A 51821-nucleotide genomic window follows, 5' to 3' on the forward strand; every position below is an offset into this window, starting at 1 on the left:
AAAGAATAAGTTTGAATACGCATATTAGATCAAATTTTTAAGTCGATTGGTATTAAATATTTCTGACTTAAAAGTGAGCGACAATATTTGGCTGCAAAGTGGTTAGGTAATATTGCGTATTGGCACAGCTATCAACTTAAGTAGTACTTGGTCGCAGAAGTCAGTGCTCGTTTTTGCGTATTCAATAGGGCTTGTAAGGGAGCTTGTTTTAATGGAAACATATCAATTATATCAATACTAAGTTCATGCTCTTCTGTTATTTTATTCATGTAACATAGCTAGGCGTTCAGAAGTTGCACGTGTTAAAATTTAGTTTTTATAAATATCAAATTAGAGGTGTCAATTGCCAACTGCTGACTATCAAACTGTACTTGATGAAATAGCCCATGAAGTGCGCCCTTTGCTCGCACAAGGAAAAGTTGCTGATTATATTCCTGCACTTGCTGAGGTCTCAGCAGAACAATTCTCTATAGCTATTTATACTACCGATGGTGAAACTATTTGCGCCGGCGATTGCTCAACACGTTTTACAATTCAGTCAGTTTCTAAAGTGATGACGCTTACGATGGCGCTGCAGCGTTATGGTGACGAACTTTGGCATCGTGTTGGCAAAGAGCCCTCTGGTACTGCGTTTAACTCTCTTACTCAGTTAGAGTTTGAAAAAGGAGTACCTCGTAACCCTTTTATTAACGCTGGTGCGATTGTGACGTGCGATGCTTTATACAGTCGTTTATCAGCACCTCGCCATTCAATGCTTGAAACGTTTAGGCTGCTAGCCGGTAACAGTGCGATCGTAATTGATAAAAAAGTGGCGAACTCAGAGTACGAATTTAGGCATAGAAATGCAGCAATGGCACACTTAATGAAGTCGTTTGGCAATTTTGAAAACGATGTAGATGACGTGCTTTGGTCTTACTTTAATTTTTGTGCCATTGAGCTTAACTGTATTGAGCTCGCTAGAGCGTATAATTTTTTAGCCAATAAAGGGATCGACTATAGCTCTGGCAAACAAGTTTTAAGCAGCCGTCAGAATAAGCAGTTAAATTCAATTTTATTCACCAGCGGCTTATATGATGCGGCAGGGGACTTTGGCTACAGAGTGGGCATGCCAGGAAAGTCAGGTGTGTCAGGCACTATATTAGCGGTACTACCGGGTAAATTTACAGTGGCAGTATATTCTCCAGGGCTTAATGAGTTTGGCAATTCGGTGGCGGGGATAGCAGCATTAGAGCTGCTATCTAAAAAGCTCGACATTTCGATTTTTTAAAACACCGCAATAGGGGGTAACAAATACTCCCTATTTATTGATCCCAGTACACTTGCTCTAGGCAGTCTTCGCGCTCAGGTAGGCCACGTGATAAACGTGGAGAGTGCTGTACTAATACCTCGTAACTTGCACGGTTAGCGTATTTACTAATTTGTGCAAGAGAAGAGTAAGTAATGGCTTTTTGTTCGTGTTTTGCCGAGTTCGCAACGTTTAATTTATGATAAACATTTGCTGATAAATCGTGTAACACGGCAGCCAATGCACAATCGCCCGCACCATTGGTGTTTTTGATTGAATCGGGCCCCCCCATGAATGGTGCTGTATGGCTGTACGCTTTTATTGGGTTTTCGCAATCAGATTTTTTCATTGCACGAGAAAACTCATAGCGATTAAAGTCAGGGATGGCTCCTGGTAAAAGCGGGTACTCGGTTGCACGCTTGAAGCTCTCATCAACATAACCGGCCATAAATAAGCCTTTTTCGCCGGCGGTACAAATAACTAAGTCTACCCAGTCAAGTGCTTTATCTGCGGCCAATAGTGGATCTTCAAAGCCAGTAATTGCCAGTCCTTCCTCTTCGTTCATGGCAAGTATATCAACATGCTCGTTGACGAAGTTAGCCCACCAGGTAGGATCTTGCTCGATTAGAAACTTAGTGCCGAGTGTTAAAACTACCGGTACACCTGCATCGTTAGCATATTTAACTGCTTGCATGGTTGCTTCAGTCATTGTTTCATCGCCTTGCGTACGCATTAGGTAGGCGCTGATCACAAGTGCTGATGACTGCTCAATTAAGTGTTTATCGATAGACTCTGGCTTAAGATGATTCATTAAGCCTGCGCTAATGGCGAATGTACGCTCGCCTGTTTCATCAATTAAAGTAAAACAACGACCAATAGGTCCGTCTACTGGCTGTAAATAGTCTAAATCAACGCGGCTTGATGTGTTACATAAAAAGCGATAAGCGTAGCTGCCTATTTTTATGTTTTCACTCATAACACCAAGCAAAACTGAACGATCATCTGCAAGTACTGAGTAGTTATGCATTGTGTTACCAATGGTGCCACCGGCAAACTCGTAATCAACCATGTCGTTTAGTTTTAAACGGTCGTAAAGTGCATTGGTAATATCGCTATCAATAACTTGCGACATTCCTCGGCGAAGTTGAAACTCGTCTAAAAAAGCCTGATCGACTTTGGCTTCAATATCAACAACGATCTGATCGATACCCGTAATGTAGCTACGTTGTAATCGCTCTGTGGCGTTTAGTTGATTGGTTAGTGGATCTTTAGCTTCCACTGGAAAATAATGTTTATGTCTGCGGCGTCCAGGAAATTTCATTTGCTACCTGTGTTGTGAGCTAAATAAAAAAAGCGTGAGATTATAGCGTAAATCACACTCTATGAGCCACGATAAACCATATTATTTTGTTTTATTTTTGCAATAATTTACTCAATTACGCATTTTAAACAAGCAAGTTGATATAATAACGACAGAAAATTATTTAAAGTAAGCATTATGACCGATCTTAAAAGCGATGAATATTGGATGGAGCAGGCATTAGTATATGCCAATAAAGCGCAGCAATTGGGCGAAATTCCAGTAGGCGCTGTCCTTGTGAAAGATAACACGCTTATCGCCGTGGGTTATAATCGTTCAATTACTGATAATGACCCCTCTGCGCATGCTGAAATGATTGCTGTGCGTGAAGGAGGAAAAGTTTTAAATAATTACCGTTTAATTGATTGTACTTTGTACGTTACCTTAGAGCCATGTTCGATGTGTGCGGGGTTATTAGTTCATAGTAGAATAAAACGCCTTGTGTATGGTGCGCCAGACGCTAAAACGGGCTCGGCTGGTTCAATCATGAACTTATTGCAAGAGCCTAGGTTAAATCACCAGGTAGAGGTAACAGGTGGGGTACTTGGCCAAACTTGTGGCAGTACCATCTCGGCGTTTTTCAAACAACGCCGAGAACAAATTAAAGCGGCTAAAAGAGCAGCTAAAAAAATAAGCGGCTAGTTAACTGTCTTTGGGTCTGCTTCTATCATTTGTTGCATAGCAAACATTCGACGCCGCCAAATAATTTTTTTGTGTAAGTTACGCAGCATAATGCGACGTCTAGTTGCTGTTGAATGGATAATATTTCGTTTTAGTTTTTGCGTGCGTCTACGTTTTAGCATGTCTTCTCCTAATGCGTGAGAGTGAGAAAGGCACAAGATATATATTTAAAATTAGGTAAATATACTATAAACACACATTAGTGATCATTTTATGACAAGTAAACAGATTTTTAACTTTGGTATAAAAGTAATGGCACGAAATACAGATTGTTTAGCCACGTATGCAACCTTTAGTTCTCGCGTTTTATACCCACTTATTTACAAGGGGATTTGAGGTTTATACGCAAACATACACGCTTTATTGCAACGACCGCGCATTATCATCACTTTACTTGCTTTTTTCTTTTGGTGAAGAGTTGAGTTCGGTTTTATTGTTGTTTATAGACTCCTTACTTGGTTGAGCTGCTTCTTCAATTTTAGGTGCTTCAGGTTCGGCTGCCGGCTCTGGTGCTAGAGCATTATTTTCATCAAGCCATACGAGTGCATCGTAGTACCTGCGGATGTTATCAACATATTTTACTGCAACATCTCCACGCGCATAACCATAACGGGTTTTACGGTAATAACGCTTTTTAATTAAAAGGGGTAAGCGCTTTTTAACATCAGCCCATTTATCAGGGCTTGCTCCTTGCTGCTCGGTTATTATACGTGCGTCGTTAACGTGCCCCCAGCCAACATTATAAGCGGCTAGAGCAAGCCATGTACGGTCGGGCTGTGGAATTCTGTCGGGTATACGTTTGACCAATTTTGCTAAATATTTAGCCCCCCCACGGATATTTTGCTCAGGTTCTAGCCTATTAGTCACACCCACTTGCTTAGCAGTACTACGTGTGAGCATCATAATACCTCTTACACCTGTAGGTGATTTAGCACGTGGATTCCACATAGATTCTTGGTAGCTAAGTGCAGCTAGTAAACGCCAATCAAGGCTACCTGCGTATTGTTCAAACCAAGGTCTGTAAGTGGGGAGTGTTTCTTTTATAGCTTCAATGTATGCAAGTGTATTAACATAATTGAATTGACGCACGTGACCAAAGTATTTTTCTTCGAGTACATAAAGCTGATTGCTTTGCTTTACCTCACCAAAAAAGGGCACTAGCAATGCATAAAGCGAATCGTCGTTTGATTTGTTGAGTATCCAGGCTATGGGGTCATTTCGCGTAACTGAAAAACCAATACTTAGATTAGGGTGGTAACGTCTAAACAGTGAAAGCGTATGTGAGTCAGCAAGGGTATAGTCTATCTCGCCATCAATAACGGCTTGTAACAGTTCTTCTTCATCGAGTTCTTCGGTTTCTTGCCAGGTTAAATCTGGATTAGTCTTTTTTATTTTTTGTAGTGTTAAAGAGTGACTGCTTTTGGCTATAACGGTAAAGTTTCCATCAAGGTCGTCAAACTCACGGGGGCGAACTCGGCCTTGTTTATAAACTAACTTTTGGCTAATTGTTCTGTAAGTGGGGCCATAACGGTATTGTTGTGCACGCACTTTATTGTAGGTGAGGCCTGAGGCTATTAAATCTAAATCGCCGCTTTCAAGGCGCTCAAACATATCAGATAAGTTAAAAAACGGAACTATTTCAAGCTCAACACCTAAGTAGTCAGCAAAAGCTTGCGATAGCTCGTATTCAAACCCTTGCTCGCCTTGCACTGCTTGGTAGTAATTGCTAGCACTGGCAAGCGTGCCTACACGTATTTTATTTTGAGCTTTAATTTGAGCTAGTTGAGTTTGTTGCTCCTGCATATTACACGCACACAACAACATAACTAAAGTGATGATAATAATTAGCTTTTCTTTCAACATAACCCGCCCCATAAAGCTCATACCCCGTTATACCAAAAGTTCACAATCGCGTCACTTAGCGTTTAGCATTTATTGAGTATTTTGATGCCGTTTATATAGATAAAAAGTTAATTTTATGAAAAGCGTAATTTGGAGTTAAAACTGAGCGCTACTTAGACTATAATGGCCGCCTAAAATATCGTTCAATCCCTAACCCCGGATGAAATTATCTATGTTGATCCTTCGTGGTGCACCAGCACTTTCAGAGTTCAGAGTTAATAAAATTTTAGCGCGTTGCAAACAATCGCAACTTCCAGTCACCAACGTATATGCAGAGTACGCTCATTTTGCCGATTTAACCTCGCCTTTGAGTGTTGATGAGCAAACCAAACTTGAAAAACTACTTACTTACGGTCCAACTATTGCCGAGCATACCCCAGCTGACACACTTATTTTAGTCACACCTCGCCCTGGCACCATTTCACCATGGGCATCTAAAGCAACCGACATAGCGCATAACTGTGGCCTTAAACAGGTTCACCGCGTTGAGCGTGGTATTGCTTATTACATAGAAGGTGAACTAAGTGCAGAGCAGCTTGCTCAAGTAACGGCGTTATTACACGACCGTATGACCGAGGCAACGCATAGCGAACTTGCTTCTGCAGCGCAGTTATTCCGCAATGACTCACCGCGCGAAATGTCATCGGTTGACATATTAGGTGGCGGGCGCGAAGCATTGGCTGCGGCAAACGTTGAACAAGGCTTTGCCCTTGCTGATGACGAGATAGACTACTTAGTAGAAAACTTTAAAAAGTTAGGCCGTAACCCTAACGACATAGAGTTATTTATGTTTGCGCAAGCAAACTCAGAGCATTGTCGTCATAAAATTTTTAATGCTGATTGGACAATTGATGGTATTGAGCAGCCTAAATCGCTGTTTAAAATGATCAAAAATACATTTGAGCACAATCCTGAAAATGTGCTGTCGGCGTACAAAGATAACGCAGCAGTAATGAAGGGATCAAAAGCGGGCCGTTTCTTCCCGAATGCGCAAGGTGAATATGCGTATCATCAAGAAGACATAGAAATTTTAATGAAGGTAGAAACCCATAACCACCCAACAGCTATCGCACCATTTTCTGGTGCGGCTACAGGCTCAGGTGGTGAAATTCGCGATGAAGGCGCAACAGGGCGCGGCTCTAAGCCAAAAGCGGGTTTAGTTGGTTTTACTGTTTCTAACTTACGTATTCCGGGTTACGAGCAACCGTGGGAAAGCGACTTTGGTAAACCTAATCGTATCGTAAATGCGCTTGATATTATGATGGACGGCCCTTTAGGTGGCGCGGCATTTAATAATGAGTTTGGCCGTCCTAACTTATTAGGTTACTTCCGCACCTACGAAGAAAAAGTAACAAGCCATAATGGTGAAGAAGTACGTGGTTACCACAAGCCCATTATGCTTGCCGGTGGTTTAGGCAATATTCGTGCTGAGCATGTTCAAAAAGGGGATATTCCGGTAGGTGCAAAACTTATTGCACTAGGTGGCCCTGCAATGAACATTGGCTTAGGCGGCGGTGCAGCATCAAGCATGGCGTCGGGTCAATCAAACGAAGACTTAGATTTTGCTTCTGTACAGCGTGAAAACCCAGAAATGGAACGCCGTTGCCAAGAAGTAATCGATAAGTGTTGGCAACTAGGGGATAAAAACCCAATTGCGTTTATACACGATGTAGGCGCAGGTGGTTTATCAAATGCATTCCCTGAGCTTGTAGATGATGGTGGCCGTGGTGGTAAGTTCCAACTACGTGATATTCCTAACGATGAGCCGGGCATGGCTCCACACGAAATTTGGTGTAACGAATCGCAAGAACGTTATGTACTGGCTGTTGCTGTAGAAGATTTTGATCGTTTTGAAGCCATTTGTAAGCGCGAACGTGCCCAGTACGCAGTGATAGGTGAAGCCACAGAAGAGCGCCACTTAACTGTTGCTGATAGCCACTTTGATAATAGCCCTGTTGATTTACCGCTTGATGTATTATTAGGTAAAGCACCTAAAATGCATCGCGATGTAACTTCAAAACAATTTACCGGTAAGGCAATTGATGCAGAGTCGATTGATATAGCCGAGGCTGCTCAGCGTTTATTACGCTTACCTACCATTGCAGAAAAAACATTCTTAATTACTATTGGCGATCGCTCAGTTACTGGTTTAGTTGCGCGCGATCAAATGGTGGGTCCTTGGCAAGTACCTGTGGCTAACTGTGCAGTTACTGCTGCAACGTACGACACTTACCACGGTGAAGCTATGTCTCTAGGTGAGCGCACGCCTGCAGCACTATTAAATTATGGTGCATCGGCGCGTTTAGCTGTGGCAGAGTCACTAACCAATATTGCCTGTGCCAACATTGGTAGTCTAGAAAACATTAAGCTTTCGGCAAACTGGATGGCCGCAGCGGGTCACCCAGGTGAAGATGCCGGCCTTTACGAAGCTGTAAAAGCGGTAGGTGAAGAGCTTTGTCCTGCGCTTGGTTTAACTATACCTGTAGGTAAAGATTCTATGTCGATGAAAACGACATGGAAAAATGAGGATGATAGTGCTGAGCAATCAGTTACGTCGCCGTTATCGCTTATTATTACTGCCTTTGGCCGTGTTGAGGATGTACGTAAAACTGTTACTCCACAATTACGTACTGATAAAGGTGATACGTCGCTTATTTTAGTCGACTTAGGTGCAGGTAAAAACCGCATGGGCGCATCAAGCTTGGCACAGGTTTATAAGCAACTTGGTGATGTTACTCCAGATGTAGACAGCCCTGAGTTACTTAAAGGCTTTTACAATGCTATGCAAGCACTTGTTGCAGATAGTAAACTACTTGCTTACCACGACCGTTCTGACGGCGGTTTATTTACCACAGTTACCGAAATGGCATTTGCTGGGCACACCGGTGTGACTGTTGATTTAGCTGCGCTAACTGGTTCAGATCTAGAGGCGCTCTATAACGAAGAGCTTGGTGCGGTAATTCAAGTTGCTAACAGCGACTTAGATGCTGTAAATACTGTATTTGAGCAACACGGTGTAGCTGCAATTAGCCACGTGATTGGCTCGCTTAATAGCGACGATAGTATTGTATTTAACCGTGGTGAGCAAACGGTGCTTAATCACACTCGTACCGAACTTCGTACTATTTGGGCTGAAACAACGTACCAAATGCAAGCACGTCGTGATAACCCAGAGTGCGCTAAGCAAGAATTTGATGCCAAATTTGATGCAAAAGACCCTGGCTTAAACGTAAAACTTAACTTTGACTTAAACGAAGATATAGCCGCACCGTACATCGCAACGGGCGCTAAGCCGCAAATGGCTATTTTACGTGAGCAAGGCGTTAACTCGCATTTAGAAATGGCTGCTGCGTTTAACCGTGCTGGTTTTGCCGCTGTAGATGTTCATATGAGCGATATTCTCGAGGGGCGTTTAACCCTTGAGCAGTTTAAAGGCTTAGTGGCATGTGGTGGTTTCTCTTACGGTGACGTATTAGGCGCTGGTGAAGGTTGGGCTAAGTCTATATTGTTTAACGATATGGCGCGCGAGCAGTTTAAAAACTTCTTCCATCGTGAAGACACCTTTAGCTTAGGTGTGTGTAATGGCTGTCAAATGTTATCAACATTGAAAGAGCTAATTCCGGGGACTGAGCATTGGCCACGTTTTGTAACGAATAAATCTGAGCGTTTTGAAGCACGCTTTAGCTTAGTAGAAATACAAGAAAATCCGTCTGTATTCTTCAGTGGTATGGCTGGCTCGCGTATGCCAATTGCAGTCTCTCATGGTGAAGGCCATGCTGAGTTTGCAAACGATGCAGCCACAAAAGCTGCGCTTGAAAGCGGCACTGTAGCGGTTAAATTTGTAGATAACTACGGTAACCCTACAACGCAATACCCAGCTAACCCAAATGGCTCACCAGAAGGTATAACCGGTATTACCTCTACTGATGGTCGTGCAACAGTCATGATGCCGCACCCTGAGCGTGTATTCCGCGCGGTTGCTAACTCATGGCACCCAGATGAGTGGAAAGAGGATAGCCCGTGGATGCGTATGTTCCGCAACGCACGTAAAAATGTAGGCTAGTGATCATAATTACTACCTATACAAGCTAGATTCATAATCTAGTTGTAAAATAAAAAAGGCTGCCTGTGCAGCCTTTTTTGATTAAAGTAAAAATAGTTTGATTGGTATGAAAGCTTATTAAGGATAGTATGTTAAAGCGCGTTGGTTTAATTGTTGGGACTGTATTGCTAAGCATAGTATTGCTTGGTTATGTATTTCGTTTGCCATTATTACAATGGGCTGTAGCACCACAGCTTAAAAAAGCCGGTGTTACCTTAAGCTGCTTAGATTTTTCGCTTACGAGTAAGTTAAATGTGCACGTACAAAAAGCGTGTTTAAGTTACCAAAACCAAGCACTTGTTGTTACAGGTATTACCGCAAATACCAAGCATATTGAAATTCAACATGCGGTACTCAATCTAAACCCATTTCCACAAAGTAATAAAAAAAGCAGTCCAGCAGCAATTTTAGATTTAGCCCTTCCTAAAAAAAGGCCAACAATTACAGTCGAGCAACTAAGTATAAACAGTGCGCTTTTAAAGCGTCCGCTAATGCTAAATATTACCGAGCCAACGCTTAACCAGTTTGTTATTAGTGGTGATTTAGTCGCAAATGCAACGCTTTACAATAATAAGATACAAGGACAGCTTAAAGTTAATGATGGATTATTGAAGCAACTACTTAAAACAGATAACGCGTTATTAAGTGGGCTTAGCTTTAATACATCGCAAGCATTTAGCTTTAATGGAATAGAAGGGAGCACCACTGGTAATTTACAGGCGCGGTATGACTATAAATTTAAAAACTGCGACATTAGTAATAGTACTAAAGGTATGCTAAATGCTACCTATAATTTAAATAGCCAAAACCTTGAGATCGACGCAAGCAAGCTTAAAAACAATGTCCAACTTAGCAATAACTGCCAATCTTTTATTCCTGAAAGTGCATACAAGTCATTTGCTGTAAATCAGCTACCACTTAATTGGCGATGGGCTTTAGCTAACCCAGTTAGAGTTGCAAATACCAAGATAACATTACCGTCAATAACGCTCAAAAGCGCAGAACAGGCTAAGCAAAATATAGATTTAGCGTTTGCAGATACGTTTATAAATACTGCTGCACCGTTACAAAGTGCACGCACACAGCTAAAAGCTCAGCTGCATACAGATGAAATAGATGTTATAACGCTAAGTACGCAGCTTAAAAATGCTCAATTAAGCGGTAATTATGATATTACGCTTACCTCTTTACCTGAATTTTTACCGGCTGAGGCTAATAATATTAAAGCCAAAGGGGATTTTACAGTTACTCAACTTATTGACTTTAAGCCCGTAGGTAACGCACGTATTGAGTTTAGCTTTGCTAGCGCAGCTGCTTATGGTAGCGCTTTTAACGGCTACTCAGGTAACCTTGAAGCAAGCATGAATGAAAAGCTCGACGCAAAAGTAATGCTTAAAAGTAAGCTTAAAAGCGTGCAATACAAGGAGTATAAACTCACTGGTATTAATAACACCCTTAGTGCAAGGGCAAACTTAGGTGTGGGAGAGTTATTTGCTCACTTAAATGCAAATACACAAATAAATACACTGACAAGCCCAAATGTCGATTTAAATACTATAAACGTAACGTCAACTGGGCTGCAAAGTCGTGCGCTTAGAGCGTCTCATCATGTATTAGTAAATGGTGTTGAGCTGGTGGCCAATCATCATATTTCAAAGGTAGCGCATCCTTTTGAAGTGATTATACCAGAGCAAAGTGTGCTTTCGTTAAATTCACTCGTTAGCCAATTTGAACCGTTAGCTCAATTAACTGAAGGTATGATGAGGGGACGTATTAATGGCGATGTTAATTTGCAAAAAGCCAATTTTTCTTTCGCTATTGATGATACTAGTGTGCTTTACAACGACTACTTAGCGAATGGATTTAACATGCAGTTTGAGGGGCAGTACGATTCAGGGCAGCTTAATGTTGCTCCTACTACCTTTAATCTTAATGAATTACGTGCAGGTGCAGTAGCTAAAAGTATTACGGGAAATATTAAAGTGGTTAATAATAGCGCGCAGGCCTTTGATGTTGAAGGCGGTATTTTGGGAGGTAAATTTTCTTTAGATAAATACATGCTTTTAAAGCCACAGCAAACCGCACATGTTAGGTTTGAAAATGTTGATGCCAGTCAATTAATAACGCTTGACGATAAGTCGGGTATTACTTTAACAGGTAGACTAAGAGGGGTGTTGCCATTTTATTTTGACGAAACAGGGGTTGAGGTCAAAAATGGCAGCCTAGCCAATCAAGGCCAAGGGAAGCTTATTATTAGCAATAATGAAGCGTTTGACGCTGTTATGCGCCAGCAACAAGAATTACAGCCAGTTCTAGGGTTACTTAAAAACCTTGATATACAAAAACTTAATAGTACAGTAGCGCTTAAAAGTGATGGCTGGTTAAACTTAGGTGTTAAGTTACAAGGGTTTAATGAGCCCGAGCAGCAACAGGTTAACTTTAATTATAATCACGAAGAAAACGTGATTACATTGCTAAGAGCGCTGAGACTCAGCGACGAAATAACGCAAAAAGTTGAGCAGCAATACTCTAAAAAAGGAAACTAATGATGAAAAATTTGTTGAGCATTAAGGCCGTTATTGCACTTGCTGCTATTAGCGCTTTAAGCGCCTGTACTCACAGAGTAGAAGTAGCAGCAAAAGAGCCGATAACGATTAATCTAAATGTAAAAGTAGATCACGAAATTCGAGTAAAAGTAGATAAAGAGCTCGATAACTTATTCAGTGACGACAGTGAATTATTTTAGGAGCAAAATGATGACTATAAAAAATAAATTAAGTATTGCCACTTTAATAAGTGCGCTTTGTTTGTCGTTTTCGGCGTGGGCTATTAGCTTAGATGATGCTAAAAACCAAGGCTTAGTGGGTGAGGATAGCTCTGGTTATTTAGGGCTTGTTGTACAAAACAGCGATGCAAAAGCAGTCGTTGAAGAAATTAACGCTAAACGTAAAGCGCAGTATTTAAAGCTGGCTAAAAAGAACAATTTATCGCTTGCTCAAGTAGAAGCGCTTGCAGCAGCTAAAACCATTGAAAAGACCAAAAGTGGCCACTATATTGAAGTGAATGGTAGCTGGGTTAAAAAGTAATACAAGCAGCTAAACATATTACTTAAAAACCGAGCGTTTAAGCGCTCGGTTTTTTTATATTTGCTAAAAGTTGCTGCCAAAAGTCGACACCTTTTCGCCTTGCAAGCTTAATATTGTGCTCTGGTATCGATTCAGGCTCATCATAGTTATCAAGCGCTTCGCTCATACTCAGTTCGCGAATTAAATGTAATGTAGGGTAGGGGGCCCGATTGGTGTAATTGGCCGCATCTTCCTCATCGCTGTCGGCAAACACGTAATCGGGGTGAAAGTTAGCAATTTGGTATTTACCTTCAAAGCCTTGTGCTACCAGTAGGGCATTGGCTAAATCGACTAAATCTAAAAAGTCTTCAAAATCGCTAAAGCCGTTATTAAACAGAATTAATGTGGTTTCGCGCTCGGAATTTTGATCCAGCTGCACACACTGCTCTAGCATGTCCATTACAGCGTCATCAATTTTATCTGCTGAACTAAGCACATAATGAATACAGTTGTTTTCTACTTCTTTGCGGGCAAATGGGCAAAAGTTATATTTTACAATAACAGATGATACCCATTCGCGGGTTTGTACAATTGCTTGATGAGTCATGCTTTTGGCTCTAAATACTGATTTATAATGCTTAATGTTTTTTCAATGGCGCCTTGGTTTTTTACTACACATTGCTGCGCTTTAATTCCTAAACTTTGGCATGCTTTGCTGTTTTGGCTTAAGTTAATAAGTTGCGCGGCGAGTTCATCGCTGTTTTCAACAACGACAGCCCCTTTTAGCTTAATTAACTCAGGATAGATATGATCAAAGTTATACGTATATGGGCCTGTAATAACACCAACCGAAAAAGCAGCCGCTTCAAGTGGGTTGTGTCCACCCCGGCGAATTAAACTGCCGCCAATATAACTTACATTCGCTGCGCCATATAAACACTGTAACTCGCCAAGTGTATCAGCTAATAGTACTTGCTCGTTTTGATAGTTATTATTACTGCGACGACTAAAGCTAAGTGGGCTTTGAGACAACGTATTGGCTACTTTGTCAAATTGCTCAGGGTGGCGCGGGGCAATAACTAAAAGGGCGTTAGGGTATTTTTTTAATAACTGTTGATGGGCGCTTAGTACCATTTCGTGCTCAAGCGGGTGAGTAGAGCCTGCCACCCATACAAAACGTTCATTGGTTTTATACTCGGCTTTAATATTTGCCACTTTAGTTAGTTGTTTATCACTTGGCGTAATGTCGAACTTTATTGAGCCTGTAACATGGCTTTTTGAAGAAGGTAAACCAAGTTCAATAAAGCGCTTCGCATCATTTTTATTATGGCTGGCAAGCACTGAAATAGAGCGCATAATAATGTGCGTTAAACCTGCCACTTTTTGATACCCTTGCTGCGACTTTTCGCTTAGGCGGGCATTAAGTACTAATACCGGAATATTTTTTTTGTGGCTTATTGCCATTAAGTTAGGCCACAACTCGGTTTCTAAAATACACAGTGCTTGTGGGTTTATACGCTTTAAAAATCGGGCGCTTGAACCTGCAAAGTCTATAGGTAAATAACAACACACCACGGTATTTTTAAATTGATTTGTTATTTGCTCACGCCCAGTAGGGGTGTTACAGGTAATAACAATATTTAGCAGTGGGTTTTGTTTTTGCAGTGCTTTTATCAGTGGCGTGGCAGCAAGCACCTCACCCACCGAGGCACAATGAAATACAACGGGTTTAGCGCCTTTGTTAAATAAGTCTTTGCTAATAAAACCAAAGCGCTCTTTAAAGTGCGCGCGGTAGCCTTTATTTTTTTTACCTCTGAGTACATACAAGTAAAATATAATCAGTGGGCTAATTAAAATTAAAGCGAGTGAATAAAAAATACGTGCCATACTGAACTTTTATTGAGGTAAGTGGCGCTAGTTTAACGTGAAAGTGATAATTTCTGAACACGTTAAGCACTAAATTATAATTCAGTTCAGCTATATTCCCATAAAATACACACAACTAAATAAAACTATGGAATAATGGATTTAATTTTTTCCTGCCATTTCAGTTCCTAGAGGAATTTTTCATGTCAATTATCGATTCTGTGGCAACAAGCTACGTTGAAAGTTTAAACCGTCATCAAGCCTTATTTGAAACGATGGAGGCTTATCATCAAGAGTCTATGCAATTATTAGAAGCGTGCCACAGTGCATTGCAAGCTGGTGGTAAGGTTATTTGGTTTGGTAACGGCGGTAGTGCGGCTGATGCTCAGCATTTAGCTGCCGAGTTTGTTGTGCGTTATAAGCTAGAGCGTGGCCCGCTTGCGTCTATCGCACTGACCACTGACACTTCTATACTGACCGCGCATAGCAATGATTACCACTTTGATACGGTATTTGAACGTCAAGTACAGGCCCTGTGTAAACCAGAAGATTTAGTGATTGGTTTAACAACCTCAGGTACCAGCGCCAATATTAATTTAGCGCTTGAAGCGGCTAACAAAATTGGCGCGTTTACGGTTGCATTAACGGGCCGTGATGGCGGTAAAGTCAAAGACATTGCAAAGCTGCCAATAATTATTAAAAACGATGAAACAGCTCGCATTCAAGAGGCGCATATGTTTATTGGTCATTGGTTATGTGAAGCGATTGATATGGTTGTTGCGGAGCAGCAGTAATGGATTTATCACTATTAAAAAACTTATCTAAAGCGCGCATTTTAGTGGTGGGCGATGTGATGTTAGACCGTTATTGGTATGGTGATACAGGCCGCATTTCGCCAGAAGCCCCCGTACCCGTAGTAAAGGTAAGCAAGTTTGAAGACAAAGCCGGTGGCGCTGCCAACGTAGCTAAAAATATTGCTAGGCTTGATGCCAAAGTGGGCTTACTCGGTTTAATTGGTGAAGATGAAAGTGGGCAAATTTTAGAAACTATTTTAAAAGGTGAAAAAATACATTCACAACTTGTGAGTGTATGCGATTTACCTACTATTTCTAAAATGCGTGTAATTAGCCGTCATCAACAGCTAGTGCGTTTGGATTTAGAAGAAACCTTTAGCGAGCAGCATAGCCAGTTGCTATTAAATCGCTTAGAGCTAGTACTTGATGAATACGACTTTGTGGTATTCTCCGATTACAGCAAAGGCTCGTTAAGCTTAATTAAGGAGATGGTGAGTATTGCAAAAGCGGCGGGTAAGACCGTGCTTATCGATCCTAAATCGCCAGACTTACATTTGTACGAGGGGGCAGATTACATTACGCCTAACTTGCATGAGTTTAATTTAGCAGGTGGTAAAACAGGCTCTGAAGAAATTTTAGCGCAAAGCGCCCGTGAGCTAATTAGCAAAAATGGTATTAAATCCATGCTACTTACACGCTCAGAGCAAGGTATGTCATTAATTAATGCCGATGAAAAACATGACTTTGCGGCTCAGCAGTTAGAAGTAAGCGATGTAACTGGCGCAGGCGATACTGTTATAGCCACGCTTGCCGTGATGCTCGGTGCAGGTATGGCCCCTAAAGATGCGGTAGAAATTGCCAATTTAGCGGCAGGCATTGTAGTAAGTAAACTAGGCGCGGCAACAGTGTCACCAGAAGAGCTAAGTCAAAAGCTCGGCCAATACTTACACATTAATGGCGAACACTACCAAACTCCATTTGATGATGTACTGCAACATATTGAATTTGCTAAGCAAAACGGCGAAACGATAGTGTTTACCAATGGCTGTTTTGATATTTTACACGCAGGCCACGTACGTTATTTAGCTCAAGCTAAAGCACGCGGAGATAGACTCGTTGTTGGATTAAATAATGATGATTCAATTACACGTTTAAAAGGCCCCGAGCGCCCTATAAACCCACTTGATGAGCGCGCAATGGTATTAAGTGCACTTGCCTCTGTAGATTGGGTCATTCCCTTTGGTAGAGAGGACGAAAATGACACACCGGCTAAATTAATCGAGCAAATAAGCCCTGATATTTTAGTTAAAGGGGGAGATTACACCGTAGAGCAGATAGCGGGCGCCGATCATGTGCTGCGCCATGGTGGCAAAGTAGAAGTGCTGAGCTTTTTAGATGGCTGTTCTACCTCTAAGGTGATTAGCAAAATAAAGCAGTAATATTTACTATTTGCTTATAAGTAAAAAAGGGTTGAAAACGCAGTTTTCAACCCTTTTTTTGTGATTACGCCTATAACTTTTTAAAAATTATATTCGTACTTAGCAAATGCTGATGTGTCGTTTTCTGCACCATCGTTATTTGATGCAAAAGCCCCCAGCGTTAAACGCCCACCCATTGCAAGTTGTCTGTAACGAAGCTCAACTTGTTTTGAGTTATAACCAGTTTTGGTAATTGTATTACCTAAGTCTGGGTTGTTAGGGTAGAGATCGCGATTATCGCTGTTGTAATCAACGCTACGCAGCTTTACTTGCCAGTCATCGCCATTTGAAAGTTGGCCAAGTAGTGTTAACACGACTGACTGTGCATCGTTATCATAAGTTGAGCCAATAGTGCGGCCATGGTAACGATAGCCCGAATTATAATCTGAGTGTTCGTAGTAGCAGTTTTCATTGGTTGATTCGGCCGAGCACGATACACCTGTGTCTATGTATTCAACGTTAACGAGCACATTTTGATCGTAAATGCGTTGGGTCGTTTGCACACCAAATAAGTATGCTCTGTCGGCTGGTTTAAATTGCGAGCTGGCATCTTCGCCAATTGTACTTGCGTAGATGGCATAAGGGTGACTAAATAAGGTATCAGACCAACGAACGTCAATACCGGCAAGCTGGTTGCCTATTTTAGACTCTAATGAACTATCGCAATTTTCATTACCATCAATACAATTAGTTTGCCCAGTTATCACATCAATAAAATCACCTGCTGAGCTAGGCTGGCCTTCACCGGCCCACTGTGCAGACCAACTTAAAGCAACCTCAAGTTGCTGCATTGGACGAAAGTTTAAACGGCTACTCCAAAGTAACGCATTAGGAATAACGCGGGTTGATTCTAGCTTTGCCATTTGCGCGGTAAAGCTCCACTGGCCAAGCCAACTTAACCAAGGCGTTTCAAACGCTGTGCTTTGCTCACGGGTTACACTTAACGCAGGTAATGGCTTTGCATTACCCGACATAATTAAACTGTTATCAACACCTGGGCCCCAAAACTGCTCTACGGCACCGGCTCTAAAAATCCAATTGCCTAAGCGGTAGGCTAAGTAGCTATCGTCAAATGAGGTATCGTTACAATCTTCAAGTGCTTGCTCGTTAGTGGCTATATCATCGGTTGTTTTGCCATCAACTAAGCATTGTTTACCATCGTTTCGGTAATTAACGGCTACCTTCGCTGCAAAGTTATCGCCAAGGAAAGCATAGGCTGCAGAAAGCTCAGACTCTTGAGTGTTGGTTGCACCAAAGCTGGTGGCTATAATTGGGTCTGATGCGGCAAATGCTGAGAGTTGCACACTGTGCGAGCTACTGTTTTCTGACTTATAACGATGTTTTACACGTAGCAGTGCATCTTGCAGGCTAGGAGATAAAAGTTCAAGCTTGCTTGCTTCTAGCTCGCCAATAAAGCTTTTCCACATGAGTGGGTAGGTGGTTACAGGTGCTAAAATTACACCGGCATCAGCCAGTTGCTGTATATCGGCACGTAAACCGTAATCGTCTGGCTTTACCCAGGGCTCTGCTGTTACTGATGCGCTCATAGCGCAAAAAAGAGAAGAAAGTAGAAAGATTCTGTTTCGCAAAGTTCAGATCCTTGTGATTAAGATTGCGACTAAGTTTATCAATCTAGCATGGCTATTGCAGTAAATAATCTATTTTATGGCATTAAATTTGTGTATAAAAATGTAACCTAGCTATCGTAAAAACCATGGGGTTGATATACTGCTGCGCAAATAGGAAATAGAGAATGCAATGAGCAACAAACGACTTTTATTTATACCCGTATCATCGCCACAAGGAATAGGTGAATACATGCGCTCGTTGTTGCTAGCCCAAAGCCTTGAAAGTGAATGCTCTGATTCACTTACCATCCATTTTGTTTTAAATAAACACACAAACTACGCTAAAAACTGCCCATATAGTACTACTTTGCTTGAGCACTCTGCGACTAAAGAGAGCGATAAAGTATGCGAAGTTATAGCCGATTTTAAGCCTGATATTGTTATATTTGATTGTGCAGGGCGCGCTGCTCATATGAAAGCGGCTAAAAAAGTAGGTGCCAAAGTGGTGTTTATTTCTCAGCATGCGAAAAAGCGAGCAAAAGGTTTAAAACTTAACCGCATCAACTTAATTGACAGCCATTGGGTGGTACAGCCTGATTACTGCATAGAGCCTCTGAGCTGGGCTGAAAAAGCTAAAATAGATATGTTTTCTTTAGCTATGCCTAAAAATGTAGGCCCATACATAGCACTCTCATCAGCGTGCGATACCAAGCAGGTGTTAAAAAAATATCAGCTTGATGAACAAGGCTACTTTATTGTGAGCGCAGGCTCTGGTGGTCATGTGCTAGATAATCAAAATTGTGCAGATGTATTTTTTGCCGCTGCAGAGCAAATTTCATTGCAAACAGGGTTAAAAGCGGTCGTGGTATTTGGGCCTAATTATAATAAAGCGTTGCCAGTATCGAATACGGTTATAAATTTGGATACCTTAGAAAACAATGAGTTTTTGTCGCTTATGGAGCAAGCAAAGTTTGCATTATTAAGCGCCGGCGACACGTTATTGCAAGCGATTGCAGTGAAAACGCCCGCAGTGGCATGTGCTATTTCAAAAGATCAAACACAGCGCTTAGCAAGGTGTGCCAAGACTGGCGTGGTAATTAAAACAAACTTTGAGATTGAAGACATAGTAAATAAAGCCAACGCTTTACTAGTCGCGCCGTATTTTGACCTGCTACTAGAAAAATACGCTTTGCTTGAAAGCGCGCAGGGTTATGAAGAAATCACTCAAGGGGTTAAAAATATGCTAATGGCTGCTGATAGATGAATATAGTGATTGTAATAGACTCGTTAGCCGGTGGTGGCGCCGAAAAAGTGATGCTAACCCTTGCACAGCAACTCGTAAAAACGCATAGCGTGACTATTTTATCGCTGGCTAATAAATATGAATACACTATTCCTGCGAGCATTAAGGTTGAAAGTTTATTCACGGATAAAGCCACTAAAGTGGATCGTTTTTGGAAAATAAATAAAAGCGTAGCAAAGCTAGAGGCGTGGTTTAACAACAAACAAAAACAAATTGGCCCCATAGATTTAGTGCTTAGCAATTTAGACAGAAGCAATAACTTATTGGCTAAAAGCCAGATTAAAAATGTTCACTTTGTTATGCATAACTCTGTTAATGCAGAGCTTGCGAGGCAAAAAAAGTTAGGCCCGTTTTCTTATTATTACCTTAAAAAGTCAAAACAAAACTTAAATGGGAAGTCATTAGTTTGTGTATCTAAAGGGGTAGAGCACGAAATTATACAAGGGTGCTTAATTAGCCCAAGCGCCATCACCACTATATATAATCCCTTTAATTTAGCGGATATAAGGCGCTTGTCGGAAGAAGTTAATGCGCATATTCCACAGTCGCCGTATATCATTCACGTTGGGCGCTTAGCAAAGCAAAAACGTCATGATATTTTATTTTCGGCGTTTGCAAAGCTTGATAAAAAATACAAATTGGTGCTTTTATGTAACAAGCCTAGCAAAGCTTTTAAGCTTGCTAAAGCGTATGGTATTGAGAAACAACTTATCGTGCCTGGGTTTGAACAAAATCCGTATAACTGGATAAAGCAGGCTGAGGCATTGGTATTAAGCTCAGACTTTGAAGGGCTTCCCACTGTATTAATTGAGGCGTTAGCTGTCGGCACCCCAGTAGTAAGTACTAACTGTACATTTGGGCCAAGCGAAATTTTAACAAACGAGTTAGCTAAATATTTAGCGCCGGTAGGGCATAGCGAAGAGCTAGCGGCTAAAATTGAGTTGGTTTTAAGCACTAAGCCTAATGTCGATAATGCCGACATTTTACAAAAGGTAACGGCTAAGCAGGTTGCTCAGCAATATTTAGCTTTATGTGGATAATTGCTCTTTATAAATAGCAAATAACGTTTGCCAGTCATTACTTTGCCAATAAAATGCATTGTTACGCCCTTGCTCTTTTAAAAAAGAGCGCTCTAAACGTGCCATATTATTTTGTTGCCATTGCATATTCGGTGTTTTTATTTCGCCGCGGTCAAAGTCAATAATATAAACATCGCCCATTTCATTAAATAAAATATTATTTATATTTAAATCAGCGTGATACACACCTTTTGAGTGAAATAGCGCAACGGTTGTGGCTACGCGCTTTAGCTCATCATCTGTCAATGGGCGCTTAATTAAAACATCGAGCAGGCTTTTAGCTCCTTTTACTGCCTCAGTAATTATATCGCCCCGATAAATTAAACCAGTGGTTGTTACTTTAGCGGCAATGGGTTTTGGTACATTTAAGCCAAGTTCAATAAGCGCGCTCATGAGGCTGAACTCTTTATAAACACGGGTGCTTTTAAGCCCTGGGTAGAGGTATTGATCGCTTAATAATTTGCCAATTAAACCGCCGCGCCAGTAATGCCTAAGTACTGCGGTTAAATTATCGTGTTTAAAAAACCAAGCAGTGGCGCGGCCCTTCTTAGCACCTACTATTTTATTTTGCTGTTGCCAGTAATCTGCATCAAACCAGTTTAAATCAACGTCGTTAAAATAATCTGGGTGGCTTAAAATAGTGTGCTTACCTTGCGTTAGTGTTTTAAACATAGCTCGTTAAAATAATTGAATAGTGTGTGTATATTAACGTGTTTTATAGCGCAGCATAAGTGCTTGCATTAGCGCGAGTATAATTTAAGATCGTCTGTAATTATTTAAAGCCTCATGGAACGTGTAACTCAAGTGCCTAATTACTCCTCAATTTGTATTTTAAGACTCTCTGCCATTGGTGATGTGTGTCATGCTGTTAGTGCTGTGCAAGCGATTCAAAAAGCACACCCTAATGCAAAAATAACCTGGGTAATGGGCAAAATAGAAGCCATGTTACTTGCCGATTTGCCAGAAGTTGAGCTGGTTGTTTTTGATAAAAAACAAGGTAAAGAGGCACTTAAAAAGTTAAAAGACACCTTTAAAGGGCAACAATTTGACGTACTACTTAATATGCAAGTCGCATTAAGAGCAGGCTTTGTTGCGCGCTGTATTCCGGCAAAAGTAAAAATAGGTTTTGATTGGGCTCGTTCAAAAGAGTTACACAGCCTGTTTATTAACAAGCGCATAGCCGCACAAAAAGAAGCGCATGTGCTAGAGGGATTTAAAGGCTTTGCAGGTGCCATCGGAGTAAAAGATTATTCACCTACTTGGGATATGCCTTATACCTTAGCTGATAAAAACAAAGCAGATGAGTTGTTAGGGCCTGCGTATTTGGCAAATAAGTTATTTGTAATATCGCCAGCGGCCAGTAAAGCACAGCGAAACTGGCTACCTGAGCGTTATGCAGCGCTTGCTGATCACGCTCATGAGCAAGGCTTTAACGTGGTATTGACGGGCGGGCCAACAGAGCTTGAAATTAATTTAGCTAATCAAATTATAAAACATAGCCACTGCACTATTTTAAACTTAGTAGGTAAAACAAAACTAAAAGAGCTGTTATGTGTGCTTAAGCGGGCTAATTTAGTACTTGCCCCCGATACAGGGCCTGCACATATGGCGGTTACAGTAGGCACACCGGTTATTGGTTTATATGCGCATTCTAACCCAGCACGTACTGGTCCATATTTATATCAAGACTACGTCGTTGAGGTATATCATCAAAACCTTCTAAAACAAACAGGTAAAACGGCACAGCAATTGCCTTGGGGAACACGTGTTAAGGGCGATGATTTAATGAGCCAAATAACAGTAGAGAGCGTTAAAACGATGTTTGACCATGTTGTGCAAAAAGAGTCTATATAATGAGCTTAAATGAAAAAAATAAAGCACTATTTTTAGACCGAGATGGCGTGGTAAATGTTGATCATGGTTATGTTTATCAACGCGAAAAATTTGAATTTATAGAGGGTGTGTTTAGCGCCTGTAAAACATTTTATGATGCAGGCTATAAAATTATCATAGTGACTAATCAATCAGGGATAGGTCGAGGCTATTACACTGAAGATGATTTTTTAGCGTTAACTCAGTGGATGAAAGCACAATTTAGTGCGCATAATATTGAGATTACTGATGTTTACTATTGCCCGCATCACCCCAAAAATGCATTACCAACCTATTTAAAGTCGTGTGAGTGCAGAAAACCTGAGCCGGGCATGTTATTGCAAGGTATAAAAGAGCATAGCATAGACTCTAATCGAAGTATTATGGTTGGCGATAAATTAAGTGATATGCAAGCCGCACAAAAAGCACATATTGCTACACGCGTGTTAGTGCGTTCGGGTCAACGGGTTGATGAAAGCGCACAGCAGCATGCTAATTTAGTAATAAACTCATTGAGTGAGTTACCAGCATTTATAACAGGTTAGATTTAATCTTCAATATACTTAAAGTGGCAGGAATTCCTGCCATTTAGCAGGTTTGCGATAAGCTGCAAACCGTGCATTTTACTTGTGAAACTTTTACAATACATACCACCATAAACAGTAGCTTTAATGTTGTTGTTTACCCGTTCATTTAATTGGAGAATACAGATGAGAGCATCTGCTTTTTTTAGCCAACTACAAGAGCAAATTGAAGACGTTAAAGCGCAAGGGTTGTACAAAAGTGAGCGTATAATTACCTCGCAGCAACAAGCGCAAATAGAAGTTGCGTCAGGCGATAAAGTAATTAATTTTTGTGCTAACAATTACTTAGGTTTAGCTAATAGCCCTGAATTGATTAAAGCAGCACAAGATGGTTTAGACGCTCATGGCTTTGGCGTTGCATCGGTACGTTTTATTTGTGGTACACAAGACATTCATAAGACCTTAGAGCAAAAAATTAGTGCGTTTTTAGAAACTGAAGACACCATTTTATACTCGTCTTGTTTCGATGCTAATGCGGGGTTATTTGAAACCATTTTAGGTGCGGAAGACGCGATTATTTCTGACTCTTTAAATCACGCATCAATTATTGACGGGGTTCGTTTATGTAAAGCTAAGCGTTTTCGTTATGCAAATAACGACATGGCGGATCTCGAAAAACAACTTATTGCTGCAGACGAAGCGGGCGCTAAAACAAAATTAATCGCCACCGATGGTGTGTTTTCAATGGATGGCGTAATTTGTAACCTTGAAGCAGTGTGTGACCTTGCTGATAAGTACGATGCTCTTGTGATGGTTGATGATTCACATGCCGTAGGCTTTGTTGGTGAAAATGGTAAAGGTACGCCTGAGTACTGTAATGTGCTTGACCGTGTAGATATTATTACCGGCACACTTGGTAAGGCGCTGGGCGGTGCATCAGGTGGTTATACTTCAGGTAAAAAAGAAATTGTTGAATGGCTGCGTCAGCGCTCGCGTCCATATTTATTTTCAAATTCATTAGCACCTTCAATTGTAACAGCGTCAATTAAAGTGCTCGAAATGCTTGAAAATGGTGGTCAGTTACGCGCTAAACTTTGGTCAAATGCTAAATATTTCCGTGAGCAAATGGAAGCGGCAGGTTTTACCTGTGCGGGTAAAGATCACGCTATTATCCCTGTTATGCTTGGCGATGCTAAAGTTGCATCATTAATGGCAGACAAATTACTCGCTGAAGGCATTTATGTAACCGGCTTTTCGTTCCCTGTTGTGCCAAAAGGCCAAGCACGTATCCGTACACAAATTTCTGCTGCGCACAGTATTGAACAACTAGACACCGCGATTGCTGCCTTTACCCGTATTGGTAAAGAAATGGGCGTGATTTAATTTTTGTAAACCGAAGCACTGCTTCGGTTTTTTAGCTGAGTGTTAACGATGAAAGCATTATCAAAATTAAAAGCCGAAACCGGCATTTGGATGACCGATGTACCCAAGCCTGAAGTTGGACACAACGATCTACTGATTAAAATTCGTAAAACTGCAATCTGTGGCACCGATGTTCACATTTATAAATGGGACGAGTGGTCGCAAAAAACTATTCCCACCCCTATGGTTGTAGGCCATGAGTACGTGGGTGAAGTGGTTGATATGGGACAAGAGGTACGCGGCTTTGCAGTAGGTGACCGCGTATCGGGTGAAGGGCATATTACGTGTGGGCATTGTCGTAACTGTCGTGCTGGACGTGTTCATTTATGTCGAAATACTACGGGAGTGGGTGTTAACCGCGAAGGCGCATTTGCAGAGTACTTAGTTATTCCTGCTTTTAACGCATTCAAAATCCCTGACAATATTTCTGATGAACTTGCGTCAATTTTTGACCCATTTGGTAACGCTGTGCACACTGCTTTATCGTTTGATTTAGTGGGCGAAGATGTATTAATTACAGGCGCAGGACCTATTGGTATTATGGCGGCAGCTGTTGCAAAACACGTAGGTGCGCGCCACGTGGTTATTACTGATGTAAATGAATACCGCCTAGAGCTGGCGCGCAAAATGGGCGCCACTCGAGCAGTAAATGTTGCAAATGATAAACTTGAAGACGTTATGGCTGAACTAGGTATGACGGAAGGTTTTGATATTGGACTTGAAATGTCTGGTGTGCCAAGCGCGTTTAATTCAATGCTCAATAATATGAACCATGGTGGCAAAATTGCTATGCTTGGCATTCCACCGTCAGATATGGCTGTAGATTGGAATAAAGTTATATTTAAAGGGTTAGTGATCAAAGGCATATACGGTCGCGAAATGTTTGAAACCTGGTATAAAATGGCAAGTTTGATTCAGTCAGGCCTTAACTTAGACCCAATTATTACGCATCAATACTCAGTTGATGACTTCCAAGCTGGCTTTGATATGATGATTTCAGGTCAATCTGGTAAGGTAATTTTAAACTGGGATTAAATCCCACAAAAATTACAAGAAGGGCGGCTATAGCCGCCTTTTTATTATATTTTTAAAAGAGATTTCAATGGCATTTAAACATATATCTATTGCACAAACACATGAGCTGTTAGGTAAAGAAGACGTAGTAATTGCAGATATACGCGATCCTAATTCTTACCAAGCAGGACATATCCCAGGTTCAGAGGCGCTCTCAAATGCGAACATCGCTCAATTTATGATGGAAAAAGAGTTCGATCAGCCCATTATTATTGTTTGCTATCATGGTATAAGCTCACAAGGCGCGGCAAGCTATTTGGTAGAGCAAGGTTTTGAAGATGTATACAGCATGGATGGTGGCTTTACGGCTTGGGAAGCAGCATATAGCGAGAAAGTAGAGCGATGATTGAATTAGGTAGCTTAAACAACCCACGCGCTGCGCAAGGGTTTATAGACTACTTAAAAAGCCAAGGCTTAGAAGGGCAGTTACGTTCAGCGGATGGCAGCAATGTAGTTGTAAGTGTTAAGCCTGAGCATTTTCATCAAGTGCAACCTTTGTGGGCTGAATTTGTACAAAATCCGAATCATGAGCGATATCAGCAAGCCTCATGGGATGTAGGTAGCACGCAATCTGGCCTAACTTATCAAGGACAGTCCCTTAATTTAGTCGCGCGCTTTAAAGCTCTAAGCTGGCTAAATCAAGCCGTAAGCATTGTAAGTGTCTTTATTTACTTGGCATTTTTAATGGGAGGCTTTGAGCAAATTTATACCGCTTTACAGTTTAACCCAACCCAACCTCTTAACTGGTTAACGCCGGCACTGGTACACTTTAGCGCAATGCACATTGTATTTAACCTAATTTGGTGGATGTCGCTTGGCGATAATATTGAAAAGCAATGCGGCAAGCTGAGTTTAGTTGGATTATTTTTAGTAACAGCACTTATTAGCAACTGGGCACAGTTTTTAATTGTGGGCCCTAATTTTGGCGGCTTAAGTGGTGTTGTGTATGGTTTGTTGGGTTTTTGTTGGATCCACAGCTATTTAAATCCTAAACAACCTGCGTTAGTGAGTACACCCATTATTGGGTTTATGTTAGTTTGGCTGGTACTTGGTTTTGCCGATGTATTATTTGTTGGTATGGCTAATTGGGCACATTTAGGTGGGCTTTTAAGCGGCATGGCTTATGCCTTAACCGCTAATTTATTTAATATTAAAAAAGTATAGCTTAGTGGTACAGGTACTTAGTAAATAACACTTCACGAATAATTTCTTGGCCTGTTTCTTCTTTAAGCAGGCTTTTTAATTTATCGGCGCACTTAGCTCTAATTTCTTCACGCCCAGTGAGTGATTTTATTTTTTCTTCGGGCTCTTTAGAGAGTATTTCTACTAAGGCGTCACGTAAAAGTGGGGTGTGATGCTCTACAATAGCAATATCTTCATTGTTACTAAGCATTAAGTCTATAGTTACACGCACATAACCCATTTTTTTGCTAGAGGCGCCTATGTAATTAGTGATAATGTCTGGCTCAAAGCCAAAATAACCCACTGATGATTGTGCGTTTGCCGAGTAGCTAAAACAGTTTAGGAACAGTGCTAAAAAACCTACGTATACTATTTTTTTCATCTTTAGTGTGTATCCATTTTCTTAATACAAATAGTTTATACTTAATAACATGTAATATACAGCTCCACGCAATTATTTATTGCCAGTAAAACATCACTTTTTCAAATGCTTTAGCGATGTTATCATCGCCATGGTTTTTATTTTATTGAGCTATTGTGATTACATTTCCGCTTTCTATATCTGCTAATTGGCAATGTGCCTCTTTGGTAAATAACTTATCTGCGTTAGAGCAAGAGTGGCTATTTGAGCCGCATTCATTAACCGCTAAATTAAAAAGTAATGCGCAAAGTTTTAGTGTAAAAGTACTCAATGAGCAAACCTTTACCTTAAGCGATGCACAGCAACAATTACTTGGTTCAAGTACAGATAAAGCACTAAATCGTGAAGTACTTTTAATGTGTGACAATTCACCCATGGTGTATGCCCAAAGCTGGCTGCCGATAACACAAACACAAGCAGCGCTGCGTAACATGGGAGATCGTCCTTTAGGAGATGTTATCTTTCAACATCCAGAGCTTACTCGGGGTGACATTGAAGTGGGGCATTTTGATGAAGGGCATGTATTGCAATCATTTGTTAAAGAGCTGGACTTAACATCTCACTCATTATTAGGTCGCCGGAGTGTATTCTCTATTAACGACTATCGCTTTTTAGTATGTGAAGTATTTTTACCTGGAGCCTATTTGTACTTATGAAATTAGCCCCTTTACAACTACAGCATAGCCCTTTTTATATTCAGCTTATGCGTGTTGATAAACCTATTGGTACGTTATTATTACTGTGGCCGACTTATTGGGCTTTATGGCTTGCAAACAGTGGCTTGCCAAGCCTAGTCAACTTCATTGTATTTACTTTAGGTGTGGTTGTAATGCGCAGTGCTGGCTGCGTGATTAATGATTTTGCAGATAGAAAGATAGACGGCTCAGTTAAGCGTACCGCAGGGCGGCCTTTGGCTACCGGGCAAGTTAGTGCAGGTGAGGCACTAAGTTTATTTATATTACTGATAGCCATTGCTTTTATATTGGTATTATTTCTTAGCATTAACACTATTTTATTGTCTGTAGGGGCGTTGGCTCTGGCATTTTGCTACCCGTTTATGAAACGTTATACGCACCTTCCGCAGGTGGTACTTGGCGCGGCTTTTGGTTGGGCTATACCAATGGCGTATATGGCATCAATTGACTCTTTACCCATACAAGCTTGGTTGTTATTTGTAGCTAATATATGCTGGACCGTAGCTTACGATACTATGTACGCCATGGTTGATAGAGGCGATGATTTAAAAATAGGGGTTAAATCTACCGCTATTTTATTTGGTAAATACGACCGTCATATCGTCTTTTTATTAAACGCTAATTTTATTGCTCTTGTAGCGCTTATAGGTTTAATTAATCAACTGGGTACGGCGTTTGTTGCAGGGGTAAGTGTTGCATTAGGGTTGCTTATTTATCAGCAAGTACTAATTCACAAGCGAGAACGTGATGCCTGCTTTAAAGCGTTTTTAAACAATCACTACGTTGGTTTAGCTATTTTTATAGGCTTATTATTTTCGTACCCAATCACACCTTAAATGGTGTAATTGGGCTTGAGTGTGTCCTGATTTATCTCGGTGGGTCAATAACTCCACTGATCGAAGTGTTTTTTCTAAACCAGCCTGCAATAGAAAAGCGCTCATCAATGGCGGGTAATACCTCATGTGCAAATCGCTCGCTTTCAAACATGACAAGTGTCCCTGCGACAGGCTTTATAACGACTTCTATTTGCTTACTTTTAGGCTTATAAATAACGAGTTCGCCACCTCGCTTGGGGCTGTTTAAATAAAGCACTGTTGTAAATACTCGGTTTGAACGCCCTTTAAATGCATCTAAATGCTTTTTATAAAAGTCCCCCTGAGTGTATTTAGCGTAGTGGCATTCGTAGTCAAATAGTCCGGTAAAAAACTGGCGATTAAGCGTTGTTTTTATGCTCTCCATTATTGCTTGATAAGTGAGTTGTGCTTGTGAGCTGCCATCAAGCCAAAAGGTTTTGTCTTTACGTATGGTTTGATCTATCTGTAAGTCATTTAAGCGACCAATTTTGGCTGCGCTAAAATACAGAGCTGTTCGGTGGCAATCGGTAATTAAGTCGTTTATTAGCTCGTTGTTAAGTGCATCAGGAGTAATAGTGTAACCATATGTTTCTAGGTCGTTTAAATAAACATTAGAACTTAAAATTGTGCTCATTTATGTCTGAAGATAAAAAAGGGTGCGAGAGTATAGCTTAAATTAAATCAATAGCTAGTAATACTACTCCACATTTTTAGTTAATTATGCAGTGTAAGTCGATATTGGGTTTAAAACCCTTATCAAGAACAATTTAATAAAATTTTTGGCCTAGCAATCAACACCTTTTTTAAGCCTTAAAATAGATCACTCCATTAAATAAAGTTATATAGTTTATAGCTTGAATAACAAACTGCTATTTTAGAAAGCGGCATTAAGTGTAATCGTAAATAGGCCACTACACTTTGCATATTGGCTTTGTGTTTAGTGAGTAAAATCAAGCAAGGAAGTGGTTAAAAACTGTAATACAAACCAAAGGGAGTATCAAATTGCCCTCAAAATGCTTGAGGGCATGGGGGGATTTGCTTGTATGAATTAGATTGCAGTTGATGCTTTTTTGATAAGCGATAATAAATGGTCAATGTGTTCGCTAACTGTTATTTGTTGGCTTGTTTGAACAACAAGTTGTTCATGACTTAAATCTTTATTTGTTTTTAACTGTACAAGCTCTGTGTGCTCTGCAAGTGTGCTCGCGTGTTCAATACTTGCAATAGCAAAATGATCTGACTTAATCAGCCCTGCCATTACTTGTTCAATGCTGCCCACCTTAATGCTGGCCGATTTATTGAGCATATCGATGGCTTCGTTAAGCATGCTCTGTACTTGTTTAGACTGAGAAAAACAACCATACATAGGGTAGCTATCTAAATCGTGTTTGCTGATATCGCTTTTATTAGCTAGCGGATGGTGTTTAGAAACAAATAATACAAGTTGATCGGGTAGGTGGATGTCGCTACCAATACTATTAATGGCTTGTGAATAAACACTAATATCAATTTCGCCTTCTTGGAGCTTGCGTGCAAGTTCGTGTTGCTCTTGCAATTGCATTTCTATTTTTACGTGGGGGTATTGTGCTAAAAATTGCCCGCATGAGATAGGTACAACACTGCTCGCTTTATTGGTATAACCAATGACTAACTTTTCGTCTGTATTGCCGTTAACAGATTGAGAAATGCGCTTTTTTGTATGCTCTAGTTCAGCAAGGGTATTTTTGGCGTAATCAAGAAATAGCTCGCCTTCGGGTGTTAGTTTTACTGAACGTGTTGAGCGTTTAACCAGTTCGTACCCCATTTCTTCTTCGAGGGTTTGAATGCTGCGCGTAAGCGCTGATGTGCTAATTTGAGTTTGTTCGGCTGCTTGTCTGAAATGGCGTAACACACCAAGCGCTACAAATTGTTCTAACTGTTCAAATCTCACTTTATAGTCCCTTTTTATAAGTAAGTCGCGTGTGCCGCGAACATCAATAATATTAGATTCGAGCTTTCAAAAACGAAGCCTAATATGTAACCGTGTTTGCAAATTTATGACATATTTGCTTCAGCATATCCCCCTTTTAGTATTATTTAAAGAGAAGACGCATTTAAAAGTATTACCAATTAGGCTTATCTATAGTAATTTATTCTTCTATTTAAAACTTAGCTATGCAAGTAAATAAGACTAATTACCATGCCTTAGTTACCTTAAAAGTAATACTTTAGACATAATTTAGCATTAATTAATAAAAAAGTATCCCAGAAAAAAGGCTAGAGGAAAATCCTATTTAGCCGTGTGTAATGAAGTAAGGCCTAACTTTGCGTACATTTAGGGTATGTTGTTGCTTAACTTTTGTTAGTAAAGTTTTTAGTAATGCGGTTACTTAGCGGTTTGTCTTCTATACTTTGCAGCTCTATTTCTATGGCATCGCACGAAATATGAATTTCAAATAACGACGTTAATAACGAAAGGCTTAAGCACGCTAAGCTCACCCCAAATAAAATAATTCCTGTGGTATTAAACTCAATAAATAAAGCAAACATTGACAGCGTGCATAATAAAAAAGAAGCCACACCATACACTTGCATAGTGCGTATAAGCTTAATTCGCTTTCTTAAGTTGGTTATTTGCGCCACCACTACGGGGCGAATAGATTCACCTTCTCGTGAGTTTAGCTCTCGTATTAATTGTGCCAATACTAAGAAACGGTTTGTATAAGCAAGTAGCAACAGTGAAATTGCTGGAAAAAGTAAACCTGGGGTCGTAAGTGTCATTTTTTTATCCTAAAAAGTTACCTGCTATACACTGTAGTAGAGTATCGTAGGATATTGTAAACATAAAATAATTGAGGTGATAATTGCAAAATATTAATACTCATAAGACCGATAATGCGTTTCAGTGGATCACGCTCTACAGAGCTGATAATGCATTAGAGGCGAATATTATAAAAGGCTTGTTATTAAGCGCGGGGATTGAGTCTCAAATTCAAGGTGAGATGCTCCAAGGGGCGCTCGGTGAAATCCCTTTTGAACAAACACAGGTGAGTGTAAAGGTTTATTCGATAAAAGAGCGCCACGCGCGTGAAATATTGGTAAACTATCAGCAAGAAAAGCAATCCGCTCCAGATTGGGTATGCCCTAACTGCAATGAGCATAATGGATCAACGTTTGATTTTTGTTGGTCATGTGAGACGTTAAGAAATGACAAAAGCGAATAACTTTCAACGAATTAGAGAGCTAAATTACCTACAAAAAGCAGTGTTAGCAAGTGCTTTAATTGAGCGTATGTTGCCAAATTATGGCTTATTTAGTGAGGCAACCGGTTTTGGTGATGAGGTCTTACTACGTAATGCGTTAAATGTTTGCTGGGAAAAAATACTACTTCCAAAAAGTAAAATTGATCTTGAAAAGCAAGTCGAGAAAATTGAACCTAATGTGCCTGAGCTCAATGAGTTTGACATGTTTGGTACTTATCCAGCGATAGATGCAGCAACGTCGCTGCTAAGCCTAATGCACGGTTTAATGGGCCAAGACGAGCAAGAGTTTATTAGTATTAGTAAAATATCACAAGCTACCGTAGCACGGTTTATCGAATACCAATTAACAGTTGAGGGTGAAGTGGCTGATAATAAATCTGTACGGGAGCACCCACTGATGCAGTACGAGATTGAAGTGCTGGGTGAGCTGATTGATTTTGTTGAAAACATGGGCCGTGTGACGTCGCAGAATGTGAAGGCGCTAAAAAAACAGGCTGTTGCCGATGGGCAAACCAACATTGGCTTGGCGTTATAATACATTAAGTAAAGTTTAAAAAGGCAGGAGGAGTAGTGTGCGAATTTTAGGCATTGAATCATCGTGTGATGAAACCGGTATTGCAATTTACGATGACGAAAAAGGCTTATTGGCTCATCAGTTATACAGCCAGGTAAAGGTACATGCGGATTATGGTGGTGTAGTACCAGAGCTTGCATCGCGCGATCACGTGCGTAAAACACTGCCGCTTATTGATGCTGCGTTTGCGCAAGCTGGGTGTGGCCCTGAAGATTTAGATGGTATTGCTTATACAGCCGGACCAGGTTTAGTTGGCGCTTTATTAGTAGGCACCTCTATTGGCCGCTCTTTAGCGTATGGTTGGGATATTCCTGCTGTTGCTGTTCATCATATGGAAGGGCATTTACTTGCGCCTATGCTGGAAGAAAATGTGCCTGAATTTCCGTTTATTGCTTTGCTTGTATCAGGTGGCCATACCATGATGGTAAAAGTAGCCGGTATAGGCCAGTACGAAGTATTAGGTGAGTCTGTAGATGACGCTGCCGGCGAAGCCTTTGATAAAACTGCTAAATTGCTAGGGCTTGATTACCCAGGTGGGCCACGTTTAGCTAAAATGGCTGAACAAGGCGTTGCAAAACGGTTTGTTTTTCCACGCCCGATGACGGATAAGCCAGGCCTTGACTTTAGCTTCAGTGGCTTGAAAACAGCAGCCTCTATCGCGATCCGCGAAAATGATGACGACGAACAAACAAAGGCTGATATTGCTCACGCGTTTCAAACCGCGGTGATTGATACCTTGGTAATAAAATGTAAGCGCGCTCTTAAACAAACTGGTATTAAGCGTTTGGTAATTGCGGGGGGAGTAAGTGCTAATACACAACTGCGTTTACAACTCGAACGTGTAATGCAAGGTATGAAAGGACGCGTTTACTACCCGCGTACTGAGTTTTGTACTGATAATGGCGCAATGATTGCCTACGCTGGTATGCAACGCTTAAAAGCAGGGCAATTTGCCACACTCGACATGAAAACAAAACCACGTTGGCCAATAGATAGCCTAGACGCGATTTAGTATCAATTATTATTGTTTTTGCCATTAGTGGGTGCTTTTTTAGCGCCCACTTTTGGTTCTTCACCTTTAAAAAGACGAACAATGTTGCTGCGATGACGAAATATTATCAGTATGGTTATAAAGGTTACTGGTAAGGTGTAAAGTGGTTTTATCCACCAGGTATACAGTGGAGCCAGCGACACAGCAACTAAAGCCCCTAATGACGAAAATCGGGTCATAGCAACCACAATAATCCAAGAGCTTATTAATAGCCCCGCCAACGATAAACCAATCGGTAGTAAAGAGCCAAATGCAGTCGCGACCGCTTTTCCGCCTTTAAAACTAAAAAATACAGGGTACATGTGCCCTAAGCATGCAGCTACTGCGACTAAGCCTAGCTCAAAGGGTTCAAGTTTTAAAAAATATGCGCCCCATACGGGTATCGTGCCTTTTAAAATATCAAACACCAATACCAGGCATGCAGGGAAAGGCCCACCTAAACGGTACACGTTGGTGGCCCCTGGGTTATTAGAACCACTGCTGCGAGGGTCGGGTAGTTTGAAAAGCCGAGATACTAATATGGCCGATGAAATCGAACCCAGTAAGTAGGCTAAAACAAACATCAAAATGGCTAACACAACATCCCTTATTTTTTAATTGCTATACCCATCGACAGCACTTTTGAGCTATTATTGGCGGCACAATTTTTCGTAAAAATAATTAACTGCTTTATTTTGCGGTTAATCAAGCTATTTGCCTATTGTAGAAGTAATTTTTGCATATTTAAACACGGTCAAAGCTTATACAGCATTAATTTAATTAATGCATTGTATGTTTATAGTCATTTGGAGTATCAATGGATAAGGTTTTTATATCTCAACTGCGTGTCGACGCCATTATTGGCGTATACGACTTTGAAAAAGAAAGTAAACAAAGCCTTTATTTTGATATTGAAATGCTCAGCGATATAAAACCAGCAGCAGCAAGTGACGATATAAATTTAGCCCTTGATTATGCAAAAGTAAGTGAGCGAGTGATTGAACATACGGTGGCAAAACCGGTTGAATTACTTGAAACGCTAGTTGAGCAACTAGCAAGTATTATACTTAGCGAGTTTAATACCCCACAAGTAACTATTAGAGTAAGTAAGCCTGCCGCTGTAGCGCAAGCTAACACGGTAGGAGTAGAAATAACACGTACGAAGGCTGTGAGCTAAATGCCGCAAATTTATATCAGTTTAGGCTCCAATATAAATAAAGCGCATTATATTCGCTGTGCCCTTGTTGCGCTTGAACAGCACTTTACAGATATTGTTCACTCATCTGTATTTGAAAGTGAAGCTGTGGGCTTCAAAGGTAGTAACTTCTATAACTCTGTGGTGGCAGCTACAACATCAATGTCGCTTGAAGAGGTATGTAAGTTACTAAAGAAAATAGAACGTGATAACGGGCGTAAAACCGACGATAAAAAGTTTAGCCCCCGAACACTTGATTTAGACTTACTCTTTTACGATGACGTTATTTGTGACAAGCCTGCACAATTACCTCGCGACGAAATTACGAAAAACGCTTTTGTACTTCAGCCCCTTTGCGAAGTTGCCCCCCATTTTTATCATCCCGTGGCCAAGCAAACAATTGCTACGCTTTGGAGTGAATATAACAACCCTCAACAAAAACTATGGAAGGTGGAGTTTTCTAACCCATGAGTATTTTAGAAATAATTATTTTAGCCTTAATACAAGGATTCACAGAGTTTTTACCTATTTCGAGCTCCGCTCATTTGATTTTACCTTCGCAAATTTTAGGGTGGGAAGACCAGGGATTAGCTTTTGATGTCGCTGTACATGTTGGTACATTAATAGCCGTTGTAATTTATTTTCGTAAAGAAGTAACTGATATTCTTGGTGCATGGTTTAAGTCGTTTGGTGAGCAGGGTACAACTGACGATAGTAAACTTGGCTGGTGGATTATACTGGGCACGGTGCCAGCAGCAGTACTCGGTTTAGTGTTAAAAGATATGGTAGAGCTATACTTGCGCAGTGCTTGGGTTATAGCAGCCACCACAATTATTTTTGGTTTATTGCTTTGGTACGCCGACGCTAAAGGTAAGCAGATGAAGACAATTTATCAGCTTAATTGGAAAACAGCGCTGCTTATAGGCTTTGCTCAAGCAGTGGCAATGATCCCAGGAACGTCTCGATCAGGCATTACGATGACTGCGGGCTTACTGCTAGGTATGAATAAACAAAGCGCTGCACGGTTTTCGTTTTTGCTCGCAATACCTATTATTTCTATGATGGGCCTTTACTACACAATAGAGCTCGCTTTAGGCGATCATGTAGTTGATTGGAGCACATTAATTTTAGGTGTAGTTCTTTCGTTTTTATCAGCATATGCTTGTATATTCATGTTTTTAAAAGTGATTGAACGAATGGGCATGCTTCCGTTTGTAATTTATAGGCTATTACTAGGTGTTGGCTTAATTGTATTTTTAACGCTTTAATATAGCTTATTACAAAAAGGCCCTCTTACTTAGGTAAGAGGGCCTTTTTGTTTTATTGCGGTATTTTAGCACCAGTGAATTGATGACACACGCATAGTCATTAAGCCTAAAATTTGGCATTATAGCGCCACTAAACTTCACAGATGTGCGAAGTACCAAAGGATTTAAAAAGTTATGCATATTCATATATTAGGCATTTGCGGCACCTTTATGGGCGGTATTGCGGCCATTGCTAAATCGCTTGGCCATAAGGTAACGGGCTCAGATCAAAATGTTTATCCACCGATGAGTACTCAACTTGAACAGTTAGGTATTGAGCTAACCCAAGGTTATGATGTAAAACAGTTAGACCCTGCGCCTGATATAGTCGTGATTGGCAATGCAATGAGCCGCGGTAACCCTTGCGTAGAGTATGTATTGGATAAAGGGTTACCTTACACATCGGGTCCTGAGTGGCTCAAACATAACTTATTGCAAAATGCTTGGGTACTTGCGGTGGCAGGCACACACGGCAAAACCACCACAGCCAGTATGTTGGCGTGGATATTAGAGTATGCAGGTTTAAAGCCAGGTTTTTTAATTGGTGGCATAGTCCAAAACTTTGGCGTGTCAGCCAAAGTAGGCGAAACCCCATTTTTTGTAATAGAAGCAGATGAATACGACACTGCTTTTTTTGATAAGCGTAGTAAATTCGTACATTACTTACCCCGCACACTTATTTTGAATAATCTTGAATTTGACCATGCTGATATTTTCGATGATTTAGAAGCAATAAAAAAACAATTTCATCACTTAATACGTACATTACCAGGTAGCGGCAAGGTGATTTGGCCTAAAGACGATGAAGCTTTGAATGATGTAATGAAACAAGGACTATGGAGCGAAAGCGAAACCCTAAAGGGTGATTGGCATTATGACTTATTAAGCGCAGATGGTAGCCAATTTAACGTGCTTTTAAATAATGAGCACCAAGGTACGGTCAAATGGCAGGCAATAGGCGAGCACAATGTTAAAAACGCGATTATGGCTATTGCAGCTGCGCGCCACGTAGGTATTGCAGTTGATCATTGTATTGCAGCGCTTGAAGAGTTTATTAGCCCTAAACGGCGCATGGAACTCAAAGCCGATATAAATAATATACGTGTTTATGATGACTTTGCTCATCATCCTACGGCTATTAAAACGACCCTTGCAGGGCTGCGCGCAAAAGTAGGCAATGAAAAAATTATTGCTATTTTAGAGCCGCGCTCAAACACCATGAAGATGGGAGTGCACCAACACACGCTACTTGATTCATTAAGTGATGCCGATGATGTGCTGTTATTTGAGCCAGATAACCTAAATTGGTCTCTAAAAGAGCAAGCCGATAATGCCGGTATGCAGTGTTTTAATAGTACGCAAATGATAATTGACACTGTGCTTGAAAATATAATGCCAAATCAGCACATATTAATTATGAGCAATGGCGGCTTTAATGGCTTACATCAACACTTAGTTGATGGTTTAGCTAAAAAATATAGCGGAGATTAAGGTGCAGTTTAAAGATAAAATTACCCTAGCGTTTAGTGGCGCTTCAGGTGCGCCTTATGGCTTAAGACTACTTGAAGTACTGCTTGCACAGCAATTTCAAGTGTATGTGCTTATCTCAAGTGCTGCGCGCGTAGTGCTTGATACAGAGTCAAACATTAAACTCTCAGCTAATGAAGATAAAGCCACAGAGCAACTAAATGCCCTATTCAACGCCAAACCGGAACAGTTGAAGGTATTTGGTAAAGATAATTGGTTTAGTCCTGTCGCTTCAGGCTCTGCGGCACCTAAAAAAATGGTAATATGCCCGTGTAGTGCAGGCTCTGTGTCTGCTATTGCTATTGGTGCGTCTGATAATTTATTAGAGCGCGCAGCCGATGTGGTTATTAAAGAGCGAGGGCAATTAATTTTAGTACCTCGCGAGACTCCTTTTAGTGAAATTCACCTTGAAAACATGCTAAAACTTGCACGTTTAGGGGTCACTATTATGCCAGCAGCGCCAGGGTTTTATCATAAGCCACAAAGCATTGAAGATTTAGTCGATTTTATGGTGGCGCGAATTTTAGATCATTTAAACATTGAACATAGCCTAACTAAACGTTGGGGTTATGGTGAGGGTAAATAATGGATAAGCAAAATATTGCTTTAAATATAGAAGGCCTGACCAAGGTTTATAAAAACGGGGTTGAGGCCGTAAAAGGGGTTGATTTACAGGTGTTTGAAGGCGATTTTTTTGCCTTACTTGGCCCAAATGGCGCCGGTAAGTCGACCACTATTGGTGTGATCGCTTCGCTGGTAAATAAAACACAAGGCAAGGTAGAAGTGTTTGGTCACAATATCGATACCGACCTAGAAGCTGCTAAAGCGCATTTAGGGCTTGTGCCGCAAGAGTTTAACTTTAGTCAGTTTGAAACACTTGGGCAAATACTAGTCAACCAAGCTGGTTACTACGGTGTTACCCGCAGCGAGGCGCACAAGCGCGCTGATAAGTATTTAAAGCAGCTAGGTTTACTTGAGAAAAAAGACAAGCAAGCGCGTACGCTATCAGGGGGGATGAAACGCCGCTTAATGATTGCCCGCGCGTTAATGCATGAACCAAAGCTACTAATACTAGATGAGCCGACTGCGGGTGTTGATATAGAGCTACGGCGTTCAATGTGGGATTTTTTACGCCAGATTAATGAGCAAGGCGTAACGATTATATTAACTACGCACTACCTTGAAGAGGCAGAGCTGTTATGTAAAAACATTGCCATTATTGATACTGGTCGTATCGTTGAGAACACCACGATAAAAGCGCTACTAGCAAAGCTTGATAAAGAAACCTTTGTGCTTGATTTAAAACAGCCTGCACAGCCAGTTACCTTAGATGGGTATTCATTTACTATGACAGATGATCACACTATCGAAGTTGAAGTCGCTAAGTCTCAGGGGCTAAATGCTGTATTTAGTGCTCTTACTGAGCAAGGTAACATTGTATTGAGTATGCGTAATAAAGCAAACAGATTAGAAGAGTTATTTGTAGGATTACTAGAGCAAGGGCGGAGCGAATAAATGTTTAAATATGGCGTAGCCTTAAAGAGTTTGTGGATCAAAGAGTGTATTCGTTTTTTACGTATTTGGGTGCAAACCTTAGTACCGCCGGCGATTACGATGAGTTTATACTTTGTTATTTTTGGTAATCTAATTGGCTCACGTATTGGTGAAATGGGCGGATATAGTTACATGGAGTTTATAGTACCTGGGTTGATCATGATGTCCGTGATTACTAATTCATACTCAAATGTTGCCTCTAGTTTTTACTCGACCAAGTTTCAAAAAAGTATCGAAGAGCTACTGGTTGCACCTGTACCCAATTATATAATTGTATTGGGCTACATGGGCGGGGGTATGACCCGTGGTATGATGGTGGGCTTTATTGTTACTTGTGTGTCACTATTATTTGTTGATATTCAAATACATAATATATTCGTCATTATGGCAACGGTAATTTTAACCTCAGCAGTGTTTGCATTAGGTGGTTTAATTAATGCTATTTACGCCAATAGTTTTGACGATATCAGTATCATTCCAACCTTTATTTTAACGCCTCTTACGTACTTAGGCGGCGTGTTTTATTCAATTACCCTGTTGCCTGAGTTTTGGCAAAATGTATCGCAAATAAACCCAATTATTTATATGGTTAATGCGTTTCGCTATGGCTTTTTAGGAGTATCAGACGTTGATTTAATTGTCGCGCTTGGCGTTATTTTAGTGTTCATTACGGTGTTATTTACTTTAGCACTAACGCTAATTAAAAAAGGTGTGGGGCTTAGACATTAATGAGCGATGCAAATTCACGTAGTATTGTATCTAACCAAGCAGGCATTCACGAAAAGCTTGACGAAATTGTAATAAAGCATCTTAACGCCGAGTTCAAAAAGCCGATTGCTGAGCATACTCAAAAGGCGTTTGATGAAGTTAATACTAAAGTGCAGGCCTTTAATGGCCCGCTCGTTTTAGACTCGTGTTGTGGAGTGGGAGAGAGCTCGGCTAATTTAGCTAGGCGTCACCCAGATGCATTAGTTATTGGTATTGATAAGTCGTCACATCGATTAGATAAGCACGATGTTGAGTATAAACAAACTGATAGTGGGCAGTATATTTTAGTGCAAGCCGATTTAAACGACTTTTGGCGTTTAGCGGTTGCAGCTAAATGGCAGCCGACTCATCATTACTTGCTTTACCCAAACCCATGGCCAAAATCTAAGCATATTCAGCGTAGGTGGCATGGTGCAGCAATTTTTCCGTTTATTGTTGAGCTAGGCGGCCGCTTAGAGGTGCGTAGTAACTGGGATATTTATGTGAAAGAGTTTGCCAGAGCGCTTGAGCTAGCAGGTAAATTTTGTGAGGTAACGCAGTACGAGTCAAACGAAGCAATCACTCCGTTTGAACGCAAATATTGGGCCAGCGGCCAACAAAGCCACCGCTTGGTAATAGAGCTTTAAACGACCATATCTTTTTGGTTTACATGTGGTGCAGGGCAAGCAAAGTAATTGCCCTGCATCAGCGCCACATCGACACTTTTAAGCACATTTTCAATACTCACATTTTCTACTGATTCAGCCATGAGCGTTAAGCCTAATTGGTTGGCAGCTTGTACCGTGTGTTTAATAAATAATGCTATATTTTCATCGTTTACAGCTTGTTTAACCAATGCACCATCGAGTTTAATACCATTAACCTCAAGCTTTAATGCATTCGATATATTTGAATAACCGCTACCAAAGCCAGTAATAATTACATTTACTCCTTTGGTTTTAACCATAGAAATAAACGTTTTAACCTCTAAAAAGTGAGTAATAGCCTGTGACTCAAAAAGGCCAAGCGTTATGTTTTCAGGGTGAGGGTAACGCTTGAGTTCGTTGGAGATATATTCACTTAGACTTGGGTCGAGTATATCTTTATCGCTTATAGTCAAGCTCCAGCGAACATCTGTTTTTCTAAACCTCTCTATACATTGGCTAAATAGCGCACGTGTTAAAAGCCCCCCCATTCTTGAGCGACTTATTACGTTTAAAAATGAGTCGGGTTTTAAAATTTCGCCACTTTTAGTGACCATTCTAGCCAAGCATTGATAGTGTACTATTTCACTATTGTTGGTGTTATACATGGCTTGAAAATAAGGCACAATGCGATTGTTATCAAACGCTTCTTGGACCTCTTTGGCTAAGCTTACATTATACTGATACTGGTTTTTAACATCGCTCATTACTTTTGAATAGTTAACAACCTTACCGTGTCCATGTTTAGCCTGCAGTGTTGCAATATGTGCGTTTTCAATCAATAACGATTTATTCCCCTGGGCAATACCTGCACAGTAAGTTATGTAAATAAATGGGTTTGTTAGTATAGGGCTGTTTGCGTTATAAGACTCAACTAAATCGTTGAGTTCGCGGCTTTTAAAGCGTTTAGGGGTCAGGATGGCAATTTTATTAGTGGCAAGCCGATACACGCTACAACTTTGTGGGCTGCGACTTTGGTAATGACTGAGCAAGTTTTTCATTACGTTATCGCCAACTTGTGTGCCATAAAAGCTATTAATATCCTCAATTTCGTTCACCCAGACAATGGCAAGTTGCATATGGTGTGAGTGACTCTTTTTAATAAAGTACTCAAGCGCAATGTGATTAGCAAAACCCGTACTGGCATCTGTTGCTAGGGTGCGCTTTAAAAGATATATATAGATGGCTGCAACCAGTATAGCTATAAAAAAGAAAAAGCTGGCTGTAATAATGGCTTTAGTAACACTGTATTGAAGCTTTTTATTTAAATCATCTAAAGTTATATCTGCACCCGTGATATAGGTCTTGCCATATTTATCAACAAACGGAATAAAAACAGTTTTAAAGTCACCCCATTGGTCGCTTGATTGCTCAAAAACCGGCTCGGTAGAATAAAACGCGCCCCTGTTAATGTTGGTGGCCTCTGGGTATAAATCAAGAAATTGGGTTACACGGGCGTTCTCTAGGTCGTCTTTGGTGTAACTTGATGAAGTAAAGTAAACGTTGTTATCGCGCATAACCATCGAATACACATATGCAATATCAAGCGCTTGTGCTAGCTCTGAGAGTTGTTTGCTTTTACTTTGATATACCGAAAAGCCAATATCGTAGCCTTGGCTAATTTTATTGTGGTAATTTTGTCCTAAAATATGTTTTACGCTGGTGGCAGCGTTTAGAAGGCGCTCATCTACCGCTTGCATTATTTCGTCACGTGCTGAGCTGTAGGTGTAATAGACATAGACTAATAAACTGACTAAAAACAATGTAAAGCCAGCTATAAACCATTTCCCTTTTAATTTCCCTGTGAGCATACTTGTCCCTTATTGTTACACACCTTAAGTATACGCATAAATGCAACTTGCCCAAAACTAAAATATGACTTTTTAATAAAACCCTTTTATTAAATAATTTTCGCATTTTTGTCATCCGTTTAGTCGCTTTTATAGCTTAAAGGGAGACATTTTATTTATATTGCAGTAAAGTTAGCGCAATTTTTTAAAGAAGCACGCTGCTTATAATAAGGCCACAGTTTGGCATTTTTAGCGTTAAATGCGTGTTTTAGCTACACACACTAGGTATAAAGATGGATCAAAAGCGTTGTGCCGTCGCCTCTAAAGAAAGTCTTAAGCGTATATTTACAGTGCCTGAAGCGCCAGACTCAACTTTAAGCAAAATTGAGCTGGAAATTTCGAGTAATTTAGCGGGTTTTTTAAACGAGAATATAGCGGCAATTGAAAAACCTCTACACGAAATTGAGAAAGATTTTCAGGCTGCGGTGATCCCCGAAAACCCAACTTTTGTATCAGCTTATGCTCAAGATATTATGGAGCAGCTCGTTGCTCATTCGGTGCATACCGCTGCGCCTAGTTTTATTGGGCATATGACATCGGCGCTGCCGCACTTTTTATTGCCCCTTTCTAAGTTAATGGTTGGGCTTAATCAAAACCTAGTAAAAATAGAAACCTCTAAAGCGTTTACACCCTTAGAGCGCCAAGTACTTGGCATGATGCACCATTTAGCTTACTCCCAAGATGATTCGTTTTATTCTAAATGGATGCACAGTGCTAAAACCTCACTGGGGGCATTTTGTTCTGGTGGTACAGTTGCAAACATAACGGCACTGTGGATTGCGCGAAACCGCTTATTAAAACCCGACGGTAGCTTTAAAGGCATTGCCGCACAAGGGTTCGTTGCCGGTATGCTGCATTATGGCTACAAAGGATTGGCAGTTTTAGTATCGGAGCGAGGACATTACTCTTTAGGTAAATCAATAGACTTACTGGGTATTGGCCGTGAAAACTTAATTGGTGTAAAAACCTGCGAAAATAACAAGGTCGATGTTAATGCCATGCGCGATAAAGCCTTAGAGCTTGAATCGCAAGGCATAAAAGTGATGGCCATTGTTGGGGTTGCGGGCACAACTGAGACCGGCAATATTGACCCACTTAATGATATGGCCGATTTAGCGCAAGAAATAAATTGCCACTTTCATGTAGATGCCGCGTGGGGTGGAGCAACGCTTTTATCGCAAACGCATCGCTCATTATTAAAAGGAATTGAGCGCGCAGATTCAATTACCATTGATGCACATAAGCAAATGTATGTGCCAATGGGCGCAGGCTTGGTGTTATTTAAAGACCCAACCGCTACGGATGCAATAGAGCACCATGCAGAGTACATATTACGTAAAGGTTCAAAAGATTTAGGAAGCCATACACTCGAGGGCAGCCGCCCAGGTATGGCTATGTTAGTACATGCTTGCTTACGCGTTATTGGCCGCAAAGGTTACGAAATGCTGATTGATCGCAGTATCAAAAAAGCACATTACTTTGCTGATTTAATTAAAGCTGATGAAGACTTTGAACTGATTTCAGAGCCGGAGCTGTGCTTGCTTACATACCGTTATGTGCCCAAACAAATTAAGCAAGCCATTGCTGAAGCCGATGAAAAAACACGCATGGATATTTTTGCCTCGCTCAATCGCTTTACTGCCAGTATGCAAAAACGCCAACGTGAATCAGGGCGCTCGTTTGTATCGCGTACTCGTTTAACACCTTCAAAGTATGGCAATCAACCGACAGTGGTATTTAGAGTGGTATTGGCTAACCCGTTAACATCGGGTGTTATATTAAAAGAGATTTTAGCTGAGCAAAAAGAGCTTGCAAAAACAGACCCTGTATTTAAAAAATACTTAAGTAAGTATATGCAGTGACGCTTAGGTATACCTAAAACAAAGGCGCCAGTTGGCGCCTTTGTTATTTATGCTGTTAGTTTTTAATATCGACTTTTTTAAGCGGTAAAGCAATTTGCTTTAATAATGTCAGTTATAATTTTTTGCGATGGGTTTATCTTCTCTATTGCTAAAAATTCATCAGGTTGGTGAGCTTGATTAATTGAACCAGGCCCCATGACTATTGTTTCACAACCGAGTTGCTGGATAAACGGCGCCTCTGTGCAATAGTTAACTGCAACAGCTTTTTCTCCTGCAATTTTTTCTGCCATTTTAACCAGTGCGCTGTCGGTGCTACCACTAAAAGCAGGAATGGGGTCGTGTAAATCAATCACGCTCACTGCGTTTGGGTATTGCGCGTTGATATCGCTGGTGGCATCAATAAGTAAAGCTTGTAGGTCTTTAATGCTTAACCCGGGGAGTGGGCGCATATCTATGTGCATTTCACAACACCCACAAATGCGGTTTGCGTTATCACCACCATGAATATTACCTAAGTTTAATGTAGGGTAGGGTATTTCAAAATGTTCAACTGAATATTTATTCTTTAACTGCTCTTTCAAGAACAGCAATTTTGTAATCACTTTATGCATTACTTCGATGGCGTTAAGACCACGTTCGGGATCGGAGCTATGGCCTGAACGGCCAACCACTCTTATAGCGGTACTCATATGCCCTTTGTGAGTAAATACAGGGGTCATATCAGTAGGTTCGCCAATTATACAGCGAGAAGGTTTTAAATTAGGGTGCTTACAAATTTGTTGCGCACCCGCCATGGTGGTTTCTTCATCGGCAGTGGCAAGTATTAAAATAGGCTGTGATTGTTGCTTTTCATCAAGTTCACTAATGGCTTGCAGCACAAAAGCAAAAAAGCCTTTCATATCAATGCTACCCAATCCATACAATTTATTATTGTGCTCTGTTAGTTTAAACGGATCGTGGTTCCAGCGGCTATCATCAAACGGTACCGTATCGGTGTGCCCTGCAAGCATTAAACCGCCATCGCCTTGGCCGCGCTTGGCTAATAAATTGTAACGGCCTTTACCGCCTTCTAACTCTATAATTTCGCATGTAAAACCAAGGCTTTCACACCACTGTGCTAGCAACTCTATTACACCCTTATTACTCATACAAAGTTCATCTTCTATTGCACTAATAGAAGGGGCTGCAATGAGTTGTTGGTACATTGAGATAAATGACGGCAAAGACATAAAAAAATCCAAAATAATTATTCAATTTAATTGCATAACAATATAAAAGTATTTATGATGAATATCAATTCACTTTTTAAGCATAAATATATTAAGTATAGCCATGAAGATAATGCGACGATAATCAACAATTCATTAAGAAAAGTATTAGCTGGCACTTTAGCTAGTGTAAGCGAACACCACCCCTATTTAGTAGTAAATTGATAAACGAGTAACAAATGAATGTAGTGATTATTGGCGCAAGCGGTTACAGCGGCGCAGAATTAGCAAGTTTAGTTGCTAAGCACCCTAATTTAACTTTATCGGGCTGTTATGTATCTGAGGGAAGTTTAGATAAACATAAATTATTAAGTGATTTATACCCAGAGCATAATGGATTACTGGACTTGCCATTATTACCTCTAAGTGATGCTGCATTTGATGATATTAGCACTAGCGCTGATTACATCTGTTTATGTACTGATCATAAAGTAAGTGTTGATTTAGCCCCGCAGTTTTTAGCCATGGGTAAAAAAGTATTTGATTTATCTGGCGGCTACCGCCTTGCTAGTAATGACGACTACGTCACTTACTATGGCTTCGAGCATCAACATCCTGAGCTACTAAACGATGCGGCCTACGGGTTAGCTGAGTGGAATAGCGAAGCGATTGCCAATGCAAACCTTGTAGCAGTAGCTGGCTGTTACCCAACCGCTGCACTTAATGCGCTAAAGCCGTTGCAACAGGCTGGGTTATTGAGTGATGAAAAAGTCATTATTAATGCTGTTTCGGGTGTTACTGGCGCAGGTCGCAAAGCCAGCGTAGGTACTCACTTTTGTGAAGTATCGCTTGCCCCGTATGGTTTATTTAACCATCGCCACGGGCCTGAAATTGAACAACACCTTGGCCACAAAGTGTTATTTACACCGCACTTAGGTAGTTTCCCGCGTGGAATTTTAGAAACTATCTATGTACAGCTTAAGCCAGGCGTTACCAAGGAAAACGTTTCTGATGCTTATAAAGTACTTGAAAATGAGCCATTGATTCGTTTGTTAGGCGACAAAGTACCGTCTATTAAAAGCGTAGCAAAGCAGCCATATGTTGATATTGGGTGGCAGCAACAAGGCTCGCAGTTAATTGTTATAGCAGCGATTGATAATTTATTAAAAGGTGCTGCAGGCCAAGCGTTGCAGTGTATTAATTTATCGATGAATTTAGATCACACCACTGGCTTAAAAGGAGCCTTTTAATGAGCACTAAAACGTGGGTAATTAAATTAGGTGGTGCTGTCCTTAATACTGATAACGCAGCAAAAGCGTTGTTTGATGTATTAAGCACAGATCAAAATAATCAGTTTGTGATAGTGCATGGTGGTGGCTCGTTAGTTGATACATGGCTACAACAAGCTGGATTTGCTAGTGCAAAACATCAGGGCCTACGCATTAGCCCAAGTGAGCAAATGCCATACATTGTTGGTGCTTTAGCTGGATGTGCTAATAAACAACTGGTAAGCCAAGCTATTAATGCAGGGCACAAACCTGTGGGTTTAAGCCTTTATGAAGCCGGTGTTAGCGCTTCGCAAAAGCTAAAAGCACTTGGTCAAGTAGGTAAATGCACAAGTAATGATGATTCAATTGTTAATGATTTACTTAAGCTGGGTCGCCTACCTATTGTGAGCTCAATCGGCTTTGATGAGCAAGGCAATTGGTATAACGTAAATGCCGATGAAGCTGCGGCAGCGATTGCTAGCAACTTAAACGCAGAGCTAATATTTATGACAGATGTTGAAGCGGTACTTGATGCAAACAAGCAACCGCTACATCAACTTGACACAAAACACATTGATACTTTAATTGATGAAGGGGTAATTTTGGGCGGAATGGAGGTCAAAGTTAAGACCAGCCTGCACGCTGCCCAACACTTACGACGCGGTGTGTATATTTCCAGCTGGCAAAAGCCAGAAAACTTAACAGCTTTGCTACAAGGCGAGCATGTCGGAACAAAGATTACACCATAAGGTTATCATGTTAGAAAATTTTTTAACGGGTCTAGAATTAGACCAACAAGGCGCACTTAATTTATTAAAGCTTGCGCGTGATTTAAAAGCAAACCCAGAAAAATACAGCCAAGTATTAGCGGGTAAGTCGGTTGTTACGTTATTTGAAAAGCAAAGCTTACGTACGCGTTTATCGTTTGATATTGGTATTAATCGTTTAGGCGGCCATGCTGTTTATTTAGACCAGCAAAATGGCGCTATGGGCGCACGTGAATCGGTAAAAGACTTTGCGCTTAATATTTCTACATGGGCTGATGGTATTGTAGCGCGTGTAAACCAACATAGCACATTAACCACATTGGGTGAGTACTCGAGTGTACCTGTAGTTAATAGCTTGTGTGATTTATATCACCCATGCCAAGCGTTGGCTGATTTTTTAACGCTTCAAGAAGTACACGGCGATGTAAGCGAGCTAAAAGTGGCTTATTTAGGTGAAGGTAATAATGTGACCCATTCACTTATGCTACTCGCAGCGACCCTTGGCACTGATTTTGTTGCGGTTACACCAAAAGGTAGCTCGCCTGATTCGCAAATTCTTAAAAAGGCAGAGCAAATTGCAGCTATGAACGGCGCTTCAGTCATGGTTAGTGACCGCGTAGAGGCCGCTGTCGGAGCGAATGCTTTATATGCAGATACGTGGGTTTCTATGGGGGATGACACGCCTCTAGAGCAAGTTAAAGAAAAATACATGCCGTATCAGCTAAATCAAGCTTTGCTAAATCAAACAGGTGCATCTACGGTATTACATTGCCAACCGGCACATCGTGAATTTGAAATTACCTCAGAGGTAATGGATGGCCCAGCATCAAAAATTATTCAACAAGCAGAAAATCGTATGCATGCGCAAAATGCTCTGCTAGTTACATTACTAAATCCAAATTTTGTTAAGGAACACCTATGAGTTCAATTAAAAAAGTCGTTTTAGCCTATTCAGGTGGTCTTGATACGTCGGCTATCGTGCCATGGTTAAAAGAAAACTACGGTTGTGAGGTTATTGCCTTTGTTGCCGATGTAGGCCAAGGTGCTGAAGAGCTTGAGGGCGTTGAAGAAAAAGCTATCGCTTCAGGTGCATCAGAGTGTTACGTAGTTGACTTAAAAGATGAAATGGTAAGTGACTACATTTACCCAACGCTTAAAACGGGTTCTATTTACGAAGGTACTTATTTATTAGGTACCTCTATGGCGCGTCCAATCATTGCTAAAGCGCAAGTTGAAATTGCACGTAAAGTAGGTGCTGATGCACTTTCGCATGGTTGTACTGGTAAGGGTAACGACCAAGTTCGTTTTGAGTCGTGCTTTGCTGCACTTGCACCTGATTTAAAAGTCATTGCGCCGTGGCGTGAGTGGGACTTATCAAGCCGTGAATCATTATTAGATTACTTAGCTGAGCGTGATATTCCGTGTTCTGCATCTGCAACAAAAATTTACAGCCGTGATGCTAACGCATGGCATATTTCGCACGAAGGTGGTGAGCTTGAAGACCCATGGTGTGAGCCGAGCGACCAAGTGTGGACGTGGACTAACTCTCCAGAGCAAGCACCCGATAAATCAGAACTCGTCACTCTAAAAGTGGTTGAAGGCGAGGTGGTTGCAGTAAATGGTGAAGAGCTTAAACCTTACGACTGTTTAGTTAAATTAAACGACATTGCAGCACCACATGGGGTTGGCCGTGTAGATATTGTTGAAAACCGTTTAGTCGGCATGAAATCGCGCGGCTGTTACGAAACACCAGGCGGTACCGTGATTATGGCGGCACTGCAAGCCATTGACGAGCTAGTGCTTGATAAATCAAGCCGTAAGTGGAAAGAAGTACTGGGCGGTGAATTTTCGCATTTAGTTTATGACGGTCGTTGGTTTACACCACTAAAAGACTCTATTTTAGCCGGTGCAGAAGCGCTTTCTACACTAGCAACAGGTGAAGTGGTACTTAAGCTTTACAAAGGCCAAGTAACCGCTGTTCAGAAAAAATCACCTAATAGCTTATACAGCGAAGACTTTGCTACCTTTGGTGAAGACGACGTATATGACCAGTCACATGCTGAAGGCTTTATTCGTTTATTCTCGCTTTCGAGCAGAATTTCAGCAATGGCTAAAAAGTAAATTATTTATAGCCCCTTGCATAAGGGGCATTACAGGGTTTGGAGAGATTTCATGGCATTATGGGGCGGACGTTTTTCTACGGGTCCAGATGAGGCGTTTAAACAATTTAACGACTCACTTCCGTTCGATTATCAGTTAGCAGAGCAAGACATTATTGGCTCTGTGGCATGGGCAGGTGCGCTTGAGCAAGTAAATGTTCTTACAAGCGATGAGCACACACAGTTAGTTGCAGCACTTAATGAATTGCTTGAAGAAGTAAAAGCAGATCCACAAGCAGTGGCAACCTCAGGTGCAGAAGACATTCACTCGCACGTAGAAGCTGCATTAATCGAAAAAGTAGGCGATTTAGCTAAAAAGCTACACACAGGCCGAAGCCGTAATGACCAAGTAGCTACCGACTTTAGATTATGGTGCCGCGATACAGCCGATCATCTACTTGCTGCTATTGCTGCACTAAAAGCTGAATTTGTGGCGTTAGCTGAGCGTGAGCTGGGCACTATATTGCCAGGCTACACTCACTTACAACGTGCTCAACCGGTATTATTTAGCCACTGGTGTATGGCTTATGTAGAAATGCTAGAGCGTGATGAAAGCCGCTTACAAGATGCCAAAGCACGTTTTAATTTTTGCCCGCTAGGCAGTGGCGCACTCGCTGGTACTGCCTACCCAATTGATCGCCAATCGTTGGCGCAAGGCCTAGGTTTTACTGGCGCAACTAAAAACAGCCTTGATGGCGTATCTGACCGTGATTTTGTCGTAGAGCTTTTAAGCTGTGCCTCTATTTCGATGATTCACTTATCGCGTATGGCTGAAGATTTAATATTTTATAACTCTGGTGAAGCCGGATTTATAGAGCTTGCAGATAATGTTACCTCTGGCTCGTCGTTAATGCCGCAGAAAAAGAACCCTGATGCGCTAGAGCTTATTCGTGGTAAAACTGGTCGCGTATTTGGCGCATTTAGCGCTATGATGATGACCTTAAAAGCACTCCCGCTTGCGTACAATAAAGATATGCAAGAAGACAAAGAAGGTCTTTTTGATGCTATGCCAACGTGGCTTGCCTGTATTCACATGGCGCAAGCGTGTATTAAAGGCGTAAAAGTAAACGGCGATAAAACGCTTGCAGCGGCAAAAGGTGGCCATGCTAATGCAACTGAGCTTGCCGATTACTTAGTAGCTAAAGGTGTGCCATTTAGAGAAGGCCACCACATTGTGGGTGTACTTGTGCAGCTTGCTATAAGCGAAGGTAAAACCCTAGAGGAGCTTTCGCTTGAGCAGTACAAGTCAGTTAATGACGTATTTGAAGATGACGTTTACCCAGTACTTGAAATAGATGCCTGTATTAAAGCGCGTCAAGCCCTTGGCGGTACCTCAGTTGAACAAGTGACTAAAGCAGTAAAAGACGCCAAAAAAAAACTGCAAATAACGGTTCGTGACGCAAATTTAGATGATGTTGAAGATATTGCTCGGCTGATACAGCATTGGGCAACCGTTGGCGAAAACTTGCCGCGTGCAAAAAGCGACATGGTGCATTCAATTAACGAATTTGCAGTAACAGAAATAGACGGCAAAGTGTCGGGCTGTGCATCGCTGTACATTTACGATACGGGCCTTGCCGAAATACGCTCTTTAGGCATAGATCCACAAAGTGCGGTAACAGGACAGGGTAGGCAGCTTGTAGAGCACCTATTAGCAAAAGCCAAAAAATTGGCGCTTAACCGTGTGATTGTATTAACCCGTGTGCCAGATTTTTTTGAACAGCAACGTTTTACTTTTTGTAGCAAAGAATCGTTACCAGAGAAAGTAATGAAAGATTGCGAGCTTTGCCTTCGTAAAGAAAACTGCGACGAAGTTGCAATGGAATATATTTTAAAGCCAAGTACACGTGCGGAGATCCCGTGTAAATACGTGGCTTAATTTCCCTGGATATAAAAAACGTACGGTTACCCCTGTGCGTTTTTTTATGTGTATAATATGCTGGTCAGATGAGTTTGGCGTTTAATTAAGATTTCAGCTTAGTTTTGATAAATGCGTGTTGGTAGCACATATTTTATAGGTGTCAAAAAATATTGGCACGCTGGTTGCTTTATATAAGTCAGATAGCAAAATAGCTATCACTGCTTAAGACAGGTAATGCAATTACCTATATAATGGTGTGGTTAAATATCATACCAGAAATTATCAAAACTTTTATAAGGATCAATTACATGCAAGTTTCAGCTAATAGCCAGTTACAAATGCAAGCGTACAATAAAACACAACAATTACAGCCTGCAACAGAACAAAATGCTAGCCCTAAAACCCTACAATCTGATACAGTAAGCTTCTCTCAAGAGGC

The 51821-nt window shown here is 40.9% G+C and carries 49 protein-coding genes; 35 read left to right on the top strand and 14 right to left on the bottom strand.

The features are described from left to right. The first annotated feature begins 343 nt into the window (after positions 1-343). Complete coding sequence (glsB, locus tag AABI99_RS05800; protein ID WP_338364349.1) at positions 344-1267, top strand: glutaminase B; 924 nt, start codon at positions 344-346, stop codon at positions 1265-1267. Between the two features lie 34 nt (positions 1268-1301). Here the strand turns inward: glsB and AABI99_RS05805 are convergent, their stop codons facing one another. After that, positions 1302-2606: an inosine/guanosine kinase gene (locus AABI99_RS05805; protein ID WP_338364351.1), complete on the bottom strand. Its 1305-nt coding sequence runs from the start codon at positions 2604-2606 to the stop codon at positions 1302-1304. Between the two features lie 177 nt (positions 2607-2783). Between AABI99_RS05805 and tadA the strand changes: the two genes are divergently transcribed. Beyond that, entirely contained in the window at positions 2784-3287 is a 504-nt protein-coding gene (gene tadA, locus AABI99_RS05810; RefSeq protein ID WP_338364353.1) for a tRNA adenosine(34) deaminase TadA, read from the top strand. Here the strand turns inward: tadA and AABI99_RS05815 are convergent. Next, a complete protein-coding gene (locus tag AABI99_RS05815; RefSeq protein ID WP_338364355.1) occupies positions 3284-3448 on the bottom strand; it encodes a hypothetical protein in 165 nt (54 codons plus the stop codon). The genes tadA and AABI99_RS05815 overlap by 4 nt on opposite strands. A gap of 268 nt (positions 3449-3716) precedes the next feature. Further along, complete coding sequence (gene mltF / locus AABI99_RS05820; RefSeq protein ID WP_338364357.1) at positions 3717-5189, bottom strand: membrane-bound lytic murein transglycosylase MltF; 1473 nt, start codon at positions 5187-5189, stop codon at positions 3717-3719. A gap of 211 nt (positions 5190-5400) precedes the next feature. Between mltF and purL the strand changes: the two genes are divergently transcribed. The 4 genes from purL to AABI99_RS05840 all read left to right on the top strand — a co-directional run bounded on the left by purL (position 5401) and on the right by AABI99_RS05840 (position 12416). After that, entirely contained in the window at positions 5401-9291 is a 3891-nt protein-coding gene (gene purL / locus AABI99_RS05825; RefSeq protein ID WP_338364359.1) for a phosphoribosylformylglycinamidine synthase, read from the top strand. A 128-nt stretch (positions 9292-9419) separates the two neighbouring features. Then, positions 9420-11876 carry a YdbH domain-containing protein gene (locus tag AABI99_RS05830; RefSeq protein WP_338364360.1) on the top strand — a complete coding sequence of 819 codons (2457 nt, stop codon included), beginning with the start codon at positions 9420-9422 and terminating at the stop codon, positions 11874-11876. A gap of 2 nt (positions 11877-11878) precedes the next feature. Further along, a complete protein-coding gene (locus AABI99_RS05835) occupies positions 11879-12076 on the top strand; it encodes a YnbE family lipoprotein (protein WP_004588572.1) in 198 nt (65 codons plus the stop codon). 10 nt (positions 12077-12086) lie between these two features. Further along, on the top strand, positions 12087-12416 hold the full coding sequence (locus AABI99_RS05840) for a YdbL family protein (protein WP_338364444.1): 330 nt from the start codon (positions 12087-12089) through the stop codon (positions 12414-12416). A 37-nt stretch (positions 12417-12453) separates the two neighbouring features. Here AABI99_RS05840 and AABI99_RS05845 read toward each other — a convergent pair whose 3' ends face one another. Next, the gene (locus AABI99_RS05845; protein ID WP_338364362.1) at positions 12454-13002 is read right to left on the bottom strand and encodes a DUF1415 domain-containing protein; all 549 of its coding nucleotides are present in this window, start codon (positions 13000-13002) and stop codon (positions 12454-12456) included. Next, positions 12999-14282: a lipid IV(A) 3-deoxy-D-manno-octulosonic acid transferase gene (gene waaA / locus AABI99_RS05850; RefSeq protein WP_338364365.1), complete on the bottom strand. Its 1284-nt coding sequence runs from the start codon at positions 14280-14282 to the stop codon at positions 12999-13001. Before waaA ends, AABI99_RS05845 begins: the two co-directional genes overlap by 4 nt. 182 nt (positions 14283-14464) lie before the next feature. Between waaA and AABI99_RS05855 the strand changes: the two genes are divergently transcribed. Together AABI99_RS05855 and hldE are read left to right on the top strand one after the other, a co-directional pair. Continuing rightward, a complete protein-coding gene (locus AABI99_RS05855; RefSeq protein WP_338364367.1) occupies positions 14465-15055 on the top strand; it encodes an SIS domain-containing protein in 591 nt (196 codons plus the stop codon). Continuing rightward, positions 15055-16494, top strand: coding sequence for a bifunctional D-glycero-beta-D-manno-heptose-7-phosphate kinase/D-glycero-beta-D-manno-heptose 1-phosphate adenylyltransferase HldE (gene hldE / locus AABI99_RS05860; RefSeq protein ID WP_338364369.1), 1440 nt, complete (start codon positions 15055-15057; stop codon positions 16492-16494). The genes AABI99_RS05855 and hldE overlap by 1 nt, the downstream gene beginning before the upstream one ends. 80 nt (positions 16495-16574) lie before the next feature. Here the strand turns inward: hldE and AABI99_RS05865 are convergent, their stop codons facing one another. After that, positions 16575-18080, bottom strand: a complete 1506-nt coding sequence (locus tag AABI99_RS05865; RefSeq protein WP_338364446.1) for a capsule assembly Wzi family protein — start codon at positions 18078-18080, stop codon at positions 16575-16577. A 211-nt stretch (positions 18081-18291) separates the two neighbouring features. On the opposite strand from AABI99_RS05865, the gene AABI99_RS05870 reads away from it, so the two are divergent. After that, on the top strand, positions 18292-19365 hold the full coding sequence (locus AABI99_RS05870; protein ID WP_338364371.1) for a glycosyltransferase family 1 protein: 1074 nt from the start codon (positions 18292-18294) through the stop codon (positions 19363-19365). After that, the gene (locus AABI99_RS05875; RefSeq protein WP_338364374.1) at positions 19362-20444 is read left to right on the top strand and encodes a glycosyltransferase; all 1083 of its coding nucleotides are present in this window, start codon (positions 19362-19364) and stop codon (positions 20442-20444) included. The genes AABI99_RS05870 and AABI99_RS05875 overlap by 4 nt, the downstream gene beginning before the upstream one ends. Here AABI99_RS05875 and AABI99_RS05880 read toward each other — a convergent pair. Further along, complete coding sequence (locus AABI99_RS05880; RefSeq protein ID WP_338364376.1) at positions 20433-21155, bottom strand: 3-deoxy-D-manno-octulosonic acid kinase; 723 nt, start codon at positions 21153-21155, stop codon at positions 20433-20435. The genes AABI99_RS05875 and AABI99_RS05880 overlap by 12 nt on opposite strands. Before the next feature lie 114 nt (positions 21156-21269). Between AABI99_RS05880 and AABI99_RS05885 the strand changes: the two genes are divergently transcribed. The 6 genes from AABI99_RS05885 (at position 21270) to glpG (ending at position 26539) form a co-directional block, all read left to right on the top strand. Beyond that, positions 21270-22337: a glycosyltransferase family 9 protein gene (locus AABI99_RS05885; RefSeq protein ID WP_338364378.1), complete on the top strand. Its 1068-nt coding sequence runs from the start codon at positions 21270-21272 to the stop codon at positions 22335-22337. Beyond that, a complete protein-coding gene (gene gmhB, locus AABI99_RS05890; RefSeq protein WP_338364380.1) occupies positions 22337-22900 on the top strand; it encodes a D-glycero-beta-D-manno-heptose 1,7-bisphosphate 7-phosphatase in 564 nt (187 codons plus the stop codon). Before AABI99_RS05885 ends, gmhB begins: the two co-directional genes overlap by 1 nt. Before the next feature lie 165 nt (positions 22901-23065). Next, positions 23066-24262, top strand: coding sequence for a glycine C-acetyltransferase (locus AABI99_RS05895; RefSeq protein WP_338364382.1), 1197 nt, complete (start codon positions 23066-23068; stop codon positions 24260-24262). Positions 24263-24310: 48 nt separating this feature from the next. Continuing rightward, complete coding sequence (gene tdh, locus AABI99_RS05900; RefSeq protein WP_338364384.1) at positions 24311-25336, top strand: L-threonine 3-dehydrogenase; 1026 nt, start codon at positions 24311-24313, stop codon at positions 25334-25336. 67 nt (positions 25337-25403) lie between these two features. Further along, on the top strand, positions 25404-25721 hold the full coding sequence (gene glpE / locus AABI99_RS05905) for a thiosulfate sulfurtransferase GlpE (RefSeq protein ID WP_338364386.1): 318 nt from the start codon (positions 25404-25406) through the stop codon (positions 25719-25721). After that, a complete protein-coding gene (gene glpG, locus AABI99_RS05910; RefSeq protein ID WP_338364388.1) occupies positions 25718-26539 on the top strand; it encodes a rhomboid family intramembrane serine protease GlpG in 822 nt (273 codons plus the stop codon). Before glpE ends, glpG begins: the two co-directional genes overlap by 4 nt. Position 26540: 1 nt before the next feature. Here glpG and AABI99_RS05915 read toward each other — a convergent pair whose 3' ends face one another. Continuing rightward, positions 26541-26939: a flagellar basal body-associated protein FliL gene (locus AABI99_RS05915; RefSeq protein ID WP_338364390.1), complete on the bottom strand. Its 399-nt coding sequence runs from the start codon at positions 26937-26939 to the stop codon at positions 26541-26543. Between the two features lie 155 nt (positions 26940-27094). Here AABI99_RS05915 and AABI99_RS05920 point away from each other — a divergent pair, with 155 nt between their 5' ends. After that, a complete protein-coding gene (locus AABI99_RS05920) occupies positions 27095-27634 on the top strand; it encodes a chorismate lyase (protein ID WP_338364391.1) in 540 nt (179 codons plus the stop codon). Further along, entirely contained in the window at positions 27631-28509 is an 879-nt protein-coding gene (gene ubiA, locus AABI99_RS05925; RefSeq protein ID WP_338364393.1) for a 4-hydroxybenzoate octaprenyltransferase, read from the top strand. The genes AABI99_RS05920 and ubiA overlap by 4 nt, the downstream gene beginning before the upstream one ends. A 31-nt stretch (positions 28510-28540) precedes the next feature. Here ubiA and AABI99_RS05930 read toward each other — a convergent pair whose 3' ends face one another. From AABI99_RS05930 to AABI99_RS05940, 3 genes are all read right to left on the bottom strand, one after another. Next, positions 28541-29161, bottom strand: coding sequence for a 2OG-Fe(II) oxygenase (locus AABI99_RS05930; RefSeq protein WP_338364395.1), 621 nt, complete (start codon positions 29159-29161; stop codon positions 28541-28543). A 414-nt stretch (positions 29162-29575) separates the two neighbouring features. Further along, the gene (locus tag AABI99_RS05935) at positions 29576-30457 is read right to left on the bottom strand and encodes a LysR family transcriptional regulator (RefSeq protein WP_338364397.1); all 882 of its coding nucleotides are present in this window, start codon (positions 30455-30457) and stop codon (positions 29576-29578) included. Positions 30458-30858: 401 nt separating this feature from the next. Continuing rightward, positions 30859-31287 (bottom strand): DUF2721 domain-containing protein, encoded by a 429-nt coding sequence (locus tag AABI99_RS05940; protein ID WP_338364398.1) that lies wholly within the window; start codon positions 31285-31287, stop codon positions 30859-30861. Between the two features lie 83 nt (positions 31288-31370). Between AABI99_RS05940 and AABI99_RS05945 the strand changes: the two genes are divergently transcribed. The 3 genes from AABI99_RS05945 to tsaD are packed head-to-tail and all read left to right on the top strand — an operon-like array spanning position 31371 to position 33355. After that, positions 31371-31730, top strand: coding sequence for a DUF2007 domain-containing protein (locus AABI99_RS05945; RefSeq protein ID WP_338364399.1), 360 nt, complete (start codon positions 31371-31373; stop codon positions 31728-31730). Continuing rightward, positions 31714-32304: a YjaG family protein gene (locus AABI99_RS05950; protein WP_338364401.1), complete on the top strand. Its 591-nt coding sequence runs from the start codon at positions 31714-31716 to the stop codon at positions 32302-32304. The genes AABI99_RS05945 and AABI99_RS05950 overlap by 17 nt, the downstream gene beginning before the upstream one ends. Positions 32305-32341: 37 nt before the next feature. Continuing rightward, positions 32342-33355, top strand: coding sequence for a tRNA (adenosine(37)-N6)-threonylcarbamoyltransferase complex transferase subunit TsaD (gene tsaD, locus AABI99_RS05955; protein ID WP_338364403.1), 1014 nt, complete (start codon positions 32342-32344; stop codon positions 33353-33355). 2 nt (positions 33356-33357) lie between these two features. Here the strand turns inward: tsaD and plsY are convergent, their stop codons facing one another. Then, on the bottom strand, positions 33358-33972 hold the full coding sequence (gene plsY / locus AABI99_RS05960; protein WP_338364406.1) for a glycerol-3-phosphate 1-O-acyltransferase PlsY: 615 nt from the start codon (positions 33970-33972) through the stop codon (positions 33358-33360). Between the two features lie 218 nt (positions 33973-34190). Between plsY and folB the strand changes: the two genes are divergently transcribed. The 8 genes from folB to AABI99_RS06000 all read left to right on the top strand — a co-directional run bounded on the left by folB (position 34191) and on the right by AABI99_RS06000 (position 40350). After that, the gene (folB, locus tag AABI99_RS05965) at positions 34191-34550 is read left to right on the top strand and encodes a dihydroneopterin aldolase (RefSeq protein WP_338364407.1); all 360 of its coding nucleotides are present in this window, start codon (positions 34191-34193) and stop codon (positions 34548-34550) included. Next, positions 34551-35039, top strand: coding sequence for a 2-amino-4-hydroxy-6-hydroxymethyldihydropteridine diphosphokinase (folK, locus tag AABI99_RS05970; RefSeq protein ID WP_338364410.1), 489 nt, complete (start codon positions 34551-34553; stop codon positions 35037-35039). Then, on the top strand, positions 35036-35836 hold the full coding sequence (locus AABI99_RS05975) for an undecaprenyl-diphosphate phosphatase (RefSeq protein ID WP_338364412.1): 801 nt from the start codon (positions 35036-35038) through the stop codon (positions 35834-35836). Before folK ends, AABI99_RS05975 begins: the two co-directional genes overlap by 4 nt. Before the next feature lie 174 nt (positions 35837-36010). Beyond that, positions 36011-37366 carry a UDP-N-acetylmuramate:L-alanyl-gamma-D-glutamyl-meso-diaminopimelate ligase gene (mpl, locus tag AABI99_RS05980; protein WP_338364414.1) on the top strand — a complete coding sequence of 452 codons (1356 nt, stop codon included), beginning with the start codon at positions 36011-36013 and terminating at the stop codon, positions 37364-37366. 1 nt (position 37367) lies between these two features. After that, positions 37368-37988, top strand: a complete 621-nt coding sequence (locus AABI99_RS05985; protein WP_338364416.1) for a flavin prenyltransferase UbiX — start codon at positions 37368-37370, stop codon at positions 37986-37988. Further along, complete coding sequence (locus AABI99_RS05990) at positions 37988-38917, top strand: ABC transporter ATP-binding protein (RefSeq protein ID WP_338364418.1); 930 nt, start codon at positions 37988-37990, stop codon at positions 38915-38917. The genes AABI99_RS05985 and AABI99_RS05990 overlap by 1 nt, the downstream gene beginning before the upstream one ends. After that, complete coding sequence (locus tag AABI99_RS05995; protein ID WP_338364419.1) at positions 38918-39685, top strand: ABC transporter permease; 768 nt, start codon at positions 38918-38920, stop codon at positions 39683-39685. It abuts the gene before it with no gap. Next, complete coding sequence (locus tag AABI99_RS06000; protein ID WP_338364421.1) at positions 39685-40350, top strand: SAM-dependent methyltransferase; 666 nt, start codon at positions 39685-39687, stop codon at positions 40348-40350. The genes AABI99_RS05995 and AABI99_RS06000 overlap by 1 nt, the downstream gene beginning before the upstream one ends. Here the strand turns inward: AABI99_RS06000 and AABI99_RS06005 are convergent. Then, the gene (locus tag AABI99_RS06005) at positions 40347-42218 is read right to left on the bottom strand and encodes a GGDEF domain-containing protein (RefSeq protein WP_338364424.1); all 1872 of its coding nucleotides are present in this window, start codon (positions 42216-42218) and stop codon (positions 40347-40349) included. The two genes, AABI99_RS06000 and AABI99_RS06005, sit on opposite strands and share 4 nt — an antisense overlap. A 272-nt stretch (positions 42219-42490) precedes the next feature. Between AABI99_RS06005 and panP the strand changes: the two genes are divergently transcribed. Then, positions 42491-44119 carry a pyridoxal-dependent aspartate 1-decarboxylase PanP gene (panP, locus tag AABI99_RS06010; protein WP_338364427.1) on the top strand — a complete coding sequence of 543 codons (1629 nt, stop codon included), beginning with the start codon at positions 42491-42493 and terminating at the stop codon, positions 44117-44119. A gap of 77 nt (positions 44120-44196) precedes the next feature. On the opposite strand, the gene argE is transcribed toward panP, so the two are convergent. Beyond that, the gene (argE, locus tag AABI99_RS06015; protein ID WP_338364428.1) at positions 44197-45348 is read right to left on the bottom strand and encodes an acetylornithine deacetylase; all 1152 of its coding nucleotides are present in this window, start codon (positions 45346-45348) and stop codon (positions 44197-44199) included. Positions 45349-45566: 218 nt separating this feature from the next. On the opposite strand from argE, the gene argC reads away from it, so the two are divergent. From argC to argH, 5 genes are read left to right on the top strand one after another with little or no spacing between them, the layout of a single operon-like run. Beyond that, the gene (argC, locus tag AABI99_RS06020) at positions 45567-46577 is read left to right on the top strand and encodes an N-acetyl-gamma-glutamyl-phosphate reductase (RefSeq protein WP_338364430.1); all 1011 of its coding nucleotides are present in this window, start codon (positions 45567-45569) and stop codon (positions 46575-46577) included. Then, complete coding sequence (argB, locus tag AABI99_RS06025) at positions 46577-47344, top strand: acetylglutamate kinase (protein ID WP_338364432.1); 768 nt, start codon at positions 46577-46579, stop codon at positions 47342-47344. The genes argC and argB overlap by 1 nt, the downstream gene beginning before the upstream one ends. A 7-nt stretch (positions 47345-47351) precedes the next feature. After that, positions 47352-48284, top strand: coding sequence for an ornithine carbamoyltransferase (locus AABI99_RS06030; protein ID WP_338364434.1), 933 nt, complete (start codon positions 47352-47354; stop codon positions 48282-48284). Next, positions 48281-49483 carry an argininosuccinate synthase gene (locus AABI99_RS06035; RefSeq protein WP_286246342.1) on the top strand — a complete coding sequence of 401 codons (1203 nt, stop codon included), beginning with the start codon at positions 48281-48283 and terminating at the stop codon, positions 49481-49483. The genes AABI99_RS06030 and AABI99_RS06035 overlap by 4 nt, the downstream gene beginning before the upstream one ends. A 51-nt stretch (positions 49484-49534) precedes the next feature. Beyond that, complete coding sequence (gene argH, locus AABI99_RS06040) at positions 49535-51400, top strand: argininosuccinate lyase (RefSeq protein ID WP_338364437.1); 1866 nt, start codon at positions 49535-49537, stop codon at positions 51398-51400. The last annotated feature ends 421 nt before the right edge of the window (positions 51401-51821 follow it).

The sequence above is a fragment of the uncultured Pseudoalteromonas sp. genome, from assembly GCF_963922945.1.
Classification (GTDB): Bacteria; Pseudomonadota; Gammaproteobacteria; order Enterobacterales; family Alteromonadaceae; genus Pseudoalteromonas.

Coding starts and splice junctions, on each gene's coding strand:
- AABI99_RS05805 (WP_338364351.1), bottom strand. CDS start 2,606: ATGAAATTTCCTGGACGCCGCAGACATAAACATTATTTTCCAGTGGAA.
- tadA (WP_338364353.1), top strand. CDS start 2,784: ATGACCGATCTTAAAAGCGATGAATATTGGATGGAGCAGGCATTAGTA.
- AABI99_RS05815 (WP_338364355.1), bottom strand. CDS start 3,448: ATGCTAAAACGTAGACGCACGCAAAAACTAAAACGAAATATTATCCAT.
- mltF (WP_338364357.1), bottom strand. CDS start 5,189: ATGTTGAAAGAAAAGCTAATTATTATCATCACTTTAGTTATGTTGTTG.
- purL (WP_338364359.1), top strand. CDS start 5,401: ATGTTGATCCTTCGTGGTGCACCAGCACTTTCAGAGTTCAGAGTTAAT.
- AABI99_RS05830 (WP_338364360.1), top strand. CDS start 9,420: ATGTTAAAGCGCGTTGGTTTAATTGTTGGGACTGTATTGCTAAGCATA.
- AABI99_RS05835 (WP_004588572.1), top strand. CDS start 11,879: ATGAAAAATTTGTTGAGCATTAAGGCCGTTATTGCACTTGCTGCTATT.
- AABI99_RS05840 (WP_338364444.1), top strand. CDS start 12,087: ATGACTATAAAAAATAAATTAAGTATTGCCACTTTAATAAGTGCGCTT.
- AABI99_RS05845 (WP_338364362.1), bottom strand. CDS start 13,002: ATGACTCATCAAGCAATTGTACAAACCCGCGAATGGGTATCATCTGTT.
- waaA (WP_338364365.1), bottom strand. CDS start 14,282: ATGGCACGTATTTTTTATTCACTCGCTTTAATTTTAATTAGCCCACTG.
- AABI99_RS05855 (WP_338364367.1), top strand. CDS start 14,465: ATGTCAATTATCGATTCTGTGGCAACAAGCTACGTTGAAAGTTTAAAC.
- hldE (WP_338364369.1), top strand. CDS start 15,055: ATGGATTTATCACTATTAAAAAACTTATCTAAAGCGCGCATTTTAGTG.
- AABI99_RS05865 (WP_338364446.1), bottom strand. CDS start 18,080: ATGAGCGCATCAGTAACAGCAGAGCCCTGGGTAAAGCCAGACGATTAC.
- AABI99_RS05870 (WP_338364371.1), top strand. CDS start 18,292: ATGAGCAACAAACGACTTTTATTTATACCCGTATCATCGCCACAAGGA.
- AABI99_RS05875 (WP_338364374.1), top strand. CDS start 19,362: ATGAATATAGTGATTGTAATAGACTCGTTAGCCGGTGGTGGCGCCGAA.
- AABI99_RS05880 (WP_338364376.1), bottom strand. CDS start 21,155: ATGTTTAAAACACTAACGCAAGGTAAGCACACTATTTTAAGCCACCCA.
- AABI99_RS05885 (WP_338364378.1), top strand. CDS start 21,270: ATGGAACGTGTAACTCAAGTGCCTAATTACTCCTCAATTTGTATTTTA.
- gmhB (WP_338364380.1), top strand. CDS start 22,337: ATGAGCTTAAATGAAAAAAATAAAGCACTATTTTTAGACCGAGATGGC.
- AABI99_RS05895 (WP_338364382.1), top strand. CDS start 23,066: ATGAGAGCATCTGCTTTTTTTAGCCAACTACAAGAGCAAATTGAAGAC.
- tdh (WP_338364384.1), top strand. CDS start 24,311: ATGAAAGCATTATCAAAATTAAAAGCCGAAACCGGCATTTGGATGACC.
- glpE (WP_338364386.1), top strand. CDS start 25,404: ATGGCATTTAAACATATATCTATTGCACAAACACATGAGCTGTTAGGT.
- glpG (WP_338364388.1), top strand. CDS start 25,718: ATGATTGAATTAGGTAGCTTAAACAACCCACGCGCTGCGCAAGGGTTT.
- AABI99_RS05915 (WP_338364390.1), bottom strand. CDS start 26,939: ATGAAAAAAATAGTATACGTAGGTTTTTTAGCACTGTTCCTAAACTGT.
- ubiA (WP_338364393.1), top strand. CDS start 27,631: ATGAAATTAGCCCCTTTACAACTACAGCATAGCCCTTTTTATATTCAG.
- AABI99_RS05930 (WP_338364395.1), bottom strand. CDS start 29,161: ATGAGCACAATTTTAAGTTCTAATGTTTATTTAAACGACCTAGAAACA.
- AABI99_RS05940 (WP_338364398.1), bottom strand. CDS start 31,287: ATGACACTTACGACCCCAGGTTTACTTTTTCCAGCAATTTCACTGTTG.
- AABI99_RS05950 (WP_338364401.1), top strand. CDS start 31,714: ATGACAAAAGCGAATAACTTTCAACGAATTAGAGAGCTAAATTACCTA.
- folB (WP_338364407.1), top strand. CDS start 34,191: ATGGATAAGGTTTTTATATCTCAACTGCGTGTCGACGCCATTATTGGC.
- folK (WP_338364410.1), top strand. CDS start 34,551: ATGCCGCAAATTTATATCAGTTTAGGCTCCAATATAAATAAAGCGCAT.
- AABI99_RS05975 (WP_338364412.1), top strand. CDS start 35,036: ATGAGTATTTTAGAAATAATTATTTTAGCCTTAATACAAGGATTCACA.
- mpl (WP_338364414.1), top strand. CDS start 36,011: ATGCATATTCATATATTAGGCATTTGCGGCACCTTTATGGGCGGTATT.
- AABI99_RS05990 (WP_338364418.1), top strand. CDS start 37,988: ATGGATAAGCAAAATATTGCTTTAAATATAGAAGGCCTGACCAAGGTT.
- AABI99_RS05995 (WP_338364419.1), top strand. CDS start 38,918: ATGTTTAAATATGGCGTAGCCTTAAAGAGTTTGTGGATCAAAGAGTGT.
- AABI99_RS06000 (WP_338364421.1), top strand. CDS start 39,685: ATGAGCGATGCAAATTCACGTAGTATTGTATCTAACCAAGCAGGCATT.
- AABI99_RS06005 (WP_338364424.1), bottom strand. CDS start 42,218: ATGCTCACAGGGAAATTAAAAGGGAAATGGTTTATAGCTGGCTTTACA.
- panP (WP_338364427.1), top strand. CDS start 42,491: ATGGATCAAAAGCGTTGTGCCGTCGCCTCTAAAGAAAGTCTTAAGCGT.
- argE (WP_338364428.1), bottom strand. CDS start 45,348: ATGTCTTTGCCGTCATTTATCTCAATGTACCAACAACTCATTGCAGCC.
- argC (WP_338364430.1), top strand. CDS start 45,567: ATGAATGTAGTGATTATTGGCGCAAGCGGTTACAGCGGCGCAGAATTA.
- argB (WP_338364432.1), top strand. CDS start 46,577: ATGAGCACTAAAACGTGGGTAATTAAATTAGGTGGTGCTGTCCTTAAT.
- AABI99_RS06030 (WP_338364434.1), top strand. CDS start 47,352: ATGTTAGAAAATTTTTTAACGGGTCTAGAATTAGACCAACAAGGCGCA.
- AABI99_RS06035 (WP_286246342.1), top strand. CDS start 48,281: ATGAGTTCAATTAAAAAAGTCGTTTTAGCCTATTCAGGTGGTCTTGAT.
- argH (WP_338364437.1), top strand. CDS start 49,535: ATGGCATTATGGGGCGGACGTTTTTCTACGGGTCCAGATGAGGCGTTT.